General features: G+C 75.0%; 50 protein-coding genes, 1 tRNA gene and 2 riboswitches (1 of these 53 cut by a window edge). Of the genes, 17 read left to right on the plus strand and 34 right to left on the minus strand.

The window, feature by feature from the left end:
• From PATMI_RS37710 to PATMI_RS0122910, 3 genes are all read right to left on the minus strand, one after another.
• On the minus strand, positions 1-243 hold a 243-nt coding region (locus PATMI_RS37710), incomplete at its 3' end, for a hypothetical protein (RefSeq protein WP_211241777.1).
• A 497-nt stretch (positions 244-740) separates the two neighbouring features.
• A complete protein-coding gene (gene leuS, locus PATMI_RS0122905) occupies positions 741-3,503 on the minus strand; it encodes a leucine--tRNA ligase (protein WP_026912592.1) in 2,763 nt (920 codons plus the stop codon).
• A gap of 188 nt (positions 3,504-3,691) precedes the next feature.
• Positions 3,692-4,042: a hypothetical protein gene (locus PATMI_RS0122910; protein WP_026912593.1), complete on the minus strand. Its 351-nt coding sequence runs from the start codon at positions 4,040-4,042 to the stop codon at positions 3,692-3,694.
• A 202-nt stretch (positions 4,043-4,244) separates the two neighbouring features.
• Between PATMI_RS0122910 and PATMI_RS0122915 the strand changes: the two genes are divergently transcribed.
• A complete protein-coding gene (locus PATMI_RS0122915; RefSeq protein ID WP_157260927.1) occupies positions 4,245-5,471 on the plus strand; it encodes a coiled-coil domain-containing protein in 1,227 nt (408 codons plus the stop codon).
• A gap of 3 nt (positions 5,472-5,474) precedes the next feature.
• Here the strand turns inward: PATMI_RS0122915 and PATMI_RS0122920 are convergent, their stop codons facing one another.
• Positions 5,475-6,221, minus strand: coding sequence for an AIM24 family protein (locus tag PATMI_RS0122920; RefSeq protein WP_051472437.1), 747 nt, complete (start codon positions 6,219-6,221; stop codon positions 5,475-5,477).
• 221 nt (positions 6,222-6,442) lie between these two features.
• Between PATMI_RS0122920 and PATMI_RS0122925 the strand changes: the two genes are divergently transcribed.
• Positions 6,443-6,515 (plus strand) — tRNA-Ala (locus tag PATMI_RS0122925).
• 121 nt (positions 6,516-6,636) lie between these two features.
• On the opposite strand, the gene PATMI_RS0122930 is transcribed toward PATMI_RS0122925, so the two are convergent.
• From PATMI_RS0122930 to PATMI_RS35350, 8 genes are all read right to left on the minus strand, one after another.
• Positions 6,637-6,954: a DUF2149 domain-containing protein gene (locus PATMI_RS0122930; protein WP_026912596.1), complete on the minus strand. Its 318-nt coding sequence runs from the start codon at positions 6,952-6,954 to the stop codon at positions 6,637-6,639.
• Entirely contained in the window at positions 6,951-7,577 is a 627-nt protein-coding gene (locus PATMI_RS32655) for a MotA/TolQ/ExbB proton channel family protein (RefSeq protein WP_036726303.1), read from the minus strand. Before PATMI_RS32655 ends, PATMI_RS0122930 begins: the two co-directional genes overlap by 4 nt.
• Positions 7,574-8,209 carry a DUF6580 family putative transport protein gene (locus PATMI_RS32660; protein ID WP_051472185.1) on the minus strand — a complete coding sequence of 212 codons (636 nt, stop codon included), beginning with the start codon at positions 8,207-8,209 and terminating at the stop codon, positions 7,574-7,576. The genes PATMI_RS32655 and PATMI_RS32660 overlap by 4 nt, the downstream gene beginning before the upstream one ends.
• Entirely contained in the window at positions 8,206-9,897 is a 1,692-nt protein-coding gene (locus PATMI_RS32665; protein WP_245604259.1) for an ABC transporter ATP-binding protein, read from the minus strand. Before PATMI_RS32665 ends, PATMI_RS32660 begins: the two co-directional genes overlap by 4 nt.
• Positions 9,894-10,745 (minus strand): CbiQ family ECF transporter T component, encoded by an 852-nt coding sequence (locus PATMI_RS0122950; RefSeq protein ID WP_026912597.1) that lies wholly within the window; start codon positions 10,743-10,745, stop codon positions 9,894-9,896. The genes PATMI_RS32665 and PATMI_RS0122950 overlap by 4 nt, the downstream gene beginning before the upstream one ends.
• 122 nt (positions 10,746-10,867) lie before the next feature.
• Entirely contained in the window at positions 10,868-11,767 is a 900-nt protein-coding gene (locus PATMI_RS36980) for a DUF4430 domain-containing protein (protein WP_026912598.1), read from the minus strand.
• A complete protein-coding gene (locus tag PATMI_RS0122960; RefSeq protein ID WP_026912599.1) occupies positions 11,764-13,500 on the minus strand; it encodes a prenyltransferase/squalene oxidase repeat-containing protein in 1,737 nt (578 codons plus the stop codon). Before PATMI_RS0122960 ends, PATMI_RS36980 begins: the two co-directional genes overlap by 4 nt.
• A 64-nt stretch (positions 13,501-13,564) precedes the next feature.
• On the minus strand, positions 13,565-15,214 hold the full coding sequence (locus PATMI_RS35350; RefSeq protein WP_051472186.1) for a hypothetical protein: 1,650 nt from the start codon (positions 15,212-15,214) through the stop codon (positions 13,565-13,567).
• Between the two features lie 32 nt (positions 15,215-15,246).
• Positions 15,247-15,463: riboswitch (cobalamin riboswitch) on the minus strand.
• A riboswitch (cobalamin riboswitch) is annotated at positions 15,429-15,635 on the plus strand. (Overlaps the previous riboswitch by 35 nt.)
• 92 nt (positions 15,636-15,727) lie before the next feature.
• On the opposite strand from PATMI_RS35350, the gene PATMI_RS32675 reads away from it, so the two are divergent.
• From PATMI_RS32675 to PATMI_RS0122985, 4 genes are all read left to right on the plus strand, one after another.
• Positions 15,728-18,013 carry a hypothetical protein gene (locus PATMI_RS32675; protein ID WP_036726305.1) on the plus strand — a complete coding sequence of 762 codons (2,286 nt, stop codon included), beginning with the start codon at positions 15,728-15,730 and terminating at the stop codon, positions 18,011-18,013.
• 527 nt (positions 18,014-18,540) lie between these two features.
• The gene (locus PATMI_RS0122975) at positions 18,541-19,557 is read left to right on the plus strand and encodes a hypothetical protein (protein ID WP_157260928.1); all 1,017 of its coding nucleotides are present in this window, start codon (positions 18,541-18,543) and stop codon (positions 19,555-19,557) included.
• Positions 19,558-19,698: 141 nt separating this feature from the next.
• Positions 19,699-21,138, plus strand: a complete 1,440-nt coding sequence (locus PATMI_RS0122980) for an InlB B-repeat-containing protein (protein ID WP_157260929.1) — start codon at positions 19,699-19,701, stop codon at positions 21,136-21,138.
• Positions 21,139-21,302: 164 nt separating this feature from the next.
• Positions 21,303-24,146 (plus strand): helix-turn-helix transcriptional regulator, encoded by a 2,844-nt coding sequence (locus PATMI_RS0122985; protein ID WP_026912602.1) that lies wholly within the window; start codon positions 21,303-21,305, stop codon positions 24,144-24,146.
• Positions 24,147-24,182: 36 nt separating this feature from the next.
• Here the strand turns inward: PATMI_RS0122985 and PATMI_RS32680 are convergent, their stop codons facing one another.
• The 7 genes from PATMI_RS32680 to PATMI_RS36210 all read right to left on the minus strand — a co-directional run bounded on the left by PATMI_RS32680 (position 24,183) and on the right by PATMI_RS36210 (position 27,772).
• Positions 24,183-25,355, minus strand: a complete 1,173-nt coding sequence (locus PATMI_RS32680) for an oxygenase MpaB family protein (RefSeq protein ID WP_051472187.1) — start codon at positions 25,353-25,355, stop codon at positions 24,183-24,185.
• A 177-nt stretch (positions 25,356-25,532) separates the two neighbouring features.
• On the minus strand, positions 25,533-25,850 hold the full coding sequence (locus tag PATMI_RS32685) for a LapA family protein (protein WP_084270188.1): 318 nt from the start codon (positions 25,848-25,850) through the stop codon (positions 25,533-25,535).
• A gap of 53 nt (positions 25,851-25,903) precedes the next feature.
• Positions 25,904-26,206: a hypothetical protein gene (locus PATMI_RS0123000; RefSeq protein ID WP_026912603.1), complete on the minus strand. Its 303-nt coding sequence runs from the start codon at positions 26,204-26,206 to the stop codon at positions 25,904-25,906.
• A gap of 40 nt (positions 26,207-26,246) precedes the next feature.
• A complete protein-coding gene (locus tag PATMI_RS36985; protein WP_157260930.1) occupies positions 26,247-26,393 on the minus strand; it encodes a hypothetical protein in 147 nt (48 codons plus the stop codon).
• 186 nt (positions 26,394-26,579) lie between these two features.
• Entirely contained in the window at positions 26,580-26,738 is a 159-nt protein-coding gene (locus tag PATMI_RS36205; RefSeq protein WP_084270189.1) for a CsbD family protein, read from the minus strand.
• An 82-nt stretch (positions 26,739-26,820) separates the two neighbouring features.
• A complete protein-coding gene (locus PATMI_RS0123015; RefSeq protein WP_026912604.1) occupies positions 26,821-27,015 on the minus strand; it encodes a hypothetical protein in 195 nt (64 codons plus the stop codon).
• Between the two features lie 196 nt (positions 27,016-27,211).
• A complete protein-coding gene (locus PATMI_RS36210) occupies positions 27,212-27,772 on the minus strand; it encodes a TetR/AcrR family transcriptional regulator (RefSeq protein ID WP_169738410.1) in 561 nt (186 codons plus the stop codon).
• Between the two features lie 398 nt (positions 27,773-28,170).
• Between PATMI_RS36210 and PATMI_RS32695 the strand changes: the two genes are divergently transcribed.
• Positions 28,171-29,181, plus strand: a complete 1,011-nt coding sequence (locus PATMI_RS32695) for an FTR1 family protein (protein ID WP_157260931.1) — start codon at positions 28,171-28,173, stop codon at positions 29,179-29,181.
• 53 nt (positions 29,182-29,234) lie between these two features.
• On the opposite strand, the gene PATMI_RS32700 is transcribed toward PATMI_RS32695, so the two are convergent.
• Positions 29,235-29,414, minus strand: a complete 180-nt coding sequence (locus tag PATMI_RS32700; RefSeq protein ID WP_051472189.1) for a hypothetical protein — start codon at positions 29,412-29,414, stop codon at positions 29,235-29,237.
• A 169-nt stretch (positions 29,415-29,583) separates the two neighbouring features.
• Here PATMI_RS32700 and PATMI_RS32705 point away from each other — a divergent pair, with 169 nt between their 5' ends.
• The 4 genes from PATMI_RS32705 (at position 29,584) to PATMI_RS0123050 (ending at position 33,848) form a co-directional block, all read left to right on the plus strand.
• Entirely contained in the window at positions 29,584-30,498 is a 915-nt protein-coding gene (locus PATMI_RS32705) for a DUF4352 domain-containing protein (protein ID WP_036726309.1), read from the plus strand.
• A gap of 339 nt (positions 30,499-30,837) precedes the next feature.
• Entirely contained in the window at positions 30,838-32,277 is a 1,440-nt protein-coding gene (locus PATMI_RS0123040; RefSeq protein WP_084270191.1) for a diguanylate cyclase domain-containing protein, read from the plus strand.
• Between the two features lie 68 nt (positions 32,278-32,345).
• A complete protein-coding gene (locus PATMI_RS0123045; RefSeq protein WP_026912606.1) occupies positions 32,346-33,527 on the plus strand; it encodes a hypothetical protein in 1,182 nt (393 codons plus the stop codon).
• 57 nt (positions 33,528-33,584) lie between these two features.
• On the plus strand, positions 33,585-33,848 hold the full coding sequence (locus PATMI_RS0123050) for a hypothetical protein (RefSeq protein ID WP_026912607.1): 264 nt from the start codon (positions 33,585-33,587) through the stop codon (positions 33,846-33,848).
• 66 nt (positions 33,849-33,914) lie between these two features.
• On the opposite strand, the gene PATMI_RS0123055 is transcribed toward PATMI_RS0123050, so the two are convergent.
• The gene (locus PATMI_RS0123055; RefSeq protein ID WP_026912608.1) at positions 33,915-34,754 is read right to left on the minus strand and encodes an SDR family NAD(P)-dependent oxidoreductase; all 840 of its coding nucleotides are present in this window, start codon (positions 34,752-34,754) and stop codon (positions 33,915-33,917) included.
• 147 nt (positions 34,755-34,901) lie between these two features.
• On the opposite strand from PATMI_RS0123055, the gene PATMI_RS35360 reads away from it, so the two are divergent.
• A complete protein-coding gene (locus tag PATMI_RS35360; RefSeq protein ID WP_051472190.1) occupies positions 34,902-36,083 on the plus strand; it encodes a ParB/RepB/Spo0J family partition protein in 1,182 nt (393 codons plus the stop codon).
• Between the two features lie 40 nt (positions 36,084-36,123).
• Here the strand turns inward: PATMI_RS35360 and PATMI_RS0123065 are convergent, their stop codons facing one another.
• The 3 genes from PATMI_RS0123065 to PATMI_RS0123075 form a co-directional block, all read right to left on the minus strand.
• Positions 36,124-36,858, minus strand: coding sequence for an SDR family NAD(P)-dependent oxidoreductase (locus PATMI_RS0123065; protein WP_026912609.1), 735 nt, complete (start codon positions 36,856-36,858; stop codon positions 36,124-36,126).
• A 37-nt stretch (positions 36,859-36,895) separates the two neighbouring features.
• Positions 36,896-37,846 (minus strand): quinone oxidoreductase family protein, encoded by a 951-nt coding sequence (locus PATMI_RS0123070; protein WP_026912610.1) that lies wholly within the window; start codon positions 37,844-37,846, stop codon positions 36,896-36,898.
• Between the two features lie 121 nt (positions 37,847-37,967).
• The gene (locus PATMI_RS0123075; RefSeq protein ID WP_026912611.1) at positions 37,968-38,660 is read right to left on the minus strand and encodes an SDR family NAD(P)-dependent oxidoreductase; all 693 of its coding nucleotides are present in this window, start codon (positions 38,658-38,660) and stop codon (positions 37,968-37,970) included.
• 102 nt (positions 38,661-38,762) lie between these two features.
• On the opposite strand from PATMI_RS0123075, the gene PATMI_RS0123080 reads away from it, so the two are divergent.
• Positions 38,763-39,584, plus strand: a complete 822-nt coding sequence (locus PATMI_RS0123080; protein ID WP_026912612.1) for a helix-turn-helix transcriptional regulator — start codon at positions 38,763-38,765, stop codon at positions 39,582-39,584.
• Positions 39,585-39,655: 71 nt separating this feature from the next.
• On the opposite strand, the gene PATMI_RS35365 is transcribed toward PATMI_RS0123080, so the two are convergent.
• Positions 39,656-42,910, minus strand: coding sequence for an SdiA-regulated domain-containing protein (locus PATMI_RS35365; protein WP_051472191.1), 3,255 nt, complete (start codon positions 42,908-42,910; stop codon positions 39,656-39,658).
• A gap of 203 nt (positions 42,911-43,113) precedes the next feature.
• Between PATMI_RS35365 and PATMI_RS32720 the strand changes: the two genes are divergently transcribed.
• Entirely contained in the window at positions 43,114-45,918 is a 2,805-nt protein-coding gene (locus tag PATMI_RS32720) for an AAA family ATPase (protein WP_036726311.1), read from the plus strand.
• Between the two features lie 12 nt (positions 45,919-45,930).
• Here the strand turns inward: PATMI_RS32720 and pcaD are convergent, their stop codons facing one another.
• The 9 genes from pcaD to PATMI_RS0123135 all read right to left on the minus strand — a co-directional run bounded on the left by pcaD (position 45,931) and on the right by PATMI_RS0123135 (position 53,709).
• The gene (gene pcaD / locus PATMI_RS0123095) at positions 45,931-46,701 is read right to left on the minus strand and encodes a 3-oxoadipate enol-lactonase (RefSeq protein WP_026912613.1); all 771 of its coding nucleotides are present in this window, start codon (positions 46,699-46,701) and stop codon (positions 45,931-45,933) included.
• A gap of 6 nt (positions 46,702-46,707) precedes the next feature.
• Positions 46,708-47,898: a thiolase family protein gene (locus PATMI_RS0123100; RefSeq protein WP_026912614.1), complete on the minus strand. Its 1,191-nt coding sequence runs from the start codon at positions 47,896-47,898 to the stop codon at positions 46,708-46,710.
• Between the two features lie 4 nt (positions 47,899-47,902).
• Entirely contained in the window at positions 47,903-48,700 is a 798-nt protein-coding gene (locus tag PATMI_RS0123105) for a CoA-transferase subunit beta (protein WP_026912615.1), read from the minus strand.
• Positions 48,701-48,776: 76 nt separating this feature from the next.
• Complete coding sequence (locus PATMI_RS0123110) at positions 48,777-49,595, minus strand: CoA transferase subunit A (RefSeq protein WP_026912616.1); 819 nt, start codon at positions 49,593-49,595, stop codon at positions 48,777-48,779.
• On the minus strand, positions 49,588-50,286 hold the full coding sequence (locus tag PATMI_RS0123115; protein ID WP_026912617.1) for an alpha/beta hydrolase: 699 nt from the start codon (positions 50,284-50,286) through the stop codon (positions 49,588-49,590). The genes PATMI_RS0123110 and PATMI_RS0123115 overlap by 8 nt, the downstream gene beginning before the upstream one ends.
• The gene (locus tag PATMI_RS32725; RefSeq protein WP_036726313.1) at positions 50,283-51,467 is read right to left on the minus strand and encodes an FAD-dependent monooxygenase; all 1,185 of its coding nucleotides are present in this window, start codon (positions 51,465-51,467) and stop codon (positions 50,283-50,285) included. The genes PATMI_RS0123115 and PATMI_RS32725 overlap by 4 nt, the downstream gene beginning before the upstream one ends.
• A 6-nt stretch (positions 51,468-51,473) precedes the next feature.
• The gene (locus tag PATMI_RS0123125; RefSeq protein ID WP_026912618.1) at positions 51,474-52,265 is read right to left on the minus strand and encodes a dioxygenase family protein; all 792 of its coding nucleotides are present in this window, start codon (positions 52,263-52,265) and stop codon (positions 51,474-51,476) included.
• Complete coding sequence (gene catC, locus PATMI_RS0123130; protein WP_026912619.1) at positions 52,262-52,561, minus strand: muconolactone Delta-isomerase; 300 nt, start codon at positions 52,559-52,561, stop codon at positions 52,262-52,264. The genes PATMI_RS0123125 and catC overlap by 4 nt, the downstream gene beginning before the upstream one ends.
• Positions 52,561-53,709 carry a mandelate racemase/muconate lactonizing enzyme family protein gene (locus PATMI_RS0123135; protein ID WP_051472192.1) on the minus strand — a complete coding sequence of 383 codons (1,149 nt, stop codon included), beginning with the start codon at positions 53,707-53,709 and terminating at the stop codon, positions 52,561-52,563. Before PATMI_RS0123135 ends, catC begins: the two co-directional genes overlap by 1 nt.
• Positions 53,710-53,797: 88 nt before the next feature.
• Between PATMI_RS0123135 and PATMI_RS0123140 the strand changes: the two genes are divergently transcribed.
• The 3 genes from PATMI_RS0123140 to PATMI_RS0123150 form a co-directional block, all read left to right on the plus strand.
• A complete protein-coding gene (locus tag PATMI_RS0123140) occupies positions 53,798-54,691 on the plus strand; it encodes a LysR family transcriptional regulator (RefSeq protein WP_026912621.1) in 894 nt (297 codons plus the stop codon).
• Positions 54,692-54,812: 121 nt separating this feature from the next.
• Positions 54,813-55,805: an NAD(P)H-dependent flavin oxidoreductase gene (locus PATMI_RS0123145; RefSeq protein WP_211241779.1), complete on the plus strand. Its 993-nt coding sequence runs from the start codon at positions 54,813-54,815 to the stop codon at positions 55,803-55,805.
• A 123-nt stretch (positions 55,806-55,928) separates the two neighbouring features.
• Positions 55,929-56,688 carry the 5' portion of a LolA-like protein gene (locus tag PATMI_RS0123150; RefSeq protein ID WP_026912623.1) on the plus strand. The gene runs 32 nt beyond the window's last position, so the window shows 760 of its 792 coding nt (coding positions 1-760); its start codon is at positions 55,929-55,931; its stop codon lies beyond the right edge, outside the window.

The following is a 56,688-nucleotide window of genomic DNA, read 5'->3' on the forward strand; positions in this document are numbered from 1 at the left end:
GCCGTCGGCCGCGCCCGACCCGCCGCTGCCGTCCGCGTTCCCCGACCCGGCACCGCCGCCACCGGACGACGAGCTCCCACGCGACCCGGCACCGAAGGACCCGCCCTTCGACGCCCCCGCCCCGGTCGCCCCACCCGCCCCGTCGCCGGCCGACGCGGAGACCGCCACGCGCGCGGCCATCGCCCCGAGCAGCGCGGCGACGACGGCCCCGAGGACGAGGCGCACCCAAGGACGATCCAGCACCCCGACGACGCTACGGCGAGGCGCGTTGCACAGGACCCCGAGAGCGTCGCGGGATCGTTCCGACTTCGCGCGGGCGACCGTGACCCTGCGGCGCTCAGGACCGGGGGCGACGGAGATCGGACGCAGGCGACGACTTCTGCGTTCTCGTCGCAGAGCGACGCCAACGCATCAACGGACGCGCCTCCCCCGACGATGCCACCCCGCGGAACGGGCCACTTCTGCGTTCTCGTCGCAGAGCGACGCGAACGCACCATCGGCCGGCCCTGCGCCATCAGCGGCGCCCCGTCCTGCCGGCGGGCCCCGCTGCCGTGACTGCGTCGCCCCGAGCGCCGCCGACGACGCCGTCGCCAACGCCGGCGGGCGGCAGACGCCGCCGGATCAGCTCACGCACTCAGGGCCGGACGCCGCCGCCGGTGCCGCCGGGTCAGGTCACGCACCCGGGGCCGTTGCCGCCGCCGGGGCGGCGGGTGCCGCCGCCGACGCGGCCGGCCGGACGCCTACCGCACCACCACGTTGACGAGCTTCCCCGGGACGACGATCACCTTCACGACCGTCTTGCCCTCGAGGAACGGCTGCAGCTTCTCGCGGCCGAGCGCCAAGGACTCGAGCTCGTCCTTCGACGCGCCGGTCGGGGCCATCACGCGGTCGCGGACCTTGCCCTGGACCTGGACGACGAGCTCGAACTCGTCGCGCTCCAGGTAGCGCTGCTCGGCCTCGGGCCACGGCTGCTCCCAGACCCGGGTGCCCGTCAGGCGCTCGTAGGCCTCGGCGGTCAGGTGCGGCGCGAACGGCTGCAGGAGCGTGTTGGCGGTGGTCAGCGCGAAGCGGATCGCGGCCCAGGCCTCGGCGTCGGCGATCAGCGCGGCGTCGGTGTCCGCGGCCGTCGGGGAGACCGCGGCGTACCCGTCGCCCGCGCCGTCCGCGGCATCCCCCGCGTCGTTCGCGTTCGCGCCCTCGCGCGACGCCGCCCGCGCGGCGGCCGCCGTCGAAGCGCCCTCCGCGACGGCGTTCCGCCGCGACGACACCGCGTTGACGAGCTCCATCACCGCGGAGATCGCCGTGTTGAACGCGAAACGGCCGTCGAGGTCCTGCGTGACCTTGTCGATCGCCCAGTGCGCCTTGCGGACGAGCTCGAGGTCGTCGCCCTCGGGGGACTCCGGGGCCAGGATCCCCGCCACCACGGTGTTCGGCTCGGTCGCCGCGACGCCGGGATCGCGGTCGCCGGCGGCCTCGTCGCCCGGCCGTGCCGCGCCACGCACGCCCGACGACCCGCCGACGCGCTCGGCGGCCTCGGCCGACAGCCGCCACAGGCGACCGAGGAACCGCGAGACGCCCTCGACGCCCTCGTCGGACCAGTCGGCGTCCTGGTCCGGCGGGCCCATGAAGCAGACGTACGTGCGCGCGGTGTCGACGCCGTAGCGGTCGATGATCGCCCGCGGCGCGACGACGTTCCCCTTGGACTTGGACATCTTCGCCCCGTCCTTGGTGATCATCCCCTGCGTGAACAGGTTCTGGAACGGCTCGTTCACGTCCAGGACGCCGAGGTCCGTGAGCGCCTTGCAGAAGAAGCGCGCGTAGAGCAGGTGCAGGATGGCGTGCTCGACGCCGCCGATGTACTGGTCGACCGGCATCCACCGGTTCGTGACCTTCGGGTCGAACGGGGCGTCCGTGTTCAGCGCGTCGGTGTAGCGCAGGAAGTACCAGGACGAGTCGACGAAGGTGTCGAGCGTGTCGGTCTCGCGCTTGGCCGGGCCGCCGCAGGTCGGGCAGGTCGTGTTGACCCAGTCCTCGGCCGCAGCCAGGGGCGACCTGCCCTTCGGCTTGTAGTCCTCGACGTCGGGCAGGACGACCGGCAGCTGGTCCTCGGGCACCGGCACCATGCCGTGCTCGGGGCAGTGGATCACGGGGATCGGGCAGCCCCAGTAGCGCTGGCGCGAGACGAGCCAGTCGCGCAGGCGGAAGTTGATGGCCTCCTCGCCCTTACCCTCGCTCTTCAGCCAGTCGTTCATCGCCGCGAGCGCCTCGCGGTTGTGGCGCCCGTCGAAGTCGGGGTGCGAGTCGACGACCGGGCCGTCGCCGATGTAGGGCAGCGCCTCGGGCGACAGCTCCCACGCGGCGTCGTCGCCGAGATGCGAGTCGGGCGCGCCCTCGTTGGCACCCTGAATGACGCGCTTGACCGGCAGCTCGTACGCCTGCGCGAAGTCGAAGTCGCGCTGGTCGTGGCCGGGGACGGCCATGATCGCGCCGGTGCCGTAGTCCATGAGGACGTAGTCGGCGACGTACATCGGCAGCCGGTCGCCGTTGACCGGATTGATGACGTGCCGGCCCAGCGGAACGCCGGTCTTCTCCTTGTCGGCCGCGCCGCGCTCGGTGCGCTCGGCGGTCAGCGCCTTCTGGACGTAGGCCCGGACGTCGGCCTCCTGCGGCGTGCCGGCGACCAGCGCCTCGACGTCCGGGTGCTCGGGGGCGAGCACGAAGAACGTCGCACCGAACAGCGTGTCCGGGCGCGTCGTGAAGACCTCGTAGTCGTCGCCCGTCTCCTCGCAGCGGAACGACACGCGCGCGCCGGCCGAGCGGCCGATCCAGTTGCGCTGCATCGTCTTGACGTGCTCGGGCCACTGGATCGTGTCGAGGTCATCGATCAGCCGCTGGGCGTAGTCGGTGATCTTCAGGAACCACTGCTCGAGCTGGCGGATCTCGACCAGCGCGCCGGACCGCTCGCCGCGACCGTCGATGACCTGCTCGTTGGCGAGCACCGACTCCTCGACCGGGTCCCAGTTGACCGCGGCGCTGCGGCGCTCGACCAGCCCGCCGGCGAGCAGCTTCAGGAACAGCCACTGCGTCCAGCGGTAGTACTCGGGGCGGTGGGTGGCGAGCTCGCGCGACCAGTCGATCGACACGCCCCAGTCGCGGAACTGGCGCTGGAACGACGCGATCGACGCCTCCGTCGCGTCCCGCGGGTGCTGGCCGGTCTTGATCGCGTTGTTCTCCGCCGGCAGGCCGAACGCGTCGTAGCCCAGTGGGTGCAGGACGGTCTTGCCCTGGCGGCGCTTGAAGTGCGCGACCGCGTCACCGATCGAGTAGTTCTTCAGGTGCCCGACGTGCGGCTCGCCCGACGGGTACGGCAGCATCTCCAGCACGTACACCGGGTCGACGGCTGGATCGTCCAGCACCGCGTCGTCGACCTCCCAGGTCTTCTCCTCCGCCCACACCGCCTGCCAGCGGGGCTCGATCTCCTGAGGGTCGTAACGGTGCTCCATGCGCGACCCACCATGGTACGGGGGCGCGCGGGACGGGCCCCGCACGGTCGGGGCGCCCTCGCGGTTCGTGCCCGCGCGGTCGGGGCCTCGCTTCCCCCCGGTTCGTGCCCGAGAGGCCGAGTCTTCCGACGCCACTCGTGGCCGCGTGGCCGAGCAGCCCGATGCGGTTCGGGCCCCGCGCCCTGTCCCTACGACGCGACCTGCAGGCGCACCACGCGGGACCCGGAGGCGCAGCGCACACCCGTCCACCGGATGTAGCTCGGCGCGTCGCCGGCCCGCGTCCCGGTCACGCGGCACCGCCACCGCCGGCCGCCGGAGGTGAAGCTCCGCCGGATCCGCCCGTCGCTGCGCCGGACCGCTCGCACGGCGACGCGGCGCGCCGTCACGCACGTGACGCCGGAGGCCCGGACCTCGAGGACGCCGTTCCCGTTCCCGGCGGCGTCGACCGGCGGGGCGCAGGAGACGGCGTCGGCCGACGCCGGCGCCGCCGCGGCGAGCAGCACGGCCAGGGCCATCACGACGATCGGGAGCCGGCGCACCGCCCGAGCCTAGCGGGGCCCTCGGGGCGTGCCCGTACGGCGTAGCCGTCCCCGGACCACCCCGTGCGACCGGACGCCGGTCGGTCTGGGAGGGTAGGCGGCGATGGCGGGAGCCCCCCGACCGCGCGAGCCGCGGCCCGATGACGACCTGGCCTGGCTGCCCCGCCGAGATGCACCCGCAGGGGACCAGGTCGCGCGGATCGTGCGCGCTGCGGAGGAGACCGCCGAGACCCTCCGCAACGACGCCGTCCGTGCCGCCGCCGCCCGTGTCCAGCAGGCGGAGGAGCGCGCCGACGCACGGATCGCCGAGGCCGAGCGCGCCGCCCGCATGCGCGTCGAGGCCGCCGAGGCGGAGGCCCGCGACCTCCTCGACGACGCCACCGCGTCGGCCGAGCGCCTGCTGGCCGACGAGCGCGCCCGGATCGCCGAGGAGCGCGCGCTCGCGCTGCAGGAGGCCGCCGACCGCGCCGAGGAGCTCCATGCGAAGGCCGTGCAGGAGGGCGAGGAGCGGCTCCGCGAGGCCGAGCGCGAGGCCGACCGGCTGGAGACCGACGCCCGGCTCGCGGTCAGCGAGGAGCGTTCCCGCGCGGACCAGGCGTCCACCGAGGTCACCCGCCTGGCCACCGAGCACGCGAAGGCGGTCCTCGAGCAGGCGAAGGCCGAGGCCTCCCGCCGGCTCCAGGAGGCCGACGACGCCGCGCACCGCCTGCGCGACAGCGCCGAGGACAACGCCCGCGCCGTCGAGGCCGCCGCCCGCGCCACCCGCGAGGAGGCGGTCCGCCTGGCCGCCGCGACGGAGGAGGAGGTCCACCAGCGCTCTTCCGCGTCCCTGCGCAAGGCCCGCGAGGTCGCCCGTCACGTCCTCCAGGAGGGCGAGACCCTGGCCCAGGACCTCCGCGAGCTCGGCCGCTCCCTGGACGTCAACGCGAAGATCCTTCTCGACGACGTCCGCGCCAGTCACGCCGCTCTGATCGGTGCCCTGGACCGCGTCACCCCGAACGCCGGGGACCGGTCCGGCCGCACGCCGGCGAGGGCCCCGCAGGGCTACGACAAGAGCGAGTTCCGGCTCCCGCCGGGCGGGGGCGTGCCGGTCCGGCGGATCGGGTCGGAGGCCGGGCGGGACGACCGCGACGGCGCGTCGGACGACCGGCGCGGGGACACCGACGGCGAGGGGCTCCCGTTCACCCGCGGCGACGGCGGCCCGCGCGCGCCGACACGGCGAGCGGACACCGGGATCTCGGGGTCCGGCGGGCGCAGCGACGCGGGTGGCGCGTCGGGCGCGAGGCGGGGCGAGACGAGCGGCGCATTGAGGCGAGGCGACGGCGGACGCGGCCCCGTCCGCGACCGCGAGTCGGGCGCCCGCCGCCCGCGCGAGGACAACGGTCCGAACCGGCCGCTGGAACCGCCGGAGTTCCTGCGGCAGGACTGAGCGTCAGCCGAGCAGCTCCTCGATGACGTCTCCCGCGCCGTCCTTCTTCGGGAGGATCGGTCCCTCGCTCGGCTGGACGATCGCGACGCCGTCGCCCGCGAGGCGCAGCTGGAACATCTCGCCGGAGCCGCCCTTGAGGAACGACTTCGCGCTCTCGGACCTCGTGATTGAGGTCGTGAGCCCGGCCGACCAGCCGACGATCGCGTGGGTGTCGACGGACAAGGGTGCGTCCGGGGTCACGGGGATCACCATCGGCTGCCCGTCAGCGGTGATCGCCACCGAGCCGTCGCCGCCGAACGTGCTGGCGAACAGCCCACCCCCGGCCATTCCGGCGCCCTTGACCCGGGTGATCTCGTAGGTCACGCCGGCGTCGAACGCGAGCACGCACCGCCCCGCCACCGCGAGCCCGGCGTCGGCCGAGACGGGCAGGACGGCGACGTGCTTCGCGAGCTCCGCGAACCAGATCTCACCCCGACCGGCGACCTCCATCAGCGGCAGCCCCTCGCCGGTCACCGCCCGCTTGAGCAGCTTCTTCACGCCCTGCCCCTTGGTCGCGATCGTCAGGTCTCCGCGGTAGGCGACCATCGCACCCTGACGCGCCATCAGCGCCCCGTCGACCGTCGCCCGGACGCAGTGCTGGTTCTCGACGGTCATGCCGGGGGCGGACGAGGTGCGGACCAGGGACCGGGTGAGGAAGTCCGCACCGGTCCCGGACGACTGCCCGCCCGCGTCGGCTGCCGCCGTCGTCATCGGTCCGAAGAGCGCGCGTTCCAACACCATGACCCGAACCTACGACCGGTCGGGCTCGCCGCCATCGGCCACGAGCAGGTCGTTCAACCGACTTTCGGCCACCGCGGGAGACCGGTACACCGCCGAAGGTCGGGGGTCCTCTTCCCGACCGCCCGCCACCCGCCCGACGCCCGGCCGCACGACGCCCGGAACACCGCCCGTGGTACCTTGCTCGTCGCGCTGGGGCTATAGCTCAGCTGGAAGAGCGCCTGCATGGCATGCAGGAGGTCGACGGTTCGAGCCCGTCTAGCTCCACCTCAGCGACACCACCGGAACCCCCGTCACCGACGGGGGTTTCCTCGTTCTAGAGGCAAATCAGGCGGCCCGTCGGAGGTATCGCCAACGCAGGGCGTAGTACGAGGGCGTAGTGCGTCGTTCAAGGCCGCTTCGGGTCGACGAGGACGAGCCGGCCGTCCGGCAGCCGGTAGACCTGGCCGACCGGCTCACCGCGACCGGTGACCCGCGAGGGCGAGGACGGGGTGCTCAGCGTGCGTTCGGTCGGGGTCGGCGAGCGTTCCGAGGTCCGGGTCCGCGGCACGATCCTCCCGTCGTCGTCCATCGCGAGACTGAGACCCGCGACGAGGAAGGCGACCGCCAGGACGAGGCCGAGGTCGAACAGGTTGACGAGCCCGTCCAGCGGGTCGCCCGTGTCGCTGTCGACGCCGCCGTGGCGTCCGAGGCCGATGCGGCTCATCGGCCTGTCGCCTCGCCGCTGGTTCGGGCGGCACGCTCGAGCGCGGCGAGGTCCTCGGTGGCGATCCGGGTGCGCACCAGCGTGAGCGCGAACGCCGCGGTGCCGACGAGGATGCCGATGACCGTGGCGGCGAACGCGGTGCGGAGGTCGCCGGCGAGCGCGGCGACGTCGCCGCGGCCGAGGGCCGCGATGCCGGGACCGAGCGGGATCAGCGTGCCCATCAGGCCGACGGCGGGACCGGCGCGGACGAGCATCCTGGTCCGGTCGAGGCGTCGCTGGACGCCCAGCTCGTAGTCGGCGAGGGCGTCCTCGACGGCCTCGGGACGACCGGTGGCCCGGGCCTCGGCCATGTCGCGGATCGCCCGCTCGGTCAGGGCACCCGGGGCGGCGCGCGCGATCTCCGGGGCCCGGCCCGGGTCGGCGAGGGCGCCAGCGGCGACGGCGAGCAGCCGCGGACGGGCAGGCCGCAGGCGCCGGGCGGCCTCGGCGGCGGCGCGGCCCAGCTCGAGGATGAGCAGGAGCCCGAGTGCGAGGGCGAGCACGTGGACCGGCGTCTGCAGCGCGGAAGCGACGTCGGTGAGCGCGTCGGTGACGACGTCGGCAAGCGGCGCGGCGGGGGTCATACGGGGCTCCGAGGTGGGATGACGGCGGGTTCGAAACGCCCTTCGCGGCGGGCACGGGACCGGCGGATCGCGACGAGCATGGCCGGCCCGAACGCGAGCGCGAACGCGACGTTGCCGGCGGCGTGCGCGCCGTCGAACGGGGCCGACGAGGCCGCGACGGCGACGAGCTCGCCGGTCCCTGCGCCGGTCGCGCCGAGCCAGACCGAGACGTTCATGATGGTTCCGAAGACGAGGCCCGCGAGACCGCAGACGACGGCGAGGGTCAAGCGGCCGACGTGGTCGCGGACCAGCAGCCCCAGTCCGGCGCCGAGCAGTCCGCAGCACCCCCAGGCGAGCATCTGCCAGGCGGTCCATGGCCCTTGGCCGAAGGCGACGTTCGAGACGACCGCGGCGACCGCCCCGACGGCGAACCCGGGAGCGGCACCGAGTGCGAGACCGGCGAGGACGACGACGTCGGTCGTGGGCTGCACGTTCGGCACCGGCGCCAGCGCGAGCCGGCCTACGGCAGCGAGCGCGGCCAGCGTCGCGACGAGGGCGAGGACGCGGGAGGGCGGACGCGTGCGCTCGTACCACCAGGCCATCAGGACGAGCGCGAGGACCACCAGCGCGGTCGCGGGGAGCGTCGGGCTCACGGGGCGCTGCGCTCCGCGGCGCGCGACGCTCGGCCGGTCGTCGAGCGTGTCCGGGCCTGCAGGACCGCAGCTCCCGCGTCCGGGGTCAGGGCGTCGGCCCGGCCCAGGATCCGAGCGGTCTGCGTTGCGAAATACCACCCGCGACCGAGGAGCGCCCCCGGCGGACCGTCGGCGAGCACGCGCCCACCACCGAGCAGGACGACGCGGTCGGCGGCCTCGGCGGCGAACTCGACGTCGTGGGTGGCGACGACGATCGCCGTTCCGGCGGCCGACAACCGGTCGATCTCGATGAGGAGCGCGGACCGGGCGGCGGCGTCCATGCCGCGGGTCGGCTCGTCGAGGCCGAGGAGCGCGGGGGGCGTCGCGCCACCGAGGACGACCGCGAGGGCGAGCCTCTGGCGCTGCCCGCCGGAGAGGTCGCGCGGATGACGGTCCGCGAGGTGGTCCAGGCCGACGAGCTGCAGGGCGGCACTCGTCGTCTCGTCGCCGACGCGGTCGTGCAGGAGCACGTCGCCGGGGTGCTGCGGCAGGAGCGCGGCGGTCCCGGCGCACTGCACGCGGCCGCGCGTCGGGCGGTCGAGGTCGGCCATCAGCCGCAGCAGCGAGGACTTTCCCGCGCCGTTGCGGCCCATCAGCGCGACGCGTTCGCCCGGCCCCACGTCCAGGTCGACACCCGCGAGGACGACCGGACCGTCGGAGATCTCCCGCCACGCGGCGCGGAGGCGGATCGCCGGGTCCACCGCGCGTGCGCGACGGCCCTTGGTCGTCGCGGCCCGGCCTCGTGTCGTCGTGTCCTCGACGCGGTCGGCCGACCCGACGTCGTGCGCGATCGCCAGCCGGGCGTCTCGGACGCCGACCGGGAGTGGGCGGCGACCCGCGGCGTGGAACAGTCGCGCGGCCGGGGACAGCAGTCCGGGGTCGTGGTCCGCGGCCCAGTCCAGGAACGCCCCCGGCGTCGCGTCGCAGGCGACGCGTCCGGCGCGCAGCGCGATCACGCGATCGGCGTGGTGCAGGCAGCGGTCGAGCCGGTGCTCGGCGAGGAGGACCGCGGTGCCGTGCTCCTCGTTCAGCCGACGGAGGAGCCAGACGAGCTCGTCGCCGGCGACCGGGTCCAGCTGGGCGGTCGGCTCGTCGAGGAGGAACAGCCGGAGGCCGTCGGACGGGCCGCCGCGCGCACCGGCGACGAGCGCGGCGCCGAGTGCGACGCGCTGCAGCTCGCCGCCGGAGAGCTCGTTCGTGCGGCGCTCGAGCAGCGGTTCGATGGAGAGCGCGAGCGCGACCTCCTCGACCGCCTGGGCGACCGTGGCCTCGTCCTCGCCGCGGAGGCGCAGCGGCAGCGCCAGCTCGGCCCGTACGGTGTTCATGACGACCTGGGTCTCCGGGTCCTGCAGCACCGTTCCGACGACGGCCGCCAGCGCGGATGGCCCGGCGTCGCGGGTGTCGACGCCGGCCACGCGCACGTGACCCTGCAGCACGCCGCCGACGTGGTGCGGAAGCAGACCGCAGCAGGCGTGCAGCAGCGTCGACTTCCCGGACCCCGACGCACCGGCGACGACGACGAACTCCCCGGGTCGGACGGTGAACGAGACGTCCTCCAGCGACGGGACGGCAGCGCCGGCGTGCGTCGCGGTCACGTGCTCGAGCTCGAGCACGGGGGTACCGGCCGTCACCCGGGCGAGGGCGTTCACGGCCCCGTTCCCCGTCGGTCCGCGAGCGGGGCGACGAGCGGCAGCACCAGCGCGACCGCGAAGAGGGCCGCCGACGACGCCGGGCGACCGGAGAGCTCGGGGTCCGTGCCGAGGCGCAGCGCGCCGGTCGCGATCCCTGCCGCGGTGACCGCGACCAGCAGGACGGCCGAGCCGGCCAGCGCGAGGTCGTGGCGCGACCACGGACGACGAGCACGCGGTGCCCGACCCCGCGCCGCCGGGGGCAGTCCGTGGCCGCGGAGCTCGAGGGTCGCGGACAGGTCGGAGGCGCGCTCGAGGACGGAGCCGGTGACGGCACGCACGACGAGCAGACGGGCGCCGCGGTCGTCGGTGGCGCCGGGCGTCCCGGCGGGCCGGGAGCGCCGGGCGTCCGCCATCCGTGCGCCGTCACGGACGAGGACCGGGGCGATCCGTAGCGCGAGGGAGGCGGTGAGCGCGCCCGCGGGCCACCGGCGGTGGGCTGCGAGCAGCAGCGCGTCGAGGTCGACGGTCGCCGCCGCGATCGCGGTCGCCACGAACACGATCGCGAGCCGCAGCGCGAGGGCACCGGCGGCGACGAGCGCCTCGAGGGTGATGTCGACGGCCCCGAGGACGGGGAGCGTCCCGAGCCGCGCGAGGACGGTCAGGCCGTGGCGGTCCACGAGCACCTGGAGCACGACCAGGACGACGAGCATCGGGACCGCGAAGCGTGCGATCCGGCGCAGCCGCGCGGCGGCGCCGACCCGGGCGGCGACGCCCACGACGGCGGCCAGCGTCGCGGCGAGCGCCACTGGGTGCGAGATCGCGAGCGCGACGACCGCGACGGCTGCGCACCAGGCGGCGGAAACCACCGGGCGGGCAGCGCTCAGGGCCGAGCCCCGGCGCGTCGTCCCGGACGCCCGCGCCCCGACCGTCGGCGGAGCGTCGCTCGGCCGAGATGCCGCGGCGGGTGCTTCGGTCGCGCTCGTGCCGATCATCGTTCCGGCCCGGTCGGGAGCGGCGACGTGCGGTCGCCGCGGACGAGGACCGCGAAGCGCCCGCGGAGCGTCGGCTCGCGCAGCGCGGCGGCGGCCGCGGTCGCGTCGGCCTCGGTCGCACCGGTCACGAGCCAGGTCACCCCGGAGCCGCGGGGGCGCATCGCGGCGACGAGCCCCCAGCGTCGCAGCAGCGGACCGGAACGCCCGGCCGCGTCGTAGGCGGCGAGGCCGCCCCGCACCGGGACCGCGAGGACTCCGGAGGCGCGGGGCCCGCGGGCGAACGCCCGAGCACCGTCCTCACGGCGCAGTGCCGGCCAGGCGCCGACCAGCACACGGACCGTCGCGGACGGGGACCGGTCGTCGAGAGCGCGCGGCTGCGTCGCGACGCCTGCCGCGCGGAGCCGGTCGACGGTCGTCCGACAGGCCTCGCCGGCGGGGTCGGCGCACGCGAGGTCGGGGCGCGCGCCGTCACCCCGGAGCGGGGCGGGGAACGATCCGACGACCGCGCCGACCGCCGCGAGCCCCGTCTCCTGGCGGTCCCACCAGATGTGGTCGCCGTCGTGCACGCGGATGCTCGTGGCTCCCTTCTCCGCCTGGACGCCGTTGACGAAGTAGATCCAGTCCCGGGTCCGACCGTCCGCGCGCTCGCCGCCCTCGCGGCCGCTGACCGCGGTGACGAACGCGCCGCCGTACGCCGTGTCGACCCGGGCGTTGCGGCGGAGGAGCCGCATGATGGTGTCCTCGCCCTCGATCTTCGGGGTGGCGCTCTGGAGGATGGTCCTGCGACCGAAGCCGTCGGTCACCCGCAGCGTCACGTCCGTCGGGGTCTCCCCCGCGCCCAGACCGCAGCCGGTCAGGAGGAGCGCGAGCAGGACGACGAAGAGCGGACGCCTCACGACGCCACCTCCCGCGGGACCCGTCGCTCGAGGCCGGCGCCGGCCGCGAACACCAGGACCGCCAGTCCGCCGAGACCGATCGACGCCCACGGCGTGCTCGAGTCGCCCGCCCGTGCCGACCGTAGACCCGGGGCGATCGCGCGCTCGCGCTCGGTGCCCTGCGTGCCCCGCGGCTCCTGGACGATCGCGCCCGAGACCGCAGTGCCGGCTGGGTCCTCCGCCTTCGCGCGCTCCCCGTTCTGGACGCCGCCGTCGTCGCCGGGACCGCTGGCGGCGGCCGTACCGGTCGCGCCCTTCCGGCCCTGGGTGCCTCGCCGTGCGGCCTGGTCGCGCTCGGTGTCGCGGGCCCCGCCGGGCGTCGCCCCGCGGCTCTGCGGCTGCGGCCGACTGAAGAGCGGCGCGCCTCGACCGCCGCCACCGCCCGACACGACGCCTCCGTCGTCGGACGAGGAGCCCGCGTCGCCCCGCTCGGCCTCCTCGCGCAGCTCGCGCCGTGCGGCGACCTTCTCGGATCGCGCCTGCTTCGCTGCGGCCCGGCGCGCCTCGCGACGGACCACGGCCTCGCGCGGCGGCGCCGGGACGGGCCATGCCTGGCCCGCGAACGCCGGCGCCGCGTAGGCGGTCATCCAGGTCGGGTTGAGGTCGCGGCTCTCGCGCCAGCGGATGCTGCCCTCGCGACGCTGGAGCGTGCCCAGGAACTCGAGCGGGTCCCTGCCGCCTTTCCGCCACGTCGCCGGGTCGGTGCCGGTCGCCCACAGGGCCTGGACGACCCACGGCGTCGTACCGGCGTTGGACTCGCCGGGCCGCTCGTCGGCAAGATCTCCGGCCTGCCACCCGCCGTCGGGCTGCTGGTGGTCCTTCAGCCACGCGAGCGCGCGACGGACCGCGGCGGTGCCGCACCGACGGGCGACGCAGAGCGCCTGGATCGCGGCGCCGGTCATGTCGACGTTCGTGCCATCGCCGGGTCGGACCGCGGGCCAGGTGCCGTCGGGGCGCTGCATCGCCTCGACGGCGCTGGCGGCCCGGGCGATCGGGGCCTTCGTGTCGGTGCCGCCTGCGCCGGCGAGGAAGAAGATCGCGAAGATCGTGTCGTTGACGCCAGGGTTCTGCCCGTCCCGGACGTGCGGGAACCAGCCCGGTGGGACCGGCTTCGCGGGCACCCGGGCGGTCGACGAGGAACTGCCGTCGGTCGGGAGTGCCCCGGGCCCGACCGGGGGTGCCGCCGCGGACAGGTCCGGTGCCGCCCCCGACGACTGCTCGGGAGCGGAATCGGAAGGCGGCTGCCACGCGCTCTGCGACTGCCGATCCATCAGCGACCGGACGTAGTCGCGACCGCCGAAGCTCCGCGGGTCCATGCCGGCGGCGTTGATGAACATGCCGATGCGCTCGAACTCCGTCGTCACCGGCGGGCGGCCGCCGGAGGTGATCGGCCCCGCGGACTCGAGGTACGTCGCGACGCTGCGCGTCCTGGACCCCGGCGCCTTCTGGTCCTGCGGGTTGATGCCGGCCGCCGCCAGCCCGATCCCGACCCACGCGCTGATCAGCGGGTCGGACGCGGCACCTGGGGTACCGCCGTAGCCGCCGTCGTCGTTCTGGGTGTCCTGGAGGAACCGCACGATGCGGTCCAGCCGGGCGCCCTCCCGCGCGCTCGGCGCGGGGTGCTTTCCGGCGGCGTCGACCGCATCGGTCCCGCCGACGAACGACGCCGACGCGGAGGCGATGGCGAGCGCCATGGCCGCCGCTGCCAGGCGGCGACGAGGGCGCGGCCCGGCGGGGCGGCGGAGCGGCACCCGGGCCTCAGGGTCCGACGGCGAGACCGTCGGCCCGGACCACGCCCGAGAGCACGCGGACCCGCACGGCGGAACCGCGGCGACGGTCGCGGGCGCGGAGCACGACGGTCCGGCCGTCGGCGTGCGCGGGGACGGTCAGGCGCTGCGGACGCGCCCGGCCGGAACGCACCTCGACGACGGCCTTGCGCCGGTCGGAGCGGACGACCAGCGCCGGACGGCCGGCGGGCAACGTGACGCGCAGCGACGTGCCGCGGCCCATCCGCGTGACGGTCTTCCGCCACGCCAGCGGGTCGTCCTCACGAGCGATGCGACCGGAGAAGCGGACCTGCCGGACCCGCTCGTCGATCGGCACGACGACACGTCCGATCGGCCGGAGCACCGCACCGCCTGTCGGGGCGACGAAGCGGGCCCTCAGGTCGACCGTGCGACCGAACGGCACGTCGAGGAGCGCCGAGCTCTGCACCGTGCCGCTCTTCGCCGTCCTCCACCGCGGCTGCGCGACTCCCGGGACGCGGTACTCGATGCGCCAGCCCTTCATCGCGGCTCCGCCGAGGACGGTCCACCGGACGCCGACGAGCGCCGCGGGGTTGCCGTCGGTGGTGACGCGCAGCCCCTGCACGGTGAGGCCGCCGACCCGGAAGCCCTTGCCCGACGGTGCCGCCGCGCCGACGGTCAGCGCGCCGCTGCCGGTCGGTGTCGGGGCGGGCGAGGGAACGGTGCTGGGCGGCGGAACGCGCGTGGCGGTGTCCGCCGACGGGGTCGCGCCGCAGCCCGCGCCGGCCGCGTCGGTGACGCAGACGTCGAGCCGGTTGGAGCGCACGAAGCCGGTGCCCTCGGCCTTGACCCGCTTCCAGCCCGGCGTCGACCACGACAGGGTCGCGTGGCCGGCGGCGTCGGAGACGACGGTCGCCGGGTCGGTGCTCTGGATCGTCTGCACGCCGTTCGCGGCGGTCGTGACCGGCGAGACGCGCACGCCCGCGGCAGGCTTGCGGTATCCGGCGGCACCGATGTCGCCGGTCGACTCGTTGCGGATCGTCGTGACGCCGAACGGCTGCCCGAGCCCGACGGTGAAACTGCTCTTCGCCGCGGCGGTGGGCGGGGCGCCCTCGACGTCGGACGTCGGCTCCCCCACGCCCTGCGGACCGTCGAGCCGGAGCAGGTCCCGGTTGTTGAACGCGTCGTAGACCCAGAGCGTCTGGTCGCCCGGGTTCAGGCCGTACTGGCAGCCGCCGACGGAGGTGTAGATCCCGTTGACGAGGATGCCCCAGTAGGCGGCGGTCCCGGCGTCCTCGGCGTCCGGTCCGAAGCGTTGGATGAAGTAGTCGTCGAAGCCGGGGTACCACTGACCGTCGAAGTCCTGGCCGATGCTGCGCATCGCGTCCTCGGACGCGGCGGTCGGGGTCGGCCCGGGCGTCGCGTGGGCGCCGTTGTTCGTGCCGTCGCACTTCCGGGCCTCGGTGTCCGACGACGCACGGATCGCGTGGCCGTCGGTGCGGATCGTGCCCTCGAAGAGCGTCGTGCTCTTCCCCTCGATCCTCACGCGCTGGTCCGACGGCGCGGCGCGTGCCGGTCCGGCGCCGACGGCGGCGGCGGCGACGACGAGGGTGCTTACGATGAGAGCGGCGACGACTGAGCGTCCCGCGATGGAGCGAGCCATGGTGTCCTTCTCCCCTAGTCCCGAGGGGCGTTCGACGTGGGGCGGACCGGGCAGGTCTCCTGGCTCACGACTGGGGTCCCGCCGCGCCTTCCCAGGAGACCCTCCTCCCAGTGGCTGCACGTGGCGTGCGGCGGTCCTGATCGCTCACAGTGGCGGGTCCGCGCCGGTCTTGCACCGGTCTTCCCTTCACCACGTTCCGCTGATGTTCGCGCTGAAGGTAGCACGGACACCTGGCGCGTCGGCCTGCTACGTTGCTGCCGTCACGAGCGGGGAACTCCGGTGGGAATCCGGGGCTGACGCGCAGCGGTATGGGGGACGAGCGACTCTCGTTGCCACTGGAACAGGGCTCCGTCCTGGTCCGGGAAGGCGAGTCGTGAGGACGATCCCGAGCCCGAACATCCGCTCGGACGTCATAGGCCATCCGTCTCGCGAAAGGACGGCGTCCGTGCAGACGCGCCGCCCTCCGCGGACCGCGTCCTCCGCGTGTCGTCGTCCCAGAACAGGAGCAACGACATGCGTTCAACGAGCAGCCTCCGGCTGCGCACCCTCGGCATCGCCGCGGTCCTCACCGCGGCCGCCCTCCCGGCCGCGGCCGGCGCGGCACCCGCCACCCAGGCGGAGATCGACACCGCCGTCCAGAACGGCGCCGGCTGGGTCGTGAACCAGCAGGGCCGGACCACGACCGGAGCGCCCGGCGGAGCCACGAACGGCTCGCTCCCCGGCTTCCAGGGCAACTGGGTCATCACCTCGCTCGCCGCAGCGGGGATCAACGCCGCCGACGTCCAGAACCCGGGCGTCACCCAGAGCCTCCAGGATTGGCAGCAGGGGACCTACCCCGGAAGCTACGCGACGCTCCCGAACACCAACTCCGCCGGCGCGTTCGGTCGCGAGGCCCTGATCTCCTCCTCGGCCGGGATCCAGGTCACGAAGGTCACGCAGGACCTGAACATGACCGCGTCGCTGGCCAGTCGGTGGCGCAAGGCCAACGGCGACTTCGGGGCGTTCGCACCCAACAGCGACGGCTTCGCGCTGCTGGCCACGAACAGCCTGTTCCTGCCCAAGGGCGTGCGGCAGAAGATCGTCGCCAACCTCCTGGCCGCGCAGAAGACGTCGACGACGCCGGACGCCCAGGGACGCACCGCGGTCGGCGGCTGGTCGTTCACCGCCGGCGCCACCGGCAACGGCGACATCGACATGACCGGTGCCGTCCTCTCGATGGTGTGCCAGGAGGGCATGACGCCAGCCGACGCGCCGGTCGCGAAGGGCATCGACTTCCTGAAGCGTCGCCTGAACCCGACGACCGGCGGCTTCGGCGTCGCGAACGAGAACAGCATCCCGCCGAACAACCTGCCGTCCGCCGGCTGGGCGCTGATCGGCCTGAAGGCCTGCGGTGTCGATCCGCAGAGCGCCGAATGGACGACCCCGAACGACCAGAACCCGGTGAAGTTCATCCTCGGTCTGCAGCGCCTGTCCGGCACGAACACGAACCCCGGCGAGGTCGGCTACGGCAGCTTCAAGTACGCCCCGACGACCGCGTATCCGGCGGGCGGCACCGACATGAACTCGGCCGAGGTCGCCGTCCGCGCGCTCTCGAACTTCCGCTGGTCGGCCCCCGCACCGGTCCGCGCGAACCCCACGAACCCTCGCCTGCGGCCCGCTCCCACGGTGACCGACGGCACGACCGTCCCGATCGCGCTGAGCGTCGACGCCGGCGACGGCGACGTGCGCTTCTGCGCCGTGCGGATCCCGTCAGGCGCGCCGCTGACCGACGTCCTGACCGCCGCGAAGGCGGCCTCGATTCCGACGGGCTGCGTCGACGACTTCACGACCTCCAAGGGCGTCGTGACGTCCGTCAACGGGAAGACTCTGCCCCCGGGGGCTCGCTGGCAGGTCCGCTTCCAGGCCAGCGCGCCGCAGCTCGCGGGTACGCAGGCAGTGCGCTTCGGTGGCGTCGTCGCGCTGGAGGTCGGCACCCCGGTCGCGGCTCCGGCGCCGGTGACGTTCGCCGAGCAGCCGCAGTCGACGATCTCGGCGGCCCGGACGGTGACGTTCACCGCCGGGCAGGACGCGATCGACGTGGCGCGCGCGTCGATCACCGGCACGCACGTCAGCGACTTCCTGGTGACCCGCGACGGGTGCGCCGAGGCCACCCTGAACACGAACGACACCTGCTCGATCGACATCCGGTTCGCACCGGGCGAGGCTGGTGCGCGCGCGGCCGCGGTGCGTCTGATCGGTGCGGGCGGCCAGCCGGTCTCCGCCGACGTCGCGCTGACCGGCACCGGTGGGGCACTCCCGAAGGGCGACACTGGCGCGCCGGGCACCCCGGGGACGAACGGTGCGCCGGGCGCGTCAGGCACGCAGGGCACGCCGGGGTCCGACGGCGCCAACGGCACGGACGGTGCAGACGGCTCGAACGGCACGAACGGTGCAGACGGCAAGAACGGCGCGCCAGGCGTCGCAGGGGCCACGGGCCCTGCCGGTCCCGCCGGTCTCGCGGGTGCCAAGGGCGACCGCGGCAACCGAGGCCCGGAGGGCGCCGACGCCGCCGTGCGATGCCGCCTGGTCCGAGGCAGCGCGTCGCGCATCACCTGCACGGTTTCCGGCGAGAACGCCACGAACCGGACCGTCCGGGCCCGGTTGACTCGTCACGGCCGGACGTACGCGACCGGCACGGTGCGGCGCACCCGGACGGAGCTCCGCCGCACCAGCGGCCGACGCCTCGTCGCCGGCTCGTACACGCTCCGCGTCGGTGCCGGCCGCCAGGCCTCGGCCCTGAAGGTCGTCGTCCCGCGTTGAGCGGCTAGCACGGGATCGCGAGCTCCCCGCCGCAGACCGGACCGGATACCGGGCGCGTCGTTCGCGACGCGCCGACCCGGGCTGCGGCTGGAGCGGCTCCTCACCGCAGCGGCGAGCCGTGCTGGGTTTGAGAGACAGCGTTGGGTCTGGTTTCGGGGAATCTAGTCTGCGCCGGTCGGGGTCGGCGGGGCGGGGCGCTGGGCGAGCCCGGAGGGCGAGTCCAGCGCCCCGCGACGCGTACGCCAAGGGCCAGAGGATCACGGGCTCGGTGCGGACCTCGGGATCGCCCTACGGCGACGTCACGTGCGACTCGGGCACGCAGACGTTCACGCTGAAGCGCTGACCTGCTGACCACGGAGGAGCGCGGATCGAGGACGGTCGGCACCCACCGGCCGTCGTCGCGGATCGGGCGTCGACACGCCGGGAGCGACGTCGCAGCTCGCCGGCCAGCGGCACGAGGGCGTCGCGACGCCGCCCGTGCGAGCCGGTGTACGCAACTTCCTCCGCCGGCCCGGGTTCCCACTGCGATGACGCACTCCCGAACCCCCGCCCTGGTGGCCGCACCGCTCGCCGGTGCCGCCCTCGTCGCCCTGCTCACCGCATCGACCGCGTCGGCCGCCGACCCGACGGTCATCGGGCAGTCGTTGCAGCCCGCGACGGTCGAGACCGCGCTGGTGGCGAGCATCGGCAACGCCCGGACCGCGTGGGCGACGCAGGACACGAGCCCGGGGCCGGGCGATGCCCCGGTCGTCCTCTGGACGACGGGATCATCCGACGGCCCGCGCAAGCTCGCGACCCTGACGGACGCGGCGAACAACGGCGTGGACGGCCTCGAGGTCGGGAGCGCGAAGGGCGGCGTGCCCGTCGCGTTCGTCGCCACGGAGCGTGCGAAGGACGACGCTCGCGATGACCTGCGACTCGTCCGCCTGGACACCGGGGCCGTGCACCGCATCCGGTCGACGTACCGCGGCCGGGAGATCGGCGGCGTCGGCATCGACCGCGGACGGCTCTACTTCACGACCCACCCGGCGAAGACGACGTCGCGCGAGCACTCGGTCCTCTGGCGCGCGACGCTGACCGGGACCACGATCGGATCCGCGAAGAAGATCCGCACCTCGGCGCCCCGCGAGACCTGGCTCCGGGTGCTCGCCGACGGGGGCCGCGTGGCCGTCGAGAGCACGACCCCGGTCACGAACGGCGGGGGCGTCTACGCCCACCAGCGCTGGGCCTTCGGCACCCCCCGCGGCACGTGGCGGCGCACGCCGTTCGCGATCGCGTCGAACGGTTCCTTCTCGCCGATCCACGCCGCCGGCATCGACGGCACCCGCCTCATCACCGTGCGGGACCGGGTCGACGGGCAGGTCGTGACCAGCCTCCCGCTGTCGCGGAAGGACGAGACCGCCCGCATCACCGTCGGGCCCGACAGCGGGGACCTCGCCCAGCTCGTCCCGGCGTACCTCCCGGGCACCGGCGAGCTCCTGACCCGCAGCCTGGACGCCTCGGCGGCCCCCGCGATCGGGTACACGGAGAACCTCTTCCCGTAGGGCGTCCGACAGCCGAAATCCTAGGGTCCGTGTCTAGGGGTCGAGGCATTGTGCGGCGCGCGGGGCGACGCGAAGCTGCGACGGACGCTCCCCCGCCCGCGAGGTCGGCCGGCGGAGCGAGCCCGACCTCGAGAAGAAGTGGTGTCCCCCGACATGAAGCACATGAAGAACGTCCTGCGGGCCGCCGCCGTGGCGGCAGCCCTCGGCGCCGCGGTCCCGGCGACCGCATCAGCCGCGACCGGCTCGATCCAGGGCACCGTCACCGCGGCCGCCGACGGCGGCGCGGTGTCGCAGTACACGGTCGACCTCTACGGCTCGAACCGGGTCAAGATCTCGTCGGTCTGCACCGACGGCACCGGGAAGTACGCGTTCTCGGGCCTCTCGAGCGGCTCGTACTACGTCTCGTACTCCGGCGATCCGGCGACCTGCGCACGGACGGGCTACGCCCGCACCTGGTACGCGAACCGGCTGAACGCGAAGAACGCGACGGCCGTCGACGTGGTCGACGGCGCGGATCGCCCGAACATCGACGCGGCGCTCCAGACCGAGGCGACGATCAGCGGCACGGTGACCGAGGCCGCGGGGAACGCGGGGCTCCCGGGCGTCTCGGCCCGCGTGTTCGACACCGACGGCGACGAGGTCAGCCGCGCCTGCACCGCGGCGAACGGCACCTATCGGGTCCACCGCCTGGCTCCCCTGCCGTGTCTGGTCCAGTTCGTCGCCGATCCCTCCTGTGGCCCGGTCGGCGCCTACGCGGCCCGCTACTACCGGACCGCGGACCTGGCCGGATCCGAGACGGCCGGCGGCGCCTCGGCCGTGGTCTCGGACTACGGCCAGGACAAGGGCGGGATCGACGTCCGCCTCGCGCTCCCCGGCCAGGCCCAGCGCACCCTCGCCGTGACCGTGACCGGGTCCGGGTTCGTCGGGGGCGCCGGCGGCGGCATCTCGTGCCCCGGCACGTGCTCGGCCACCCGTCCGCAGGGCACCGTCGTCACGCTCACGCCGACCGCGGCACCCGGGTGGACGTTCACCGGCTGGACCGGCGCCTGCGCCGGTGCAGGCGCGTGCTCGGTGACGCTCGACGGCGACAAGGCCGTCGGCGCGACGTTCGCGACCACCGACCCCGGCGTGCCCGGCGGGGCCGCACCCGGTGGCGGTGCCGGGGCCGCGGGTGGCGGGACGACCGGCGGCGGGAGCACCACGCCTCCCGTGGTGGTCCCGCCCACGACCACGACGCCGACCCCCGGGGGCTCCGGCATCGCCGGGACGAAGCCCAAGTGCTCGGTCGCCGCGCCCTCGAGGGTCAAGCACGGCCGGTTCACCGTCGCGGTCCGCTGCGACCGGAAGGCCAAGCTCGTCGTCGGCGGCACCGTGAAGCTCAAGGTCGGCAGGAAGACGACGACCGTGAAGCTCGCGACGGCGACGAGCACGGCCACCACGAAGACGGTGACGATCAGGCTGCCGGCGAAAGCGGCCCGTGCCCTGAAGGCGAAGGCCAAGCTGTCGGCGGCGCTCACCCTGCGCGCCACCACGGGCGCGGGGACCACGACGGTCGGGAGGAAGGTCGCGCGGATCAGGTAGCCGGTCCCCCGCGCGGCCGTCCCTCACCGGAGGCCGCGGCGCGCAGCGAGGAGTCCGGTACCTGCGGGGTCGCCCCGGCCCGGAGGCGACTCCCGGCCGGGTGGCGCCTCCCCGCTCGAACTCGGCCGGCCCTCAGGTGGTGAGGGCCTAGGATCCCCGGGGAGATGGCCGATCCCCCGAGTCCCCCTCGACTGCTCGAGCGCGGCCCGGAGCTCGACCTGCTCGACGGCGCCGTCGATCGCGCTGCCGCAGGCCGGCCCGGCCTGATCCTGATCGAGGGCCCCGGAGGCATCGGCAAGACCCGGTTGCTGACGGCGGCACGCGACCGCGCGATCGCGGCCGGGATGCTCGTGCTCGAGGCCCGTGGCAGCGAACGGGAGCACCGTCTGCCGTTCGGAGTCGTCGACCAGCTGTTCCCCGACCGGCGCGATGCCCGGTCGGGACCGACCGCGGCGGACCCGGGCGACGAGTCGTTCGTCGTCCTCGCCTCCCTCTTCCGCGAGACCGAAGCACTCGCGGTGCAGCGTCCGGTGATGCTCCTGATCGACGACCTGCACCTCTGCGACGAGCCGTCGCTGCTGTTCCTCGGGTACCTCACGCGTCGGCTCGGTCGTCTGCGGGCATCCGTGCTGGCCACGCTGCGGCCGTTCGAGCGCTCCGCGTCGGCCGCACTGCTCGGCGAGCTCGTCGGGGATCCGCTCACGACGTCGGTCCGGCCGGCCGCACTCAGCGACGCGGCCACGGCGGAGCTCTTGGAGGGCGCGCTCGACCAGGATGCGGACGCGACGTTCGCGGCGGCGTGCAGGGAGGCCACGGGTGGCAACCCGCTGCTCCTCGGCGAGCTCGTCAAGACGCTGCGGTCGGAGGCGGTCTCGCCGGTGGCCCGCGAGCTCGACGCGGTGAACGCGCTCGGCCCGCGGGCGGTGCTGCGGACCGTGCTCGTCCGCCTGGCCGGACTGCCGGCCGGGGCGACCGAGCTGGCGCGCGCGCTCGCGGTGCTCGGGAAGACCGCCGACCTGTCGCTCGCGGCCGCACTCGCCGGGCTCGACCCGGACGCCGCCGGCGCCGCGGCCACCGCGCTGATCGGCGCGGAGATCCTCGCCGACCAGGCCGGCACGACCTTCGTGCACCCGCTCGTCGAGTCCGCGATCTACGAGGACCTCCCCGCGCCGCAGCGGTCGCTGACGCACGGCGCCGCCGCCGACCTGCTCCGCGACCGCGGAAGGAGCGCGAACGCGATCGCCGCGCACCTCGTCCTGGCGCCACCCGACGGCCGGGCGGGGTCGTGCGACGTGCTCGCCGAGGCGGCCCGCGCCTCGCTGCACGCCGGCGCGCCCGCCGACGCCGCCCTGTTCCTCCGTCGTGCGATCGCCGAACCACCGCCCGAGGATCGTCGCGCCGAGTTCGCCGCGGCGCTCGCCCGGGCGACGATGCTCGTCGACGGCCCTGCGGCCGAACTCGACCTGCGCGAGGCGCTGCGGCTCACCGACGACCCGGCCGAGCGCGTGTCGCTCCTGATCGACCTCGCCCGGCTGTTGATGTTCATCGACCGGGTCGACGAGAGCGTGCCGCTGCTGGAGCAGGCCGCCGCCGAGCTCCCGCCGGGGGCCGAGGACCTCGGTCGGATCGTCGCGACGACGACCCTGATGGCCCCGCTCTTCGACCCGACGGTCACGCCGCCGGCAGACGTCGTCGCGCTCGGCCGCCGCCTGCCGCTGCAGCCCGGGATCGGCGCGAAGATGCTCGCCGCCCAGTCGGCCCGGAACTGGGCGTTCGACGGCGGGGCGGCCGACGACTGCGCCGCCCTCGCACTCGCCGCGCTGGACGGGGGCGACCTGGTGCGGGCCGACAGTGTGTTCCTCGCCGTCTCGGCGGTCTTCGTCCTCGAGATCGCCGACCGCCCCGAGGCCGACGCCGGTTGGGCCGCGATCGAGCGCGAGTGCGAGCTGCACGGCTCCCACCAGGCGCGGGTCGCGCTCAGCCTCTTCCGGGGCTACGGCCTCGTCCGCCGGGGCGAGCTGGCCGCCGCCGACGCGGCGCTCGACGACGCGCTCGAGGCGGCACGCGACTGGAACGCCGTGCAGGGCGGCGTCCACGCCGCGGCGTTCCGGGCGCGCGTGCGGATCGAGCGCGACGACCTGGCCGGCGCCCGCGAGGCGCTGGAGAGCGTCCCGGCCCCGGACCGCCAGACCGACGAGGCCCGCATGTGGCTCGACAGCCGCGTCGCGTTGTTGAACGCGGAGTCGCGCCACGACGAGGCGCTCGCCGCGGCCGCCGAGCTCGAGCGCCGGTTCGCGTTCCTCCCCCACCTCCTCGACACCCCGGCGCTCGCGCACCGCGCCGTCGCGCTGCACGGACTCGGCCGCGACGCCGAGGCGCTCGTCGCCGCGCAGGGCGCGCTGGCGCAGGCGCGCACGTGGGGGTCACCCGGACTGGTCGGGCAGGCGCTGCGGATCCTCGGCAGCATCGAGGTCGGCGCGGCCGGCGGGACCGGGATCGCCGGCGCCGGGACCGTCAAGGCGAGCGATGGCGGGAGCGCCGAGGCGAGCGAGGGCGGGAGCGCCGAGACCGCCGAACCCGGGATCCCCCGGCTCCGTCAGGCGGTGGCGACGACCGACGGCACCCGGGCGCGCCTCGAGCACGCCAGGGCGCAGGTGGAGCTCGGTGCCGCGCTGCGCGCCGCGGACGCCACCGCCGACGCACGGCTCGCCCTCCGCGCCGGCCTCGAGCTCGCCGCGCGGCTCGGCGCGGGAGTCCTGGAGGCGCGGGCCCGTCGCGAGCTGTACGCCGCCGGCGGACGCCCGCGGACCACCGCGCTGACCGGCCCGGGATCGCTCACCGAGGCCGAGCGCCGGGTGGTCGAGCTGGCCGCCGACGGGCTCACGAACCGCGCGATCGGGGAGGCGCTGTTCGTGACGCGCAAGACCGTCGAGCTGCACCTCAGCAACGCGTACCGCAAGCTCGGCGTCGCCGGCCGGGGCGGGCTGGCCGGGGCGCTCAGGGCCTGACCGATCCCCGGACGTCGCCCGCGCTCCCGGGGACTCCTAGCCGACCGCCGCCCGCTCCGCCACCTCCGCCGGCACCGGCGCCGACGGCGTGAAGACGACCTGCGACTGGTCGTGGCCCAGCTCGGCGTAGAGCTCGCGCGGGGTCGGCGCCTCGTGGCGGCGGTAGGTCTCCTCGGGGCTCAGGACCTCGGAGGAGCGGGCCGGGATGCCGGCGAGGACCTGGCCCGCGACCGGGACGGTGTTCGGCGAGAGGGCCGACAGGAGGATGAGCTTCGCGCGGACCGACTTGTCGACCAGGGCGAAGGTGGCCTTCATGATCGGGCGGATCGCGACGTCGACCCAGCGAGGTTGGCTCAGGTTCGCGAGCCGGCGCTGGTAGCGGGGCATCGTCGAGAGGACCGCCGCGCGGAACATCCAGCCGGCGACGGTGAAGACCGGCTGGAAGACCCGCGGCACGTCCGGCGCGAACGGGCCGAGGTCCATCAGGTGGGCCATCGCCTCCTGCGTGGCCTCGGACGCGGCCAGGCGCGGGCGCATGCGGTCGAAGTACTCGCGCACGCCGGCGCGGGTGATCGGCACCGTCTCGGGGTCGATCGTCTGCGCGTGGGCGGCGACGCGGCACTCCGCCCAGTACTGCGCCTCGTCCGCGGCGGACAGGCGGCCCGGGCCGAAGACCTCGTACGTGTAGAGGATCGAGTGCCACGCCGTCATGTGGATGTACAGCTGCTGCTCGGGGTTGTTCGGATCCGAGAGCAGCCCCGAGACGGGGTCCGGCGCGGCGACGCGGGCGTGGACGCGGGTGAGGATCCCGGACGCCTTGGCGATCGACGCCGAGTCGCCGAAGAGGCACGTCGCGAAGTAGCGCAGCGTGCGGTCGTAGCGGACCTTCGGCTGCTGGTAGATCTTGCTGGAGACCTTCACCGGCGCGATGAGGAACGGGTCGAGCTCCTCCACCACGACCGCGCGGCTGAAGCCGACGGTCATGCCCGTCGGGTACACCCACACGCGCCAGGCGACGGAGTCGGGGCCGAACCAGCCGTAGTCCTCCATCGGCGTGAGGTCGCGGGCACGCGGTGCGCGACGGCGGGCCTTCGCGTCGCCGGTCGTCGCCGGACCGGTGGCCGCGGGGCGGGCCGTGGCCCGTGCGGTCGCGGGCGGGTCGCCGAGCGGCGCGGCCTCGGGGGTCTCGGGAACGGTGGGCGTGGCCATGGGGTCCTCCTGGGCGGTCGTCGGGCTCGGCGATGGCTGCCTACCCGACCGTAGGTACGGGAGCGTACATACGGACCCGTAGCTTCGTCAAGCGCCTCGGAGCCTCGCTCGATCCCGGCGGACCGACGGCCCGTGTGGAGCGGCGCCCGCCGGCGGGTCGGCCCGACGCCGCCCGCCTCAGCGCTTCCAGCCGGTCGCGCGGCGACGGAGCTGGAGGATGCGGGCGCCGGCGGCGATCGCGACGATCAGGCCACCGGCGACGGCGGCGAGGAGCAGCGCGACGCCGACGGGCACGCGGCCGTTCCAGCCGAGGAACTCGATCGTGACCCGGTCGAGGTTCTGCAGGATGAAGACGAGCAGGATCGCGAGGATGACGCCGCCGAGGATGGCGAACCACATCGCGGCGTTCGTACGGGAGCCGGTGGGCTTCTCGTGCGTCGGGTCCGGACGACCGGACGTCGGGGACTGCTCGGCGGTGGTGGTGTCGGTGCTCATTGGTTCTTCGGGTGGTCGTGGTGCCGGCCCGCGGGTGCGGACCGGTCGGGTGCTCAGCGGCCGCGGCGCCTGGAGTGCCGGACCTTGCCGACGACCGCCACCTGGGCGGCGTGCCGGGCGAGGAGCTTCAGGTCGAGCTGGGCGACCAGGCGCCGCAGCTCGCGCTGCTCGCGGTCGGTCAATCGGCTCCGCCTGCCCCGACTGCGCCGCACGAGCTCGACGAGACGCCGACGCTCGCGGCCGGAGAGCCGGGAGGTCCAGTGCCGGTGGCCCTCCCGCGCGACGTCCGCGACGACGAGCCACGGGACGGCCCTGCCACCGGCGCGCCGGGCGGAAGCGCTGCGGAAGAGGCTCACGCGCGGGACCGCGTCGGCGTCCCGGTGGTGAAACGGCGCATCATCGCCGTCCGAGGTTCTTGACGCGGTCGAGCCTCGAGGGCTTCTGCGGGGCGGTGCCGGTCAGCCGGTGCTGGAACTTGCGAGCCAGCGGCGGGGCGATCAGCTTGAGGATCTGCCACGTGATGCGGCCGAGGATCTTGTACACGGAGGGTCTCCGGGAGGTGGAACGAGTGGTCCGGTTCGCGGCGCGCGACGATGTCGAGCGATCCACGGGGTCCGGGGATGACGGTCGTCGCGGGTGACGACCGGGTGCGGGGACCGCGCCGGGCTGCGCGCCCGGCGCGGGCGGCGCGCCGGGGGACGCGCGCCGCTCCGCCCCGCGAGGGGGCTGCTAGTCCTTCTTCAGGACGTCCTTGACCTTGTCGGTGACCTTCTCGGCGGTCTCCTTGACCTTGTCGACGGCCTGGTCGACCTGGCCCTCGCGCTTGAGGTCGTCGTTCCCGGTCACCTTGCCGGTCGTCTCCTTGGCCTTGCCTGCGATGTCCGTCATGTCGTCTCCTGTGGTCGTGTCGATGGGGAACTGCATGTTCGACCGGCCCCGCGCGAAAAAGTTCCGCACGAGCCCGTCGGGATCAGATCCAGCGGTGCGGCTTGTGACGCGGGAGCCACTCGACGCCGCTGACGCTCTCGCGCTCCAGCGCGGCGTCGACCTCCGGGTGGGACTGACCGACCGCGCCGATGCCGCGATCGGCGTCGCGGTCCTCCCGCGACCCGACCGCGGGATGCGCGGTCGTGGCTGACGTGGCACTGCCGAGAACCTGGAACATCCTGAACGTCCTTGGTCGAGCGCCGGACCCCCGATGGGCCGGTCGTTGCAAGGGGAACTACCCACGACCGGTCCCGCGCACGCACCCTCAGGAGATCTTCATGCGACCGTCGGGACGTCGTGATGTGGCCCGCGTCCCGTCGGCGCGACGAGCCGGCGTCGGGGACGACGTCCGCGGTGGTGCGGAAGGCCGCCCGTCAGCGCGCCAGGACCGTCAGCAGCTCGCGCGCGAAGCCGACGACGCGTGCCGGGTCGTACTCGTCGGGCGCCGCGATCAGCTGCCGGGAGCCCTCCTCGCAGATCGCCAGGAGCGCGAGCGGGAGGAACTCCCGGTCGAATCGGGCGATCTGCGGCCGGACCGCGGCGAGATCGTCGAGCATGACGCGCAGGTGTCCGAGGACGACGTCCCGGCCGGCCTGGATCGACGCCTTCAGCGCCTCCGGCGGCCCGTCCGGCGGGAACAGGATCAGGCGCCACGTCGTGGGGTCGCGCTGGATGGCCACCGCGATCGCCTCGACCCACCGCAACGACGCGGCGAGCGGGTCGCCGCCGGCCGCCCCGGTGGCCGGCAGCGCCTCGGCGAGAGTCGACAGGGCGCGGCCGAACTCCCGCTCGAGCAGCGCCGACAGCAGCTCGGTCCGGTTCGGATAGGCGTTGTAGACGACGGTCTTCGCCAGCGCGGCACGGCGCGCGACGGCCTCCATCGTCACTGCCGCGAACCCGCCGTCGGCAATGAGGTCGAGCGTAGCGTCGAGCACCTCGCGGCGCCGGACCTCGATCGGCTGCCGGCTGCGCCGGGGTCGGGTGGTCGGCGGCTCGGCGATCGGAGGATCGTAGCCGCGCCGTCGACGACGACCGCGTTCACGTGGACCGGCCCTCCCCCGCCGAGGTCGTCCGCCGGCGGCGTGCCGCCTCAGCGCGGCGTCGTCCTGCGCAGGGTCGTGTCCGCGTTCCGTGCGCCGGACGCCGCGCGGTCGAGGGCCGTCCCGTGAAGCGTGCACCCCCCCACCACCTCGAAGGTACGTCCACGGCTCCCGCATCCCCGCGGTCGACCGAGGCGCCCACGAACCACCGAGAGCGCCTGTGCGCCACTCATCTCGCACTCATCGAGTTCGGACGTAGGGTGCCCTGCGCAGGGCGCCCTAAGGAGACCTCGATGTCCGCTACACCCCTCGCCACCGACGGCACCGCACGCGCCGAGTCCCGGACCGACTCGCGCTGGTTCTACGCGTGGCTGGTGGTCGTGCTCGGGCTCCTCGCGTTCGCGGTGGTCGCCGGCTGGAACGCCGCCGGCGGGACGGTCGACCCCACCGACGCCGGCCGCACCCTGAGCCGGACGACCGTCGTCGTCAACAGCGCGGTGCTCGTGCTCCGCGAGGGCCTCGAGTGCGTCCTGGTCCTCGCCGCGATCACGGCCGGGCTCCGCGGCCCCGCGGCCGGGCAGCGACGGCCGATCGCGATCGGCGGCGGCGTCGCGCTCCTGCTGTCGGTCGTCACCTGGTTCGCGGCCGTGTGGGTCATCGGGGCCTTCGGCGGCACCGGACTGAACGTGCAGGCGGCGACCGGGATCCCCGCGATCCTCGTGCTGCTGGTGATCATGAACTGGTTCTTCCACGACACCTACTGGACCGGGTGGATCAAGCGGCACAACCGGAAGAAGAAGGGCCTGCTGCACGCCGACGCGGGCAGCCCGCGGCTGTTGCTCGGCCTCGGGCTGCTCGGCTTCAGCGCCGTCTACCGCGAGGGCTTCGAGATCGTGCTCTTCCTGCAGTCGCTGCGGGTCGGGTACGGCTCGTCGGTCGTCCTGGAGGGCGTGACGCTCGGCCTCCTCTTCACCACCGCCGCCGGGATCGTGACCTTCGTCCTGCACCGGAAGCTGCCGTACAAGAAGCTCCTCATCATCACCTTCGCGCTGCTCGTGCTGGTGCTGTTCGTGATGGTCGGCGAGCAGGTCAACGAGATGCAGCTCGCCGGCTGGATCGGCACCTCGACGTTCTGGGACAGCCCCGGGTGGCTCGGCACCTGGTTCTCGGTCTTCGGCAACTGGGAGACCGTGATCGGCCAGACCGTCGCCGTCGGCGCGGTGGTCGGCTCGTACGTCGTCGCCCGCGAGGTCCAGGTCAAGGGGCCGCAGCGGCGCGCACGGCGCGCGGCCGCCGGCGCCTGACCAGCGGCGCCGCCGACGCCTGAGCACGGGGCGACGGGGCGACGGGGCGACCCTCAGCCCTCCCCGTCGACCTTGCGCAACACCTCCAGGAGCGCCTGCCGGTCCGGGCCGGAGAGCGCGGCGAAGAGGTCCTCGGCCGCCTCGGCGTAGCGCGAGCGCCACCGCTGCGCCTCCGTCGCGCCGTCCGCCGAGGCCTCGAGCAGCATGGCCCGGCGATCCGTCGGGTCGCTCACCGAGCAGCAACGGCGTTCCACCATCGGCTGTCGAACGGTCGTCCGCCTCCATCGCGATCTGAACGCAGGATGGCGATGCACGAGGGCGCGCGGCTACGCCGTAGCCTGGCGCGCAGGACCGGTCGGCCCGCGACCGAGACACACCAGGAGGAATGACATGAAGACATGGATGGCCTGCGCGAGCACGGTCCTCGTCGTCGGCGCCACCGGATGCGGCGGCGCTGACAAACCATCGACCTCGGGCAGCGACCGGGAACAGATCAAGGCCCTCACGGCGAGCCTCCAGACCGCGATCCGCTCGAAGGACTGGGACACGTTCTGCTCGCTGGCGACGCTCGAGCTCAGGACACAGATCAAGTTCGCGGCGGCCCTCATCAGCGAGAAGGAGAACCCGAGTTGCGCAGACGGCCTGTCTGCCGCGGCCGCCGAGGAAGACGTCTCCGACGCGTCCTACGACCTCTCTCGCCTCGAGATCATCGGTGACTCAGCGATCGCGAAGAGCGCATCGAAGGACGACGACGGCGAGCCCGAGGACATCTCGTTCGAAAAGAAAGGCGGGCGTTGGCTGGTCGCAGCCGATCCCGACGAAGAAGGCGGCTTCTCGTCGGACGACGACGCCGCGACGACGACCACGGAGGCAGCGAAGGCGACACCCGCACAGATCGGAAGCCCAGCGACCGACGACGGGCTCACGTTCACCGTCCGCTCGCTCCGCCAGGTCTCGTCGATCGCCGCCGACGAGTACAGCTCGCCGTTGAAGCCGAAGCCTGACGAGGACCTGTACCTGCTCAGGGTCAAGGTGACGAACGACTCGAAGGACGGTGCCGATCCGTTCTGCGGCGGCGGCTCCGCGAAGCTGGTCGATAGCCAGGAGCGGAACATCGACTTCGACTCGCAAGAGGCGCTGAACCTCCCCGGCAACGACTTCTGCGGCAGCGAGATCCAGCCGGGTCTGTCGAAGAGGTACAAGCTGCCGTTCCGCGTCGCCAAGGGCTCGACCATCGCAACCGTCGTCCTGTGGAACGGGTCCGCCGGCGACGACAGCGACGGCACCGGCACCCACGTCGCCGTGGACGCGCCGTAGTCGCGCGTCGCGCGAGCGCGTGCGGACACCGAGCGGTGCGGCGGGGCCGTACCGCTCGCCGCCGGACCCTGCCCAGAAGCGGCGACCCCGGCACCGGGCGTCAAGCCGCGCGGACGCATCTCCGACCCGGCCGTGGGCGCCTCCACGGGGTCAGCACCGGCTCGCCCGATCATCCGTCCACGGGCCCAACGTTCGTCGAGGATCCCGCCTGCGTGAGGCGTACGCTGCGGTCCTCTCTGCACTCCGGCGCGCCATCGGCGCGGACCGTCCCCGACGCCCCGGGACCCCGGGCGCCGCCCGGCCCGCAGGCGACCGGAGGACCCGACACCCGGAGGCCGCATGACCCCTTCAGATCCGTTCCTCGTGGTGTTCGACGGCAAGGACGGCCACGCGCGCCGGGTCGCGCGGGACATCGCGGACACGGTCCGGCGCGCGGGCTTCGCGGTCGCCACAGGCGACGTCGACGGCGAGGAGGCCCGGGACCCGGGGTCGGCGTCGGTGATCACGGCCGTCGCGACCGTCGAGCGCGGCGGGACCACGGGGCGCGTCGGCGCCTGGCTCGCCCGGCACCACCGGCTGACGAACGTCGCCCCGTCGTTCCTCGTCGCGATCTCCCTCCGGGCCGCCTCGTCGGACGCCGCGGAGCGCACCGGGGCGCTCACCGACGCCGGGGAGGTCCTGCGCCGGTCCGGGTCGCTGCAGACCCGCATCCACCTCGTCGGCGGGGTCCTCGACTACCCGCGGGCCGGGGTCGTCGGCCGCGCGAAGCTCCGCCGCGAGGCCGAGCGCCTCGGACTCGCGACCGACACGACGGCGGTCGTCGAGTACACCGACCGGGGCGACGTCCGCCGGTTCGCCGAGGGCCTGCTCGAGCTCGTCGGCGTCGTCCGCGCCGTCCCCGCGCCCGCCGCACCCGGGCGCGGCCCGTCGCCGTCGGGAGCGTCGGCGGACGCAGGGTCGCGCGGCGGCGGGGGGTCGCCGCCCGCGCCCGTGACCGTCCGCCCGATCGGGACGATCGAGACCCTGCGGTCCGTGACCACCGCCCTCCGCGCGAGCGAGACCTCGACGCATGCCGTCCGGCCGGCGGGTCCGCCGGCCGAAGCCGTCCCGCCCGCCCGCGCCACGCCGATGGCCCGCGGACGCGCTTCGTCGCCCTCCGACGCCGCGCGCGCACCCCGCTCCGCCGCCGCGCCGCGCGCCGATGCCCGGTCGACGTCGCCCGCGGTCACCCGTCCGCACGCCGGCACCGGGCGGACCGTCGCAGGCGTCGACGCCGCTTCGGGGCTCTGGGACGAGGAGCGGATCGCCGTCGAGATCGGTCGCTGCTCGAGGGAGGCCCACCGGTACGGCTTCGAGATGACCCTGCTCGCGCTGACGGTCGACGGCGACCCCGGGCCGGATGCGGCCCTGACGCGCACGGTCGCCTCGGTCGTCCGCCGCGCGATCCGGTCGTGCGACCACTGCGCACGGCTGGCGGACGGGACGTTCGTCGTGCTCCTCCCGCACACCAGCACCGGGGCCGGTTCGGTCGTCGCCCTGCGCCTGGCCCGGGAGATCGAGTCGCACCTCGGCGGGGGCGCGGACGGGCTCGGCGTCGGCGTGGCGACGCTCGCGCCGACCCCCGGGACCCCGGCGTCGACATGGCTCTCCCGTGCCCGCGCGGCGATGACGGAGGCCCGGGAGGCGGCGGACACCGTCGTCGTCGTCGACCGCTCGTGGCAGCGCGACGACGCCGGCGGGACCCCGGGCGCGCCGGCGCTCGCTCCCGCGCCGCGCTGAGGCGCGGACGACGGCAGCGGATCGCCCCAGGTCGGGCGCCGTCCGCCCGCCGCCCGACACTGCAGGGGATGAGCGTCGAGAAGGAGGGCGGAGCGCCCGGGCCGGGCGGCGTGGTGTTCCGGCGCCCGGCCGCCGGCGACCGCCGGTCCGCGCGACCGGTCCTCGGTGCGACGACGACGCCGTGGGTCCTCGACCTGATCGCGCGGTTCCGGGGTGCGACGGACGCGATGCTGGTCTGCCCGCACCTCGCCGAGGACCCGGGGGAGGGTGCGGTGTGGCTCGCGGCGGTCCCGGACCTGCGGAGCTGCCGACGCGCGGCGTGCACGGAGGCCGTCGCCGCCACGCTCGAGGAGCGGCTCGGCCGTCCGGGGCGGGACGAGCCGACGCGGTGCACGACCTGCGGGCGAGTGGACGTGCCCGTCCGCGGCGTCGGCGTCGCCGTGGGGCACACGATGCTCCGCGGGACGGTGTGCGAGGACTGCCTCGCCGCGAAGCCGGTCCCCACGCCGCCGGCGGCGGTCGAGCCGGAGGAGGCGGTGGCCCGGCGCGCGGCGACGATCGGCGACGAGCCCATCGCGGTCCGGCGCGGGTCGTCCGCCGCCGCGGAGGAGCACCGGCCGTCGCCGGAGGATCAGGGGTGGCGTGCACTGCGGCGCGGGTGCCTGATGGCCGAGGCCTGTTGCCGGTCGACGGCCGCCCCGCTCGACCCCGATCGCGCCGTGATCGGCGGCCTGCTCGTCCGGGCCGCGAAGCTCGCCCGGGGACTGATCGACGCGCCCCGCGGGGACGGCTCGCTCCTGCAGGAGGAGGCGTTCCGGTCGCTCGTCCGCACGACGACGACCCTGTGGTGGCTCGTCCGCGAGGGGTCGGACGACGACCTCGCCGCGTTCCGGGACGCCAGCTCGCGGGCGTGGGGCGCGGACGATCTCGGAGACCGCCTGGAGGCGCTGGGACGCGCGGACGACCTGGCGGTGCTGCTCGGGCCGGATCCGGACGTCGCGCCCGGCTCGTGGCGGGAACTCATCGCCGGCCACCTCTCCCCCGCCCCCGACGGCTTCGGGCTCCACCTCGCGCACCGGCCGGTCACCCCGATGGCCGCGCTCGTCGCCGGCGAGCACCTGTCGCTCGCGAGCGCCGACGTCGCCGCCCGCATGCCGACCGACCTCGACCCCGACGACCTGCGGCGGCTCGCGGAGGAGGTCTCCGAGCTGCGCGCCGTCGTCGCCCGGTCCGCGGACGACCTGCGATGAGTTCTCCGCCGGGCGACGGTCTGCACCGGTACATCCCGCCCCGTACCGGAACGCCCCATGTCGACCACGACCATCACCGACCACTCGTGCTCCCCCGATGAGCGCCGCGCCCCTTGGCCCGCCCTCCTGCAGCGGACCTGCGGGCGCGTCCCGATCACGGGCGAACCGGTCGACGGGTACCTGATCGCCGGAGCGCTGCTCCTGGCCGTCGCAGCGACGGGCCTCGTCACCGACCTGCTCGGCTCCGCGCTCTGCGGCGTGGTGGCGGTCTGCGCGATCCTGCTGCTGCGGTGCTCGGGTCGCACCGCCACGACCCGCTGAGCGATCCCGGACCCGCTCCGCGGGCGTCCCGCACCGCGGGGCCACGACTCCGCGGCGGCGCGACGATCAGGCGCGCTGCAGCGCGATGCGCCCGGCGTGGTCCCAGACGGCGGCGGCCAGCGCGGTGTCCGTCGCCGGGGCGATCAGCGGCTGCTCGAGGTGCTCGAACCAGTACCGCCCGCTGACCCCGTCCAGCTCGGGGTCGACGACGAGCCGGACCACGGGGCGAGCGCCCTCGTCGGGGCTCGCCCAGGACTCCTTCATCCTCCGGACCTGGTCGCCCTCCGGACCCTCGCGGTCGCCGAGCCCGGTGCGGACGACCCCCGGGTGCAGCGCGGTGATCGTGACGCCGGTCCCCGCCCAGTGCTGGGCGAAGCGCGGGACGAGCAGGAGGTTGGCGAGCTTCGTGTCGCAGTAGGTGCCCATCTCCGAGAAGTCCTCGCCCGTGGGCGTCCGCTCGAGGTCGACGGTCCCCTTGATGTACAGCCCGGCGCTGACCTGGACGACCCGCGCACCGCCGCCCTCCGCCAGCCGGTCGGCGAGCCGGTGGTTCAGCACGAACGGGGCGACGTGGTTGACCGCGAACGCCTGCTCGAGCCCGTCGCCGGTGATCACGCGCTCCGTCGGCCAGATCCCCGCGTTCTGGACCAGCGCGTCGATGCTCGGGCAGGCGTCGAGGATCGCGTCGGCCGCCGCGTTCGCCCCGGCGATGGTCGAGAGGTCCGCGACGACGAGGTCGCGGTCCGGGTCGAGCCCGAGCTCGTGACACGCCGCAGCCCCGGACCCCCGGTCCCGCACGGCGAGCACGACGCGGTGGCCGGCCACGAGCAGCTGCTCGGCGACGGCGCGGCCGATCCCGCGGTTGGCTCCTGTGACGACGGCGGTCGGGCGGTCGGACGTGCTCATGGCGGGACCGTACCAGCGACTAGATCATTTTTCTAGAACAATGTTCTATCGTGGTTCTCGGGCTTCCGGAGGGGTCGCGGCGGCGTCCGCCCGCGCCCGCCGGACGCCCCTCTACAGTGCCCTCCTCGATGACGAGGAAGGTGCTGCATGTCGGTTGACGATCTCCAGAAGGGCGAGGAGGCGGTCGCGCAGCTGCACGCCGAGCGGGCGGAGCAGGAGCGCGAGCGGCTGGCGGCCGAGCTGGCCGAGGAGCCGGTGTTCGACACCGCGAGCAAGGACCGGGTGCGCCAGGTCGTGCGGGTGGACCGGATCGCCGCGGACCGCAACATCCGCCCGGACCTCCCCGAGATCCACGAGCTCGCGCTGTCGATCCGGCAGCGCGGACTGCTGACGCCCCCGCTCGTCCGTAGGAAGCCGGGCGGCGACGGGGAGTTCCTGCTCGTCGCCGGCCACCGCCGGCACGCGGCGCTCGTCGCGCTGGGGTGGGAGACGACGCCGGTGGACGAGATCGTCGACCTCGACGAGGACGAAGCGTTCGAGATCCAGCTCCTGGAGAACGTGCAGCGCGTCCAGCTCGAGCCGCTGCAGGCCGCTCGCGGGCTGCGCCTCCTGATGAAGCGCCGCGAGGGGGCCAGCGCCGCCGAGGTCGCGCGGTCGATCGGCCTGTCGCCGTCGTGGGTGCGTCGGCACCTGAAGCTCCTCGAGCTGCCCGACGAGGTCCAGCAGCGGGTCTCCGACGGCGACCTGTCGCTGACGATCGCCGACCTGCTGCGCCGCCAGACCGACAAGGGCGCGATCACGAGCAAGCAGGCGATCGACTACGCCGGCGCGGTCGCGCAGGGCGACATGACGCCCGCCGAGATCCGGGAGACGTTCGGCGAGACCCGCGGGCCGAAGGCCCCGGCACCCGTCAAGGGCGTCTTCCGTCCCGGCGACGGGCCGGAGCCTCGCGGCGACGACAACCGGCACGAGGGCTCGACCGCCGATCCGGCGTCGCGCGAGTACGCCGTGCCGGACTACAGCCCCGTGCGCACGCAGGGCGACGGCGCGGACGGCGCCCCCGCGGCGTGGGACTCCAGCGCACCCCGGACGTCGCTCGCCGGTGAGGCGTCGGACGGCCAGGTGGCCGCGCAGCTGGACCGCTACCTCGTCCGCTGGCTGACCGAGAAGCAGAAGGCCGTCGGCGACGCGATCGAGCTCCCCGCCGACCTCGATGAGCTGGGCGGCCCCGACCTGACCGCCTACGTGCGTCGCTGCGCGCAGGCGCTGATGCGGGCGGACGGGCCGGCCGCGGCGGCGCACCCGGACGCGGTCAACCGGGTGCTCTGAGGCGGGGCCCCGCACCCTCGCCGCGGGGTCCGAGCCCGGATCACCTCGCGAGCGCGACCCCGGTGACCCGCTCGAGCGTCGCGACGAGCTCGTCCTGGAACGCCTCGTCGTAGACGGCCGGATGCGGGTCCCGGCGCTCCTGGTGGTACCAGTAGCCGCCGGTCGTGCGGGCCTCGGGGTCGTCGCTCGTGGCGAGCCATTCCTGCGTGCGGTGCCCCAGTCGCAGATCGTCGGGCGCGCTCGGGCCGCCCATCCGCGTCGGCACCCACCCGGGGTCGACGGCGTTGACGAGCACGTCGGGCCACCGGCGCGCGACGGCCATCGCCAGCGTCGTCACGAGGAGCTTCGAGTCGGAGTACGACGCGGTGCCGGTACGCCCGGACCAGTCGAGCCCGTCGAGCGTCGGGCGACCGCCGGTGTGCATGCCGCTGCTCAGGACGACCAGCCGCGCGGGGCGCTCCAGCAGCGCGGTCAGGAGGTACGGCGCGACGACGTTGACGGGCAGGATCGCCGATCCGGTGTAGACGCCGGCGTTCTGGATCACGGTGTCCGGGCGGCCGACGCGTGCGAGCTGCTCGGCGACCGCGCGCGTGCCGTCCGGGCCGCCGAGGTCCCCGACGACGACCTCGGCGCCGCGCGCGACGAGCCCGGCGACCGCGTCCCGGCGGTGCTCGCCGCGCACGTGGACGACGACGTGGTGGCCCTCGTCCAGGAGCGTGCTCGCGGCGGCGTGCCCGAGCCCGTCGGCGGACCCGGTGACGACGACGCGACTCACGACGTGGTCCCCCTGGGAGCGACGCCCCGCGCGCCGCTCACGAGGCGTCCCCCGCGAACGTGATCACCAGACGCCCGCGCACGCCGCCCTCGTCCTGCCGCCGGTGGGCGTCGGCCGCGCGCTCGGCCGGGAAGGTCTCCGCGACGGTCAGGGGCAGCGTGCCGGCCGACGCGAGCTCCCGCAGGTGCTCGAGCGCGGCGGTGTCCTCCAGGCGGGTGCGGACGAACACCGTGTGCCGCACGATCCCGCGCTCGGTCTCGTCCTGCTGCCCGCGGACGACGGCCCAGCCGCCGCCGTCGCGGATCGCCGGGAACAGCGGCGGCCCGATCAGCGCCGTGTCGAGCGCCCCGTCGACGCCGTCCGGCACCAGCGCGAGGACGCGGTCGGCGAGTCCGTCCCCGCGGTCGACGACGTCGTCCGCCCCGTGTCCGCGGACGAGGTCGTGCTCGTCGGGCCGGGCGTCCGCGACGACGCGCAGTCCGCGCTCCTTGGCGAGGGGGATCATCAGGGTCGCGAGCCACCCCGCGCCGCCCGTCACCAGCAGCGTCGCGCCGCCCGGCAGGTCGAGCTGGTCGAGCGCCTCGATCGCGGTCAGCCCGTTCATCGGGAGCGTCGACGCCTGCAGCAGCGTGGCCCCGTCCGGGATCGCCACGACCGACGCCGCGGGCACCACGAGCGACGACTGGTACGCCCCGCCGTCGGGCCGCGCGGGCAGCACCGCGGCCATCACGCGGTCGCCGACGGCCAGGCGGTCGACGTCCGGGCCGACCGCGTCGACGATCCCGGCGGCGTCCATCCCCGGGACGATCGGCGACGACGGCTCGGCGGACCGCGACGCCGCACCGCTGCGGGTCAGGAGGTCCGTCGGGTTGACCGCCGCGGCGGCGACCGCGATCCGGACCTCGCCGGCACCGGGCTCCCGCGTCGCACGGTCCTCGAGCGTCAGCACGTCGGGGTCGCCGAAGGTCGGAACGGTGATGGCGGTCATGGGCCGACGCTAGCGAGCGGCCGCCGCGGGCCCGTCGGCGCGGGCGCATGCCGCGCGGCCGACGTCCCGGCCGCGGACGAGACCGCCACGACGCGCGCCGGCCCCGCACGACGCCCCTCGGTCACCAGGCGACGGCCCCCTGGTCGTCGAAGTACTCGCCCGTCGGGCCGTCGGGCCCGAGCGTCGCCGCCCGGACGATGACCTCGGCGCCCTGCTCGACCGTCCGGTGGCCCTCGAAGTCGTTGAGGGCCGTGGCGGTGAAGCCCGGGCAGACGGCGTTGACGCGGTACCGCGGGAGGGCACGGGCGAGCTTCAGGGTCACCATGTTCAGGGCGGACTTCGACGTCGGGTAGTCGAGGCCGTCGTACGCCGACTGGCCCGAGCCGTCCGTGGCGGTCTGCGACAGCGAGGCGAGGCTGCTGGAGACGTTGACGACGACCGGCGCCGGGGAAGCGTCGAGGAGGTCGCGGAAGGCGAGGGTCAGGCGGACGGGCCCGATGACGTTCGTGGCGAGGAGATCCACCATCTCGGCCGGGTCGGTGTCGAGCACCGGGCGGCGGGTGGCGCTGATGCCGGCGTTGTTGACGAGGACGTCGAGCCCGCCCGCGTCGGCGACGGTGGCGCGGGCCGCGGCGACCGACGCGTCGTCGGTCACGTCGAGCGCGACGAACCGGGCGCCGAGCTCGTCGGCGGCGGCGCGTCCGGCGGCGGGGTCGCGGGCGCCCACCCAGACGTCGTGGCCCAGCTCGACGAGGCGGCGGGCGGTCTCGCGACCGAGGCCCTTGTTGGCTCCGGAGATCAGGATCGTGGTCATGCATCCACGGTCCCGCGGCCGCCGGGACGGGACAAGGGACCGCCGCAGCCGGGTACTCGCAGGGCCACCTTCGCCGCGGCCGGGGCTGGGACACTGGGGACCATGGACGACGACCTCGGGGCGTGCCTGCGCGCCTGGCGCGACCGGCTCCCGCCTGACGAGATCGGCCTGCGGGCAGGGGGTCGGCGCCGCGCGCCCGGGCTGCGCCGGCAGGAGGTCGCCGAGCTCGCGGGGCTGTCGGTCGAGTACCTGGCCCGGCTCGAGCAGGGTCGTGCCGCCCGGCCGTCCGCGGCGGTCCTCGGTCCGCTCGCCCGGGCGCTCCGGCTCTCCGACGCCGAGCGCGACCACCTGCTCGCGCTGGCCGGCCACGCGCCCGGATCGTCGCGCGTGTCGCCGCACATGACGCCCGGGATCATGCGGATCCTCGACCGCCTGGACGGCACCCCGGTGCACGTCTCCGACGACCGCTACACGGTGGTGCACGCCAACCGCCTGGCGATCGCGGTCCTCGGCGACGACCTCGTCGGCACGAACTACGCGCGGACGATGTTCCTCGGCGGCGGGCTGCGGATCCGCGACGACGACGGCCACCACGACGACTTCCGGACGCGGATCGTCGCCGAGCTGCGGCGGTCGCTGACGACCTCGCCCCGCAGCGCCGCCGTCCGCGAGCTCGTCGACGAGCTGCTCGACGCGAGTCCCGACTTCGCCGAGCGGTGGGCGCGGGCCGAGGTCGGCGGCACCGGCTCGCGCCGCAAGGTCGTCGACCACCCGGAGGTCGGGCGCTTCACCGTCGACTGCGACGTGCTGCACGTCGAGGACTCGTCGCTGAAGCTCATCGTCTACACGGCGCAGCACGGCACCCCCGACGCCGACGCCCTGGCGCTCCTGTCGACGATCGGGAGCCAGCGCTTCTCGGGGTGAGATCCGGGGCGGGGCCCGCGCCGGACGCCCCGCCGGCGTCCGGCGGGGCGTCGTGGGCGGAGGGTGCCGTCCTACCGCGTGACCCGCACCGCGATCGTCCGCGTGACCGTGCGACCACCGACCGCGAAGGCGACCTTCACGGCGTGCGTGCCGACCTTCGTGGTGCGCAGGACGCGCAGCCGCAGCACGAGGGTGCGCGCCTTGCCGGGCTCGATCGAGTGGACGACGACGCGCTTGGCACCGGTCGTCCGGAGGCCCTTCGCGGTCGTGATCCGGGCACCGAACCGGCCGACCTCCGCGGTCGTGTCGTTGGCGAGCTCCAGCTTCAGGGTCACGAGCCGGCCGCGGCGCGCCGCGACCTTCGAGCGCGACGCGACGATCGCGAACGTGCCGTCCCTGCCCGCCGGACCCTGTGCCCCCTGCGGGCCCGTGGCGCCGTCCTTGCCGTCGGTGCCGTTCGTCCCGGCCGCGCCGTCCTTGCCGTTGGAGCCGGCCGCGCCGTCCTTCCCGTTCGTCCCGGCGGCGCCGGTGTCACCCTTCGGACCCGCAGCGCCCGTGTCACCCTTCGGACCCGCGGTCGCCGCCGTGCTGGCCGCGGTCAGGGACACCGTCGTCGGGCTGCCCGCGACGTTCGACGGGATCACGAGGGCCGCGGCCGACGTCGCCGTCGCGCGGCCGGGCGAGAACCGCACCTGCACCTTGCACGTCGCCCCCGGGGCGATCGACTGGTCGGTGCACCGATCGCTGGTGAGCAGGAAGTCGCCCGCGGACGCCTCGTCGGCCTCGCGGATCGAGACGCGGCCGATCGTGACCGCCGCGTCGCCGCTGTTGGTCAGCGTGACCCACTGGCCGGGGCCGGTCGTGCCGACCTCCTGGGCCGGGAACGACGGGGTGTCCGTGGTCAGCTTCGGGCCGACCGCGGCGTTCTTGATCGTGCCCGGGGACGCGATCTCGTCGTGGGCGAGGAACGCGCCGCGCTGACCGACGACGCTGAGCGTCGAGATCACCGGGAGCGGCAGCGTGAAGCTCCCGCGACCCTCGGCGTTGTCGAACGAGACCTTGTCGGTCGACGCGCCGAACGCGACGCCGGTGACGCGGTCGCCCGACCCGTTGAACAGGTTGACCGCGTCGGCCGTGGTGCTGAGCCCGACACCGCCGCCGCTGTAGAAGCCGATCTGGAACCCGGCCGGGACGCTCGAGCCGAACCAGGCGGACTTGAACGCCGCGACCTTCGTCGCGTCGCCCTCGAGGAAGATCGCGGACTGGCCCGGTGCGAGCGTGCCGACGCCGCTGAGCGCGACCGCCGACGCGAAGGCGTTGGAGTTGTCGTCGACCTTCCACCCGGTCAGGTCGACCGTGCGGTTGCTGGTGTTCGTGACCTCCCACCAGTCGGCGGCGTAGGTCGCGTCGGAGCTGCCCCACGGGGCGACCTCGGTCACCGCGACGGGGGTCGGGACGGGTGCGACGCCCGGGGACCCGGTCTCGCCGCCCACCGTGCTCGCGCCGTTCTGGCCCGCGGTGCTGAGGGTCGCGACCTTCGGCAGCGGCGCCACGGTGCCCCCGAGCCCGGCGGTGTTGTCGAACGTGCGACCGCTGGTCGACGCGTCGAAGGCGATGCCCGTGACGCGCGTGCCCGTGGCGTCGAAGACGTTGACCTGGTCACCCCCGGTGCCGAGGCCGATCCCGCCGCCGCTGTAGGTCCCGATCTGGAAGCCGGCCGGGACGCTCGAGCCGAACCACGCGGACTTGAAGGCGTCGGCCTGCGTGGCCGTCCCCTCGATGAAGACGGCGGACTGCCCCGGCGCCAGGCGCGGGACCCCGTTGAGCGCGACCGCGCTGGCGGCGGACGCCGAGTCGTCGTCGACCTTCCAGCCCGTGAGGTCGATCGTCGTCGTGCCGGTGTTCGTGAGCTCCCACCAGTCGGCGGCGTACGGGCTGTTGCCGCTGCTCCAGGGCGAGACCTCGGAGACGATCACCGACGGTGCCTGGCCCCCGCCCGCGACGGGCGTGACGTTCAGCGTGTACGGGGTGCTCGTCGCGTCGGGCGTGGTGCCGACCGCGGGGTCGTCGACCGCGACGCTGACGGTGTAGCTGCTCTTCGTCGCGGCGTTCAGGGTCGTGCCGGCCTTCAGGTACAGCCCGGTGCTCTCGACCTCGAAGCTCGACGCGTCGGGGCCGGTCACGGAGAGCTGGTTCGTGCCGATGCCGTCGTCGGTGACCGAGACGTCGGCGACCTTCACGCGGGTCGCGGTGCTCGAGTTCTCGGCGATCGACGCCGTGCGGTTCGTGAGCGCGACGGCCGTCGGCGCGAGGTTCGTCGCCGTCGACGGCGCGTAGACCCAGAGCTGCGGGTGGTCGATGTCGCCGCCACCCTCCTCGCTCACCGTGTAGATGCGCCCGGCGTCGTCCATCGTGACGCCCTCGTGCGTCTGGTCGGGGATCGACTTCGGGGTGTCGGCGTCGCCGACGATGGTCAGCGTGCCGGACACGTTGCCGGAGCGGTCGACCTTGACGATCTTCCCCGACTCCTGGCTGATCAGGAGCATGCGGTCCTTGTCGGGACCGGTCAGGCCGCTGAGGTTCGACAGCGAGAAGACGTCCGAGATGTCGGTCGTCGGGACGAGCGCCGGGTCGAAGAGATCGGTCGATCCGGTCGCGGTCGGCGAGCCGTTGGTCGCGGTGCCGGCGTCCCAGTCGATGCCGGTCTGGAAGAGGCCCTTCGGGTCCTTCTCCTTCGCGACGAGGAACCCGCCCGTCTTCGGGTCGTTGCTGACGCCCTCGAAGCCGACGTTGCCGATCGTGGTGCCGAGCTTGACGGTCTTCGTCTGCGCGCGCGTGAGCGTCGTGCCGGGTGCGTACGTGAACCGCACGAGTTGCCGGTCGCGCTCCTCGGTCATGACGAACTGCCCGTTCCCGATGTAGGTGATGCCCTCGTTGTCGTAGAAGGTCGTGCCCTGCGGGCTGCTGCCCGCCGCGAGCGTCATCGAGTCGATCAGCGCACCGTTGGTCTTGCTCACCTGCGTGACGGACGTGCCGCCGTCGCCGACGACGAACAGCGAGTCGGTGTCCCAGTTGTAGGCGACGCCCGACGCCTCCTGGGCGAGCAGGCTGCCCGCCGGGGCGACGGTGCGGGTCGGCTCCGGCAGGTCGTACCTGCCGACGCGGACGTAGGTCGAGAGGTCCACGCCGCTCAGGGGCGCCGCGGACGCCGCGGCGATCGGCTGCGCGGCGAGCGCCGAGGCCGTGGCGGCGAGGCCGACGGCCACGGCGCGGACCGCGCGGCGGCGGGATGATCGGTGGGTGACGACGCGGGCGGGGTCGTTCATACAGGCTCCTTCGCGAGGCGTCGCACGATGCGGACGCCGGGACGGGCGGACGCTACGACGGCCGCATCGCCACGCTGTGAACCGGTCGTCATCGCCGCGCCAACAGGTGGTGACGCGCCACGTCGCTCCCGCGCCGTCCGGAGCGGGTGCGCCGGACCGCGGGCGGCCGCCCGCCACCCCGCGAGACCGTAGGGTTGGGGTGGATGACCGGCGGACTGCGGGAACGCGACGGGACGCTCGCCCTGGTCTCGGCCGCCCTGGAGCGCGCACGGGACGGCCGCGGCGGTGCGGTGGTCGTGGTCGGGGACGCGGGGACCGGGAAGACCTCGGTGCTCGAGGCCGCCCGCCGCGCGGCGGGCGGGACCGCGACGGTCGCCGTCCGGGCGGAGGAGATGGAGACCGGCGTCCCGTTCGGCGTCCTCGACGCGCTGCTCCGCGCCCTCGGCGACGCACCGGGCGCCGGCGACGGACCGGACGCCGTGGACCCGACGGTGCCCTTCGTCCGCGCGCTCCGACGGCTCGAGCGGCACGACGGGCCGCTGCTCGTCACGCTCGACGACCTGCACTGGGCGGACGAGGACTCGCTCCGGGTCGTGGCGTTCCTCGTCCGGCGCCTCGCGGCGCTGCCCGTGACGTTCGTCGGGGCGCTGCGGGCCTGGCCGCCGCACGCCCACGACCTCGTGCACGCGCTCGAGGCCGACGGCGCGGTCGACGTCGCACGCCTGGGACCCCTCTCGCGCGACGCGAGCCGTGCGCTGCTCGTCGAGCGCGCCGGGCGGGAGCTCCCGACGTCCGTCGCCCGACGGGTGTGGGAGCTGTGCGGGGGCAACCCGCTCCTCACCGGGTACGTGGGCACCGCGCTGGGCCGGGGCGAGGACCCGCTCGGCGACCGCGCCGTCGCCCCACCGGCCGAGGTCGTCCCGCACGACCCGGGCGTCCCCGGCGGTCCCGGCACCCGGCTGCTCGTCGGGCGCTTCGCGGGCCTGGACGACGACGCACTGCGGCTCGCGCGGACCGCGGGCCTGCTGGGGACGAGCTTCCGGCCGGAGGTCGCGGTCGACGTGGCCGGCCTCCCCGCGCCGCGGTCCCAGCGGGCGCTCGAGGCGCTCGTCGGGTCCGGGCTCGTGCGGGAGGACGGCCACGACCGGCTCCGGTTCCTCCACCCGCTGCTCGTCCGCGCGCTCCACGACGACGTCGCACCGGCCGTTCGACGGCACCTCCACGGGCGTGCGTTCCGGGAGCTGGCCCGCCGCGGGCTGTCGGCGGAGGCCGTCGAGCACGCGGTCCGCGCCGACCTCTCCGGCGACCGCGACGCCGCGGGCCTGCTCGAGCGCGTCGGCCGCGGTGCGCTGCGGGACGGGGCGATCGAGGCGGCCGTGCGGCACCTCGGGACCGCCGTCCGCTTCCTCGGCGACGACGCCGGAGCCGCGCTCCGCACGGCGCACGCCGAGGCGCTGTGCGCGGCGGGACGGGCCGCCGACGGCGCCGACGCCTGCGGCCGGGTGCTCGCGGACGCGGAGCTCGGGTGGTCGGCGCGGATCGACGCGCTGACGCTCCTGGGGCGCTGCCGCTACCTGACCGGCGACCCGGAGGGCGGGGCCGCCGCGCTCGAGGACGCGGTCGTGCTCGCCGCCGAGCACGACCCCGCCCGCGCCGTCGGACCGCTCCTGGACCAGACGTCGAGCGTCTGGGTCGCCGAGGGGCCCGCCGCGGCGCTGCCGCTGGCCACGCGCGCCCGCGGACTGGCCCGCGACGCCGCCCCCGACGTGCGCGACGCGGCACTCGCCCATTGGGGCAGCCTGGCCGCGGAGTGCGGCGAGGTCGACGGGATCGTCACGACGCGCGAGCTGGCGCGGAGCGGCCGGCGACCACGGGTCGACGACGTCCCGGTGTCCGAGCTCGTCTCGCCGCTCGCCGTCGTCTACCCGGTCGCCCACGGCGCCCAGTACGACGAGCGGCTCGACGACTGCCTGAACGCCCTGGAGCTCGTCCGGGGCCGGCTCGACGACGCGGGCGCGGCGGGCTCCGCGGCGATGGTCAACCTCTTCCTCGGCAACCACCTGCTCCGGCGCGGACGGCTCGACGAGGCGCTCCGGGCGGCCGACCTCGCCGGCCTGTTCTCGGAGCTCACTCCGTTGACGATCCCGGTCGCCGCGGCGCTCCGGGCGCAGGCGCTGGTGTGGTCGGGGCGCGCGGACGAGGGGCTCGCCGAGGCGGAGCGGGCGCTGCGGCTCGCCCCCGGCGCCTGGCTGATCCGGCTGTGGTCGGCGATCCCGCGCGGCCTGCACCTGCTGTGGGCGGGCGACGGCGCGAGCTCCGACGCGTTCCTCGACGTCGAGCAGATCGTCGACGCCGTCGGGATCCGCGAGCCGAACCACACGCAGTGGACCGGGCACGCCGTCGCGGCCCACCTGCTCGCCGGCCGCGACGCCGACGCCCGGCGGGTCCTGCACCGCCAGGCCGAGGCCGCGGACGGGCACCCGACGCGCTGGCCGGCGTTCGTCCGCGACCTGTCGCACGGGCGGATCGCCGAGCACGACGGCGAGGACGAGGCGGCGCTCGCCGCCTACGAGCGGGCGCTGGCCGGCCTCGGCGACGTCGACCTGCCGCTGCAGCGGGCCGAGGCGCTCCTCGCCGGCGGCGCGCTGCTGCGACGGACGCGCGCGTCCGTCGCGGCGCGGCCGTGGTTGGCCGAGGCGCTCCGGATCGCCGACGCCCACGGCGCGCGCCCCATCGCCGATCCCGCGGCGGTCGAGCTGCGCCTCGCGGGCGGCCGGCGACGACGCGCCCACGACCGCGACCGGCTGACGGCGGCGGAGCTGCGCGTCGCCCGGGCCGCCGCCGACGGGCAGAGCAACGCCGAGATCGCGGCGGTCCTGCACCTCTCGACGAACACGGTCGCCACCCACCTCAAGCGCGTCTACGCGAAGCTCGGCGTCGCCGGGCGCCACCGGCTGCGCGACCTGCACCTCGACGCGCACGCGGCGGAGGCCGCCGCCGGACCGTAGGCCGCCCGTCCCTCAGGCCGAGAGGTGGTGGAGCATCGCCTCCGCGACGACGTCCGGCCGCTCGAGCGGCGCGAGGTGCGAGGCGCCCGGCACCACCGCGAGGCGTGCACCGGGGATGCCGTCGGTGAGCGGGCGGAGGTGGTCCTCGAGCGTGGTCGCCGGGTCGTCGGCGCCGGCCAGGACGAGCGTCGGGGCGGTGATCCGCCGCAGGTCGGCGCGGAGGTCCATCGCCCCGATCGCCGAGGCGCAGCCCGCGTACCCCGCGGCCGGGGTGGTCGAGACGGTCCGTCGCAACGCGGCCTCGGTGCCCGGGTGGGCGGCGCGGAACGCGGGCGTCACCCAGCGGTCGATCGAGCCGTCGGCCAGCACGGACGTGCCGTCCCGCAGGACTGCCTCGACGCGGGGGTCCCACATCCCGGGACCGCCCAGGTGCGCAGCGGTGCAACAGAGGACGAGTCGGTCGACCCGGTCGGGCGCGTGGATCCCGAGCCACTGGGCGACCATCCCGCCGAGGGACACCCCGGCGACGTGCGGCGCACCGAGCCCCAGGGCGTCCTGCAGGGCGAGGACGTCGTCGGCCAGGTCCGCGAGGGCGTAGGGCGGCGCCGGTGCCGGGCTCGCGCCGTGGCCGCGCAGGTCGACGAGCACCGGCCGCAGGCCGGCCGCGCGAAGGCGCTCCGCGACGGGGCGCCAGACCTCGCGGTCGGTCCCGATGGAGTGCAGGAGCAGGACCGCCGGCGCGTCCGCGGGACCCTCCTTCTCGTGGGCGAGCACGACGGTCACGGGCGCTCACGCATGCAGCACGACCGCCAGGCCCTGCCCGACGCCGATGCAGATCGCCGCGAGGCCCCAGCCACCGCCGTTCGCGTGGAGCTGGTGCGCGAGCCGGCCGACGATCCGCCCGCCCGACGCGCCGAGCGGGTGCCCGATCGCGATCGCGCCGCCGTGGACGTTCAGGACGTCCGGGTCGAGCTCCGGCCAGCCCCGCAGGCACGCCAGCGACTGGGCGGCGAACGCCTCGTTGAGCTCCACCGCGGCGAGCTCGCCCCAGCCGATGCCGGCGCGGCGCAGGGCCGCGTTCGCCGCCTCGACGGGGCCGTAGCCGAAGACGTCCGGATCGATGCCGGTCGCGGCACGGGAGACGATCCGGGCGAGCGGGTCGCGCCCGAGCGTGCTCGCGGCCGCCTCGCTCCCGAGCAGCACCATCGACGCGCCGTCGTTGAGCGGCGACGCGTTGCCGGCGGTCACCGTGCCGTCCTCGCGGAACGCGGGCTCCAGGGTCGCGAGCTTCTCGAGCGTCGTCGTCTCGCGGATCGCCTCGTCGCGCTCGAGCGGGACGCCGGGAACCGCGACGATCTCGTCCGCGAACACCCCGTCGGCCCACGCCTTCGCGGCGCGCTGATGGCTGCCGTGCGCGAACGCGTCCTGCTCCTGACGGGTCACGCCGTGGATCGCCGCGAGCTTCTCGGTGCTCTCGCCGAGCGAGATCGTCCACTGCTCGGGCATCGCCGGGTTGACCATCCGCCAGCCGAGCGTCGTCGAGTGCAGCGTCTCGTGGCCGGCCGGATAGGGCCGCGAGGGCTTCTGCAGCACCCACGGCGCACGGCTCATCGACTCGACGCCGCCGGCGACGACGACCTCCGCGTCTCCGGTCTCGATCGCGCGGGCAGCCTGGATCGTGGCCTCGAGGCTCGACCCGCACAGCCGGTTGACGGTGACGCCGGGGATGCTCGTCGGCAGGCCGGCGAGCAGCACGGCCATGCGCGCGACGTCGCGGTTGTCCTCCCCCGCCTGGTTCGCGCCGCCGAGCACGACGTCGGCGATCCGCGCGGGGTCGAGGTCGGGGGACCGCTCCAGGAGCGCCGTCAGGGTGCTCGCGGCGAGGTCGTCGGGCCGGACGCCGGCGAGGGCGCCGCCGAACCGGCCGAACGGGGTGCGGACCGCGTCCAGGACGTAGGCGGCGGAGGACGACGTGGTCACGCCGTCACCGTCCCACGAGCTCCCGCAGCGCGGTGAGCTCCTCCGCCGTGGGCTCGGCCGTGCGACGCGGGTCGTCGGCGACCCGCAGGTCCCAGCCGGTCCGCTCGCGGGCCTGCTGCACGGTGGCCCCGGGCAGCAGCTCCACGAGGACGAGCTCCTTCGTGACGGGGTCCGGCTGAAGCACGCCGAGGTCGGTGATGACCGCGGACGGGCCGCGGCCCCGCAGGCCGAGGCCCTCGCGCGTGATGCCCGCGGGCTCGCCCGGGATCGACCCGAGGACGCCGTCGGGGTCGGCGTGCCCGACGGTCGTGACGAAGTCCAGGCGCTCCACGAACGTGCGGGTGGTGTGCGGGACGATGACGACGACCTCGCCGCAGCCGCCGGCGATCTCCGGGGCGCCGCCCGCTCCGGGCAGCCGCGTGCGGGGCGCGTCGTACTCGCCGATGACCGTCGAGTTGAGGTTCGCGTAGCGGTCGACCTGTGCGGCGCCGAGGAACGCGACGTCGATCCGGCCCGCCTGCACCCAGTAGGCGAACATCTCGGGGACCGCCACGACGGCGTCGGCGGTCTCGGCCAGCTCGCCGTCGCCGATCGACAGCGGGACCCGGCGCGGCTTCGCGCCGATCGTGCCGGACTCGTAGACGAGCACGAGCGCGGGGTTGTGGACCTCGCGCGCCAGGATCGCCGCGGTCGACGGCCTGCCGACGCCGATGAAGACGACCTTCGCGGACGTGAGGCGGCGGGCGGCGACGATCGTCTGGACCTCGCCGGTGGTGGCCGGGGCCTGCTTCACGGTGCTCATGCGCTGGTCCTCCTGCGCTGGTTCGTGGTGCCGTTGCGCCCGTGCGGGCGGGAGTCGGCGGGCCGGGCGACGCGGCTCATGTCACGGGGGCCGACGCGTCGAGCACGTGCTCGTCCATCCAGGCGGCGAACGTGTCGCGGTCGCGGGAGACGCGGTCCCACTCGCGGTAGGCGGCGTTGTCGCGATCGGTGATCCCGTGCGCGTAGGAGGGCTGCGACCCGCCCGGGGCCTCGGCCACCGCGTCGATCGTCCAGCCCGGCAGGACGACGCCGCCGGGTCGCGGCACGAGCTCGTCGACGATCCGCTCGACCGTCACGAGCGAGCGCGTCGCGGCCAGGACCGCCTCCTTCTGCACCCCCGGGATGCCCCAGAGCTGCACATTGCCCTGCCGGTCGGCCTCCTGCGCGTGGACGATCGAGACGTCCGGGTGCAGCGCCGGGACGGCCGCGAGGACCTCGCCGGTGAACGGGCAGGTGACGCGCTCGACGCGCGTCCGGGCCTCGAGGTCGGTGCCGCGGTAGCCGCGCAGGACCGCGAACGGCAGGTCCGACGCACCGGCCAGGTACCGGTTCGCCATCCCGGCGTGGCTGTGCTCCTCGATCTCGATCGGGTGCGGCCAGCCGTGCTCGATCGCGTCGCGGAAGCGGTGCAGCGACCCGACGCCCGGGTTGCCACCGTAGGAGAACACGAGCTTCCGCGCCGCGCCGACGCCGACCATCTGGTCGTAGAGCACGTCGGGCGTCATCCGGATCAGCTCGAGGTCGCGGCGCCCCTGGCGGAGGATCTCGTGGCCGGCCCGGAACGGGATCAGGTGCGTGAAGCCCTCCAGCGCGACCGCGTCGCCGTCGCGGACGAGCCCGGCGACGGCGGAGCGCAGGTCCGTGACCTCAGCCATTCGTGCTCGGGACCGCGACGTCCTGGAGGACGCGGGCGACCTTCGCCGCGACGGTCACCTGCGGGAAGTGGCCCGAGCTCAGGTGGACGACGTGGTCGGCGGCGCCGGACATCCCGACCTGCGCGGGCGCGGGGATCGCCTGGTCGTCGTCGCACACGACGTAGGTCGTCGGGTGCGGGTGGGTCCGGCCGGTGGTCTCCGACGCGAACGAGGAGAGGCTGTGCGGCCGCAGCCTCGCGGAGAGCTCCGCGGAGCGGTCGGCGTCGAGGTCCGCGCACATGATCCGCCGCGCCCACACCGGGTCGGAGGTGACGCTGATCGTGCCGTCGCCGTTGTCGGCCGCCCACTCCGGGGCGGCACCGAGGATCGAGAACATCGACGCCCCGGGGGCCGGCGGCCAGAACGCGGTCAGGTAGACGCTGTGGACGATCCGCGGGTGGTCGGCGACCTCGTTGACGACCATGCCGCCGTACGAGTGGCCGACGAGGACGACCGGGCCGTCGACGTCGTCGATCGCCGCGCGGACGGCCGCCGCGTCCGCGTGGAGGTCGCCGAGCGCGGCCGCGTCGTCGCCCGTCGACGGCAGCTCGATCGTCACCGCCGGACCGTCCAGGTGCGGGAGGAGGTCCTCCCACGCCCAGGCGCCGCACCAGGCGCCGGGGACGAGGACGTAGGTCGGGGTCTCGCTCATCGGGCTTCCTCCGTCTGCGCCGACAGGGCGACGCGGGTGTCGTGGCCGTGGATCCAGCCGAGGTCGTGGGTGAGGTTCGACAGCCCCGCGTCGCGGGCGGCGACGCCGGCGTCGTCCCGTGCGTGGAGCAGGTCGGCGGCGCGGCGGGTCCACGCCTGGACCCTGGCGGTGCGCGGGAGGCGGAGCGCCTCGTAGACCTCGATCGCGGGCACGGGGTCCTGCGGGTCGGCGTCGGCGAGGAGCGCGGCGAGCGTCGCGGCGTCCTCGATCGTCGTGTTGGCGCCCTGGCCGTTGTGGGGCAGCATCGCGTGCGCGGCGTCGCCGAGCAGGACGACGCGTCCGTCGTGCCAGGTGTCGAGCGGGTCGTGGTCGTGCAGCGCCCAGCGGGCGCCGTTCTCGGGGGCGCCGACCATCTCGGTCACGGCCGGGTGCCAGCCCGCGAAGGCCTGCAGCGCGTCGGCGGTCGTGCAGTCCTCGCGCCAGGTGTCGGACGTCCACCCCGGGACGCGGACGACGGCGAGGAAGTTGACCGCCCGGCCGCCGTCGATGGCGTAGTGGAGGAGGTGCGCGCCGGGACCGGCCCAGAACTGGATCGCGTCGGGGTCCGGGAGCGACGGAAGCTCCTCGACGGACACGATGCCGCGGTACCCGACGGTCCCGGAGAAGACGGCGTCGGACCCCAGGCCGAGCGCGCGCCGGGTGCGGGAGTGCACGCCGTCGGCGCCGACCACGACGTCCGCGCGGACGGACGCACCGTCGGCGAACCGGAGCGTCGCGCCGTCGTCGTCGTGCTCGACGCCGGCGCACGAGCGGCCGAGGTGCACGTGCTCGGGACCGAAGCGGTCGGCGAGCAGCTGCAGGAGCGGCACGCGGTGCACGCCGTAGTAGGGGGCGCCGAACGCCTCCCGGTAGGTCGGGCCGAGCGGGTCGTGCGCGACCGTCGCACCGGACAGGCCGTCGCGGATGAAGAGCGCGGAGGACTCGGTGGAGATCGCCGCGAGTCCGTCCTCCATCCCCAGCCGGTGCAGCTCGCGGACGCCGTTGGCCGACAGCGCGACGGCGGCCCCGACCTCCCGCAGCTCGTCGGCCTGCTCGAAGACGTCGACCTCGACGCCCTGCTCCCGGAGCGCGATCGCGAGCGTCAGCCCGCCGATCCCGCCCCCTGCGATCGCGACGCGCACCGCGGCCTAGGCGACCGCGCCGGCGGTGTCGGGGGTGGACGCGTGGACCGTCGCCAGCGTGAAGTCGTAGGAGAACGAGCGCTCCGGGGCGTACGGACCGACCTCGGGCTTCACGACCAGCTCGTCCTTGACGGCGCCCGCGACGTCGTCGTCGAGGTGCTCGCCCTGGTCGAAGAACAGCTGCGTGACGAGCTCCTCGTGGCCCTCCGCCGTGACGATCACGTGGATGTGCGCCGGACGCCACGGGCTCCAGCCGGCGGCCTTGCACAGCCGCCCGGTCGGCCCCTCGGTGGGGATCGTGTACGGCGCCGGGAGGATCGTCCGGATCTCGAAGCGGCCCTCGTCGTCGGCGATCACCTTGCCGCGCAGGATGCCCTCGGGGAGCCGCGCGTCGAAGCCCGAGTAGAGGCCCTCGGCGTCGGCCTGCCAGGCGTCCAGGACGGCACCGGGCAGCGGCGTCCCGGAGGCGTCGACCACGCGCCCGGTCATGACGATCCGCTCGCCCTGCTCGTCCTCGCGGCGCGGCAGCTCGAACGGCGCGGACAGCACCGGGGCGCCCTCCAGGTGGTACGGCCCGAGGATGGTGCCCTTGGAGCCCTCGCGGCCCTTGAAGGCGTTCTGCTCGACGGCGGACTCGACGAAGACGTCGAGGAACAGCGGCCACTCGCCGGCCTCGCCGACGTCGATGAGCCACTGCTTCAGTGCGCCGAACTCCTCGTACGTGAGGTCGCTCGCGGCGATCTGCTCGTGGATGTGGCGCAGCAGGCCGCCGGCCAGCTCGTCGGTGCGGGTGCTCATCGGGTGCTCCTGAGGTCGTCGTCGATCGCCGAGGGGTGACGGGCGAGAGGGGTGACGCGGATGTCCATGTACGGGAAGAGCGGCAGGCCGCTCAAGAGGTCGTGCAGCTCGTCGATCGAGTCGACGTCGAAGACGCTGACGTTCGCGTAGCGCCCCGCGACGCGCCAGAGGTGCACCCACCGGCCGTCGCGCTGGAGGTCCTGCGCGAGCGCCTTCTCGCGGGCCTTCAGCTCGGCCGCCGCGGCGGGGTCCATGTCGTGCGGGAGGGCGACGTCCATCGCCACGTGGAAGAGCATCAGCGATCGATCCGGTGGTGGGTGAGGCGCTCGTCGTCGACCAGGGCCCCGAGCCCGGGCGTGGCCGGCAGCACGGCGTGGCCGCCCGTGATGTCCGGCGGCGCGACGACGAGGTCGTCGTGGAGGTCGGCGAAGTTCGTGACCTCGGCGGGGCGCCCCGCGGTGGCCGCGGAGGACGCCGCGAGCGCGATCGAGGCGAACGCGCCGATCGCGCCCTCGTACTGCGAGCCGACGACGACCGGGACGCCGACGCCGTCGCAGAGCCCGACGATCCGCCGGGACTCCGAGAACCCGGTGCGGGCGGCCTTCACGCACACCTGGGAGACGGCGCCCTCGTGCAGCGCCGCCCGGACGGTCGGCAGGCTCGTGCAGCTCTCGTCGCCGACGAGCGGGACGGGCCACGCCTCCGCCAGTCGGCGCCGCCCCTCGGTGTCCGTGACGTCGATCGGCTCCTCGATCGCGATCACGCCGAGCTCGAGCAGCCCGGGGGTCGCGGCGAGCGCCTGCTCGACGCTCCAGCCGCGGTTGGCGTCGACGTAGAGCCCGGCGTCGGGAAGCGCCTCGCGGACGGCGCGGACGGCGGCGACGTCGAGCTCGGGATCGCGCCCGACCTTGACCTTGAACGCCAGGACGCCGAAGCGCTCGAAGGCCTCGACGGCGTCGGCGGCCATCTCCTCCGGCGTGTCGAAGGAGACCATGTGCGCCACGGGCACCGCGTCGGCGAACCCGCCGAGCAGCCGGTGGACCGGGACGCCGAGCTCCTTGCCGCAGAGGTCCCAGATCGCGATGTCGAGCGCCCCGCGGGCCACCCGGTCGGCGCCGGGGACGTCGGCGCGGGAGGCGAGCAGCTCGCGGCGCATCGGGTCGATCCCGTGGAGGCGCGGCGCGAGGTCGCGCTCGATGCTCGCGACCATCGACTCCTGGGTGCCGCCGTAGGTGTAGGGCCGCGGTTGCGCCTCGGCGATCCCGACGTGCCCGGAGTCCGAGTGGATGCGGACGAGGACGTTGTCGGCGACCGTGATCTCGCCCGACGCGAAGCGCCCGGGCCGGCGGTAGGACAGCCGGACGGGGATCGCCTCGACGCGCACGATCCGGGTCGCGGTGGCTAGCGGGGCGGCTGCCGGGTGGGTGGCGTCGAGCGGGTCCATCGGGTGCACCCTCGTCGCTCGCTGTGCCGCGTGCAAGTCACAGTTCCGCTCGATTGTGCGGCTTTTCCGCATGATCTAGGGTGGCCCGATGCGGACGGACCTGCTGGGCGCGTTCCTCGTCGTCGCGGAGGAGCGCCACTTCGGGCGGGCGGCGCTGCGCCTGCACCTCGGGCAGTCGCCGCTGTCGCAGCGGATCCGGCGACTGGAGGACGACGTCGGGGCCCGGTTGTTCCACCGCTCGACGCGACGGGTCGAGCTGACGGCGGCCGGCGAGGCGCTGCTGGCGCGGGCCCCGGCGATCCTGGCCGCGCACGCGGAGGCCGCGGACGAGGCCCGTCGGGCGGCCGCGGGGGAGCTCGGCCGGCTGCAGGTCGGATTCACGGGGTCGGCGACGTTCTCGCTGATGCCCTCGCTCGTGGCGACGCTCGTGCGGCGGCTGCCCGGCGTGCGGCTCGACCTGGCGGGCGAGCTCCTGACGCCGACGCAGGTCGCGCGCCTGACCGACGGCACCCTCGACGTCGGCCTCCTCCGTCCCCCGGTGCGTGGCGACGAGCTCGCGGTCGAGGTCGTCCGGAGCGAGCCGCTGGTGGCGGTCCTCCCGGCCGGGCATCCGCTGGCGACGCGGGGCCGGGTCGCCGTCGCGGACCTCGCCGGCGAGGCGTTCATCGCGTACCCCTACGACGCGCGCTCGGTCCTCCACGACGCGGTGGAGGCCGCCTGCCTGGAGCACGGCTTCCGTCCGGAGGTGACGGCGGAGGTGGCCGAGACCGCGACCCTCGTGTCGTTCGTCGCCTCGGGTCTCGGCGTGTCGCTCGTGCCGGCGTCGGTCGCCGCGCTCAGCATCGAGGGCGCGGTGTACCGCGACCTCTCCGACTCGGCCGTCCCCGTCGAGCTGGCCCTCGCGTGGCGCCGTGACGACCCCTCCCCCGCGCTCGCACGGGCGCTGCCGATCATCCGGGAGCACCTGAGCGCCGCCGCCTGACCCGGTGGCGCGACCACCCGCCCGGCCGGGGTCCCGCCCCGGGGGCATCTTGCTCTGCCGAAGTGCGGGTCTCGGTCGCGCTCGTCTTGTGCGCGCCCGGACGCCCGGTGATCGTGGCGACGTGCCCACCATCTCCACGCGGTTCACCGAGGCCTTCGGGGTCGAGCATCCGATCACGCTGGGCGGCATGCAGGCCGTCGGCCGCGCCGAGCTGATCGCGGCCGCAGCCGACGCCGGCTGCCTCGCGTTCCTCTCCGCCCTCACCCAGCCGACCCCCGACGACCTCCGCCGCGAGATCGACAGGACCCGGCAGCTCACCGACAAGCCGTTCGGGGTCAACCTCACCATCCTCCCGTCGATCACCCCACCCCCGTACGACGAATATCGCCGCGCGATCATCGACGAAGGCATCACCGTCGTCGAGACCGCCGGCTCCAACCCCGAAGAGCACGTCGACGACCTCAAGTCCCACGGCATCAAGGTGCTCCACAAGTGCACCGCCGTCCGCCACGCCGTCAAGGCGCAGAAGCTCGGCGTGGACGGCATCTCGATCGACGGGTTCGAGTGCGCCGGCCATCCCGGCGAGGACGACATCCCCGGCCTCATCCTCATCCCCGCCGCCGCCGACCGGCTCACCATCCCGATCGTCGCCTCCGGCGGCATCGCCGACGCCCGCGGCCTCATCGCCGCCCTCGCCCTCGGCGCCGACGGCATCAACATGGGCACCCGGTTCATGGCCACCCAGGAATCGTTCATCCACCAGGACGTCAAGCAACGGATCGTCGACCACACCGAACGCGACACCGCCCTGCTGTTCCGCACCATGCACAACACCGCCCGCGTGGCGAAGAACGCCATCACCGCCGAGGTCCTCGAGATCGAGAAGGCAGGCGGCCGGTTCGAGGACGTCCGGCACCTCGTCGCCGGCTCTCGTGGGCGCGAGGTCTACGACTCCGGCGACACGGACGCCGGGATCTGGTGGGCCGGCATGACCCAGGGCCTCATCCACGACATCCCCACCGTCCACGACCTCATCGACCGCATCATGCGCGAGGCCACCGACACCATCGACCGACTCACCGCGCTCAAGGGCGCGGCCGCGGTCGGGGGCTGAGCGGGGCGGGACCGGACCCGGGCGCCGCCGTCGGTCGCGGCGCCCCGACGACGTCGCGACCGGCACGCGCGGCACCCGTGAGGAGCGACGCATGCCCGCGACGCGGGCGGGTATCCCGGGCGCATGCGCGTGCATCGGGCCCTGTCCCTCGCCGTCCTCGTCCCGGTCGTCGCCCTCGGAGCCTCCACAGCGGGTGCCGCCGACGGCGACGCGAAGGACCCCCGGCAGCTCCTGAAGGACGCCGCCGCGAGCCTCGCGAAGGTGAAGAGCTACCACGTCTCCGCGAGCTCGACCGACGCGGACGGCACCCTCCGCTACACCGCCGACGTCCAGGCGTCCGGCAACGCGAACGTGACGCTGAAGGGCGCGAACGGGACGTTCCGGCTCCGAAAGGTCTCGTCGACGACCTACCTGAGCGGCGACGCCAGGTACTGGAGGAACGTCGGCGGCAAGCAGGGCGCCGCGCTCGCGAAGAAGCTCGCCGGCCGATGGATCAAGGTCGCGAAGGCGGACGCCAAGGAGTTCGCGGGGATCTTCACCGAGATCGCGCCCGAGCGGATCGCGTCGTGCCTCGTCGCTCCCGGGACGACGGGCACGCTGACCGCCGGGAAGGCCTCCTCGGTCGGCGGCACGAAGGCCGATGTCCTCGTCGACGCCGGCGACGAGCCGGGAACCGCCCCCGGCAGGCTGTTCCTCGCGGCCTCCGGCGACCCGCTCCCGCTGCGCCTCCTCCAGACCGGCAAGGTGAAGCCGGGCGGCAAGGCGACCTCCTGCACGGACCCCGACGACACCTCGACGGCGTCGGACCTGCGCTTCTCGAAGTTCGACGAGAAGCTCACGATCCGTGCGCCGAAGAAGGTCCTGAAGGCCCCGAGCACCGGGT

The sequence above is a fragment of the Patulibacter minatonensis DSM 18081 genome, assembly GCF_000519325.1.
Classification (GTDB): domain Bacteria; phylum Actinomycetota; class Thermoleophilia; order Solirubrobacterales; family Solirubrobacteraceae; genus Patulibacter; species Patulibacter minatonensis.

What these genes read in the sequence shown, in the direction of transcription:
- leuS (WP_026912592.1), bottom strand. Translation starts at nt 3,503, where the DNA reads ATGGAGCACCGTTACGACCCTCAGGAGATCGAGCCCCGCTGGCAGGCG.
- PATMI_RS0122920 (WP_051472437.1), bottom strand. Translation starts at nt 6,221, where the DNA reads ATGACGACGGCGGCAGCCGACGCGGGCGGGCAGTCGTCCGGGACCGGT.
- PATMI_RS0122930 (WP_026912596.1), bottom strand. Translation starts at nt 6,954, where the DNA reads ATGAGCCGCATCGGCCTCGGACGCCACGGCGGCGTCGACAGCGACACG.
- PATMI_RS32655 (WP_036726303.1), bottom strand. Translation starts at nt 7,577, where the DNA reads ATGACCCCCGCCGCGCCGCTTGCCGACGTCGTCACCGACGCGCTCACC.
- PATMI_RS0122960 (WP_026912599.1), bottom strand. Translation starts at nt 13,500, where the DNA reads ATGGCGCTCGCCATCGCCTCCGCGTCGGCGTCGTTCGTCGGCGGGACC.
- PATMI_RS35350 (WP_051472186.1), bottom strand. Translation starts at nt 15,214, where the DNA reads ATGGCTCGCTCCATCGCGGGACGCTCAGTCGTCGCCGCTCTCATCGTA.
- PATMI_RS32675 (WP_036726305.1), top strand. Translation starts at nt 15,728, where the DNA reads ATGCGTTCAACGAGCAGCCTCCGGCTGCGCACCCTCGGCATCGCCGCG.
- PATMI_RS0122975 (WP_157260928.1), top strand. Translation starts at nt 18,541, where the DNA reads ATGACGCACTCCCGAACCCCCGCCCTGGTGGCCGCACCGCTCGCCGGT.
- PATMI_RS0122985 (WP_026912602.1), top strand. Translation starts at nt 21,303, where the DNA reads ATGGCCGATCCCCCGAGTCCCCCTCGACTGCTCGAGCGCGGCCCGGAG.
- PATMI_RS32680 (WP_051472187.1), bottom strand. Translation starts at nt 25,355, where the DNA reads ATGGCCACGCCCACCGTTCCCGAGACCCCCGAGGCCGCGCCGCTCGGC.
- PATMI_RS32685 (WP_084270188.1), bottom strand. Translation starts at nt 25,850, where the DNA reads ATGAGCACCGACACCACCACCGCCGAGCAGTCCCCGACGTCCGGTCGT.
- PATMI_RS36205 (WP_084270189.1), bottom strand. Translation starts at nt 26,738, where the DNA reads ATGACGGACATCGCAGGCAAGGCCAAGGAGACGACCGGCAAGGTGACC.
- PATMI_RS0123015 (WP_026912604.1), bottom strand. Translation starts at nt 27,015, where the DNA reads ATGTTCCAGGTTCTCGGCAGTGCCACGTCAGCCACGACCGCGCATCCC.
- PATMI_RS32695 (WP_157260931.1), top strand. Translation starts at nt 28,171, where the DNA reads ATGTCCGCTACACCCCTCGCCACCGACGGCACCGCACGCGCCGAGTCC.
- PATMI_RS32705 (WP_036726309.1), top strand. Translation starts at nt 29,584, where the DNA reads ATGGCCTGCGCGAGCACGGTCCTCGTCGTCGGCGCCACCGGATGCGGC.
- PATMI_RS0123040 (WP_084270191.1), top strand. Translation starts at nt 30,838, where the DNA reads ATGACCCCTTCAGATCCGTTCCTCGTGGTGTTCGACGGCAAGGACGGC.
- PATMI_RS0123045 (WP_026912606.1), top strand. Translation starts at nt 32,346, where the DNA reads ATGAGCGTCGAGAAGGAGGGCGGAGCGCCCGGGCCGGGCGGCGTGGTG.
- PATMI_RS0123050 (WP_026912607.1), top strand. Translation starts at nt 33,585, where the DNA reads ATGTCGACCACGACCATCACCGACCACTCGTGCTCCCCCGATGAGCGC.
- PATMI_RS0123055 (WP_026912608.1), bottom strand. Translation starts at nt 34,754, where the DNA reads ATGAGCACGTCCGACCGCCCGACCGCCGTCGTCACAGGAGCCAACCGC.
- PATMI_RS35360 (WP_051472190.1), top strand. Translation starts at nt 34,902, where the DNA reads ATGTCGGTTGACGATCTCCAGAAGGGCGAGGAGGCGGTCGCGCAGCTG.
- PATMI_RS0123070 (WP_026912610.1), bottom strand. Translation starts at nt 37,846, where the DNA reads ATGACCGCCATCACCGTTCCGACCTTCGGCGACCCCGACGTGCTGACG.
- PATMI_RS0123075 (WP_026912611.1), bottom strand. Translation starts at nt 38,660, where the DNA reads ATGACCACGATCCTGATCTCCGGAGCCAACAAGGGCCTCGGTCGCGAG.
- PATMI_RS0123080 (WP_026912612.1), top strand. Translation starts at nt 38,763, where the DNA reads ATGGACGACGACCTCGGGGCGTGCCTGCGCGCCTGGCGCGACCGGCTC.
- PATMI_RS35365 (WP_051472191.1), bottom strand. Translation starts at nt 42,910, where the DNA reads ATGAACGACCCCGCCCGCGTCGTCACCCACCGATCATCCCGCCGCCGC.
- PATMI_RS32720 (WP_036726311.1), top strand. Translation starts at nt 43,114, where the DNA reads ATGACCGGCGGACTGCGGGAACGCGACGGGACGCTCGCCCTGGTCTCG.
- PATMI_RS0123105 (WP_026912615.1), bottom strand. Translation starts at nt 48,700, where the DNA reads ATGAGCACCGTGAAGCAGGCCCCGGCCACCACCGGCGAGGTCCAGACG.
- PATMI_RS0123110 (WP_026912616.1), bottom strand. Translation starts at nt 49,595, where the DNA reads ATGGCTGAGGTCACGGACCTGCGCTCCGCCGTCGCCGGGCTCGTCCGC.
- PATMI_RS0123115 (WP_026912617.1), bottom strand. Translation starts at nt 50,286, where the DNA reads ATGAGCGAGACCCCGACCTACGTCCTCGTCCCCGGCGCCTGGTGCGGC.
- PATMI_RS0123125 (WP_026912618.1), bottom strand. Translation starts at nt 52,265, where the DNA reads ATGAGCACCCGCACCGACGAGCTGGCCGGCGGCCTGCTGCGCCACATC.
- catC (WP_026912619.1), bottom strand. Translation starts at nt 52,561, where the DNA reads ATGCTCTTCCACGTGGCGATGGACGTCGCCCTCCCGCACGACATGGAC.
- PATMI_RS0123135 (WP_051472192.1), bottom strand. Translation starts at nt 53,709, where the DNA reads ATGGACCCGCTCGACGCCACCCACCCGGCAGCCGCCCCGCTAGCCACC.
- PATMI_RS0123140 (WP_026912621.1), top strand. Translation starts at nt 53,798, where the DNA reads ATGCGGACGGACCTGCTGGGCGCGTTCCTCGTCGTCGCGGAGGAGCGC.